The following is a 57,347-nucleotide window of genomic DNA, read 5'->3' as shown; positions in this document are numbered from 1 at the left end:
AACGTCGAGATCGGCGAGGACTGCATCCTCTGCGCCCACACCGGGCTGTCCGGCTCCACCCGCTTCGGCAAGCGCGTCATCGCCACCGGCCAGACCGGCACCATCGACCACATCACGGTCGCCGACGACAGCGTGCTGCTGCACCGCGCCGGCCTCAACACCAGCATCAGGCAACCCGGCATGTACGCCGGCGGCCCCGCCCAGCCTCTGCAGCAATACCTCAAGAACATGGCGGTGATGCCGCGCCTGCACGAAATCTGGAGCCGGCTGAAGAAACTGGAAAAGGCCGTCGCCGAGCTGGCGGGGAAATCCTAAGCGTCTCACCCGTTATCTGTCGGATTCGATAGCGCATGGCTCGTCATCGACCGCCGATGACTTGATGATCACCCCCCTAGCCCGACCGGCGTTTTCCATCCATCAGGAGGATCTTTCGAAGATTGCCATTTTTCGTTCGGTTTCTCTGAGGATTGAAACACCGTGAACGATTTGTCTCCGTCCGATCTCAAGACCATCCTGCACTCGAAACGGGCAAATCTTTACTACCTCGAACATTGCCGGGTGCTGGTCAACGGCGGCCGGGTGGAATTCGTGACCGACGAGGGCAAACGTTCACTCTACTGGAACATCCCGATCGCCAATACCACCACCGTTCTACTCGGTACCGGCACCTCCATCACCCAGGCCGCCATGCGGGAACTGGCGAAGGCGGGCGTCATGGTTGGCTTCTGCGGCGGCGGCGGAACACCGCTGTACAGCGCCAACGAGATGGACGTCGAAGTGACGTGGTTCAGCCCGCAGAGCGAATACCGCCCCACCGAATACCTGCAAAACTGGGTCCGGTTCTGGTTCGACGACGGATCGCGGTTGGAAGCCGCCAAAGCCTTTCAGCACGCACGGCTCGACCGCATCGGCCGGGAATGGCTGCACAGCCGGCAGCTCGCGGACGACGGTTTCCAGGTGCCTCGCGAGCGGCTCGCCGCTGTGCTGGACGAGTCGCGACAAGCCATCGACTTGGCCGCCGACGGCACCGGCCTGCTGACCGAGGAAGCCCGTCTCACCAAGCAGCTTTTCCGACTGGCGGCGCACGCCGTCGATTACGGCGAATTCACCCGCGCCAAGAACGGCAGCGGCACCGACCCGGCCAACCGCTTCCTCGACCACGGCAATTACCTCGCCTATGGTCTCGGCGCAACCGCAGCCTGGGTGCTCGGTCTGCCGCACGGACTGGCGGTTCTGCACGGCAAAACCCGGCGCGGCGGCCTGGTCTTCGATATCGCGGACCTCGTCAAAGATGCCGTGATCCTGCCGCAGGCCTTCATTTCCGCCGCGCGCGGCGATGACGAACAAAGCTTCCGCCATGCCTGCATCGATCAGTTCGCGCGCACCGAATCACTGGACTTCATGATCGATACACTGAAAACCGTCGCGCTGGATCTGGGCGGGCGCGCCCCATGAACGTCCTGCTGATCTCCCAGTGCCGCAAGAACGCGCTGACGGAAACCCGGCGCATCCTCGACCAGTTCGCCGAGCGGCGCGGCGACCGCACCTGGCAGACCGCCATCACCCAGCAAGGCCTGGACACCTTGCACCGCTTGCTGCGCCAGACCGCACGCCGGAATACCGCCGTGGCCTGCCATTGGATACGCGGCAAGGACCACAGCGAGTTGATCTGGATCGTGGGCGACGCCCGCCAGTTCAACGAGCGCGGCGCCACCCCCACCAACCTGACCGCCCGCGACGTGCTGCGCGCAGGCGACGAGAACGATTGGCATACGGCTGAAGACATCCGCCTGCTCGCCAGGCTGGCCGCCCTGTTCCACGACTTCGGCAAGGCCAGCGAGGCATTCCAGAAAAAACTCAAGAGCAAGCAGCCGATCGCCGATGCCTACCGGCATGAGTGGGTGTCTTTGCGGCTGTTCGAGTCATTGGTCAGAGATAGCGGCCCCAGCGACCGGGATTGGTTGTCCCGGCTGAGCGATCCGGGCGCCGCGATTGGCGCCGCCTGCCTGGCACGGCTGACGCGGGACGGCGCGACGAAAGGCACAGCGGCTATGCCGCCTTTCCGGGAACTGCCGCCTTTGGCGCGCATCGTCGGCTGGCTGATCGTGAGCCATCACCGCCTGCCCACGCCACTACAAAAAACCGCCGCTCGCCGGGACAGTCTCGAACAACTACCCCAGGCGATCACCCACGATTGGTGCGGCAGCCGGCCCGACAACGACAACGCCCGAGACTGCTGGAACTTCCAGCGTGGCCTGCCTCTGGACAGCCGGCATTGGCGCGGCCATGCCGCGAAACTGGCGCAGGCCATCCTGCAACGGCCCGTGCTGGCCGGTGAAGGTGCGGCAGAACTTCTGCTGGACAGCCCCTACATGCTGCACCTCTCGCGCCTGGCCTTGATGCTGGCCGACCACTATTACTCCGCACAGCCCAGCCATGGCCGCTACGGAGACAAACCCGGCAAACCGTCCGCCACGCTGTATGCCAATACCGACAAGACGGGCGCGCTCAAACAGCGGCTGGACGAGCACCTGATCGGCGTGGAAGTCAACGCGAGCCGCATCGTCCGCAGCCTGCCGCGCCTGGCGGAAGCCCTGCCGCGCATCGCCCGCCACAAGACATTCCGTGAACGCAGCCAAGGCCGCTTCCGCTGGCAGAATCAGGCTTACGACTGCGCTGCCGCCCTGCAGACCAAAGCCGCCACTCAGGGCTTCTTTGGCATCAACATGGCGTCCACGGGTTGCGGCAAGACCCTGGCCAACGGCCGCATTCTCTATGCGCTGGCCGATCCGCGCCTCGGCGCGCGCTTCACCGTCGCCCTCGGCCTGCGCACCTTGACGCTGCAAACCGGCGAGGCCTACCGCGAGCGCCTGCGCTTAGGAGAAGCGGATTTGGCGGTACTGGTGGGGAGCGCCGCAACCCGTGCATTGCACGAGTGCCGCCGCAGCCTGGCCGAAGACGAACGGGCCCAGCGCGGCTGCGAATCCAGTGAATCCCTCCTGCCGGAATTCAATCACGTGCACTACGAAGGCAGCCTCGAAGACGGCCCGCTGAAAGAGTGGCTGGCCGATTCCAAGGCCCTGCGCCTGCTCGACGCCCCGGTGCTGGCCTGCACCATCGACCACCTCATGCCGGCTACCGAAGGCACCCGAGGCGGACACCAGATCGCCCCCATGCTCAGGTTGATGACGTCCGACCTGATCCTGGATGAGCCGGATGACTTCTCCGTCGAAGATCTATCCGCGCTGGCGCGGCTGGTCCATTGGAGCGGTATGCTGGGCAGCCGCGTGCTGCTGTCGTCGGCGACCCTGCCGCCTGCCCTGGTGCAGGGCCTGTTCCGGGCCTATCTGGCCGGGCGGGCCGAGTTTCAGCGCAATCGGGGCATGCCTGGGCTGCCCGTCAATGTCTGCTGTGCATGGTTCGACGAGTTCGGTGCCGAAGCGAAAGACCATGCCGACAAGCAGAGCTATCTGGACACTCACCGCCGATTCGTGGACCGCCGCCTCGACAAGCTGGCCGACGCCGCCCGCAAGCAAGTTCGTCGGCGCGCCGCGATCCAGCCGTTGCCGATAAGTCCCAAGCAACCGCGCACCGACATGTGCCGGGAGCTGGCCGGGCAGTTGCGGGCGCACATGCACACACTGCATAGCCACCACCACAGCATCGATCCCAAGACTGGCAAGCGGGTTAGCTTCGGCCTCATCCGCATGGCCAACATCGATCCGCTGTTCGACGTGGCCTTGTCCCTGTTCGAGCTGGGCGCGGAAGCAAGCTATCGGATTCATTTGTGCGCCTATCATTCCCGCCATCCCTTGCTGGTCAGGGCAAGCATCGAGCGCGAGCTGGACGCCGCACTCGAGCGCACCGAACCCGACGCCGTTTTCGGCCTGGGCAGCATCCGTGAACGTCTGGACAGCGGGCCTGAGGCCGACCATATCTTCGTCGTGCTGGCCACCGCCGTCGCCGAAGTGGGACGCGATCATGACTACGACTGGGCCATCGTCGAGCCCTCGTCCATGCGCTCCATCATCCAGTTGGCCGGCCGCGTCCGCCGCCATCGGGAAGGAAACTGCCCGGAAGAATGGCCCAACGTCTACCTGCTCGACACCAACGTCCGCCATCTGGAAAACGGCGGAACCGGACCGGCCTACACCCGACCTGGATTCGAGAACGCCAGCTTCCCGCTGCAAAGTCACCATCTCAGCGAACTGCTGACACCGGAACAATGGCGCATCCTCGACGCCTCGCCGCGCATTCGGCCGCGCGAACCGTTGCTACCGCGGCACAATCTCGCCGACCTCGAACATGCCCGGCTGGCGGATTTGCTGTTGGGCACCGAAGAAAGCGGCAGCCAGAAAGCCCTGCCTGCACCCCATTGGTGGGAGACACGCGCCACCCTCAGCGGCGAACTGCAGCGCGTGACGCCTTTCCGCTTTGACCCTGTCGAACATTTTCCTTATGCCCTGCTGCCCGATGACGACGGCAAACTGGATTTGTACCGCGTGGGAGAAGGTGGCTTAGCAACGCCGGTCGGACTCTCGCCCAGTGGCCAAGCGCGGGAAATCGACGATCCCGCTTACGGTCCACGCATCGTGCCTTGGGCCGTGCCGAAATACCTGGATGGATTGGAAACGCTGGCCGAAGCCCTAAACCTGGATTTGCGGGATTGCGCGAGGCGATACGGCGTCATCGAACTGCCTGAACCGGAAGGCGGGCAGCGCTGGCGCTACCATTGGGCGCTGGGGTTCAGCCGGTATCATGACTGAGGATGGCATGAGGACTATAGTTTTAACCCATAGCACTTAGTGCTATAAATGAGGCCGGAACGGAATGTCGATCTACAAAACGCGTTGGTTCGACCGATGGGCCGAAAAGCAGGGTATCGATACGCAAAGCCTTTGCATGGCCGTGCGTGAAATGGCCGGGGGTTTATACGAGGCAGACCTCGGTGGCGGGCTTTTCAAAAATACGCATCGCCCGGCCGGGACAAGGCAAGAGCGGGCGGTTTTGCACACTGGTTGCGACCAACAAAGGGAACCGTTGGATTTTCGTGTTCGGTTTTCCAAAAAGCGAGCGGAGCGATATCGACAAAGACGAGGAACAAGCTTTGAAGAAGCTCTCCTCGCACCTATTGTCTCTCACACCGCACAGGATAGAGCAAGCCTGAAAGGCAAATGAATTGATCGAGGTACACTCTGATGCGCAAAAAATCGGCGATTCTTGAGGCCGTCCATGATACCGCCCAAGGCCTGCATGCCGCTGGCGTGATGGATCAAATGACTCTGCGCGAGTTCGACCGGCTTTGCCTGCCGCCGGTCAAACCCTTGCAGGCGGAAGAAATCCGGCAGATCCGGGAAGGCGCTCACGTCAGCCAAGCCGTGTTCGCCGCACTCTTAAACACCAGCGTGTCCACCGTGCAGAAATGGGAGATTGGCCAAAAAAAGCCCACCGGTGCCGCGCTCAAACTGCTCCATCTCGTGCAGAGCAAGGGTTTGGAAAGCATTTGCCTGAACTAAATCGCCCACTTAAGGAACTTGACGCCGATTCACTCCTGCCAAACCAGTCAGCCGAATGGCACCGGCCGGTAGATGGATCCGGACAACACATGGGGCGCCAATACAGGGGCCCCGCATACCCAAGGCAAGGAGTCCCTGCCCGTGAGTCAACCCGCTGATTCCTCGCTTCCCATCCGGGAAGCAATCGCCGCCTTTCTGCAAGAACGTCTGCAAGCCAAACTTGACAAGCTCAAGGACGGTCAGGACGAGGAGCGCCGTAAACTGCAAGAAGCCTTTCGTCCGGAAAACTGGATCGCCGATGCCGCTCGGCGCGTCGGGCAAATCCAGCAAGTCACGCATGCCCTGAAATACAGCCATCCCGATGCCCGCGGTTCCAGCCTCAGTTCGTCCGGCAATCCACAAGCCGATGCCTTCTCGGTGGGCACCCACAGCCTGGGCGCAAGGCTGCCGACCGATGTGGTCGGCAATGCCGCCGCGCTGGATGTGCACAAATTCCTGTCGCTGGAAAGCGACGGCGCAACCCTATTGCAGCGCTGCATCGCCGAAGACCCGGCCGTATCCGCCGCCTTCTCCGACGACCCAGCGGCGGCGGAAGCCTGGATCGGGGCCTTCGCCAGAGTGGTCCAGCCCAAGGGCAAGCCCGCCTCCCACAGCCTGGCCAAGCAAATCTACTGGCCGCTGGGCCAAGGGCGATACCATCTGCTGGCGCCCTTGTTCCCAACCTCCTTGGCGCACACCGTGTGGGAGCGTTTGTCGCGCGACCGCTATTCCGACGAAGCCAAAGCCGCCCGGCAGGCACGCAGGGAACAGCGCTCCCATCCCCACGGCTATTGCGAGTATCCCGACTTGGCGATACAAAAATTCGGCGGAACCAAGCCGCAGAACATCAGCCAGCTCAACAGTGAACGCCGTGGCGAAAACTGGCTGCTGCCCGCCGTTCCACCCCAGTGGCAATCCCCGCCGGTCACGCCGCCGCTGAACGTGATCAGTGTGTTCCCGCGCCGTTTTGGCAGTCGGCGAGCAGTAAGGGGACTGGTACAAGAGCTGAAAGGCTTCCTCATCAGCGTGGCGGACAAAGATCGAAACAATGTCCGCATCCGAGACAAGCGGAATGAGTTGATCCGCGGCATCGTCTCCGAAGCGATCCAGTTCGCCGCCGAAATTCAGGAACTGGATGGCGGCTGGAGCCTGGACGAACGCTGCCGGCTCAACGAGGCGGAACGCTGCTGGCTGGACCCCGGGCGGGCCGAGACCGATGCGGAATTCGCCAGTCGGCGCCTGCGCGGCGAATGGAAGGATGAAATCTGCATAGGTTTCAGCCTGTGGCTCAACGCCAGCCTACGCAGCGACGAACTCCCCATGGGGCAGGCGGAAGCGCTGGAGTGGCAAAGCCTGCTGGCCGAGGAACTGCACCATGACTGAACGACTGATCGATGCCGGCGGCCTGCTGATCTTGCCACGCCTGAAGGTACAGAACGCCAATGCGGTTTCCGGCCCGCTGAGCTGGGGGTTTCCCGCTCCCACCGCTTTCACCGGCTTCGTTCACGCCCTGGAACGGCGCCTGGGCAGGCATCTGCAAGTCATGCTGGACGGCGTGGGCATCGTCTGCCACGGTTTCGAGGCGCAAACCTCCCAACCCGCCGGGCGGCGCACCCGAGTGTTCCACCTCACCCGCCACCCGGTCGGCAGGGACGGCGGCGCGCCCTCGCTGGTGGAAGAAGGCCGTGCCCACTTGGAAATCACCCTGGTCATCGCCGTGAAGCAAGCCCTGGACGATTACGATGGCGACCTTCTGACGCGGACAGCCTTCGAAGTCGCACATGGCATGCGCTTGGCCGGCGGCAGCCTGTTGCCGCCTCGCAACGGCAAGCGCTACGAACCGCTATGGCAGTGCCTGCCAGACTATCTCGACGGACAGGCGGAAACCTTTCAAAAGTTGCGCCGCCGCCTGCTGCCGGGCTTCGCCCTGGTGCAGCGGGACGATTTGCTGCGCGAACGCTTGGCCGAGATGCAGGCGCGGGCACCAGCCACTGCGCTGGATGCGCTGCTCGACCTGTGCCGGCTGAATATCGAACCTCGGGCCACTACCGAATCCGCACCGGACAAAGTCGAATGGAGCATCCGGAAAAAACCCGGCTGGCTAGTCCCCCTCCCCATCGGCTATGCCGGCATCTCCGAGCTCTATGCGCCCGGCGAAGTCGCCAACGCCCGCGACGGAGAGACGCCCTTCCGATTCGTCGAAAGCCTCTATTCCCTCGGTGAATGGATCGGCCCGCACCGGCTGGAAAGCTTACAACAATTGCTCTGGCACATCGAAACCGATGCCGAAAACGGCATCTACCGCTGCGTCAACCGTTACGCCCAAACCTTGCCTTCGACGGCATCTCACAAGGAGTAATCCATGGCTGAAAGCAACCTGAAAACCGCCTCCGTCCTCGCTTTCGAACGCAAGCTGGACCCGTCCGACGCATTGTTCGCCGCCGGACGCTGGGACGACCGCGACACCGGCAAGCACTGGCCGGCCATCGCCGTTCGGGAAAAATCGGTACGCGGCACCATCTCCAATCGGCTAAAGACCAAGGACCAAGACCCGGCCAAGCTGGATGCCTCCATCCAGGCGCCCAATCTGCAAACCGTGGACGTCGCCGCCCTGCCCAGCGACGCCGACACCCTGCGTGTCCGCTTCACCCTACGCGTGCTGGGCGGCGCCGGCGTGCCTTCCGCCTGCAACAACGCCGACTACCAGGCCAAGCTGAAAACCACCGTGGACGAATACCGCGAACAAACCGGCTATGCCGAACTCGCCCGCCGCTATGCCGTCAATCTGGCCAACGCTCGCTTCCTCTGGCGCAACCGGGTCGGCGCGGAGCAGGTGGAAGTGCGCATCGCGCCGCTGGTCCAGGGCCTGCCCGGCCCCGCCTGGAACTTCGACGCCCTGGCGTTTTCCCTCCGCGACTTCGAGGTTCCGGCGGCAGCGGAAAGCGCGCTGGCCGAATTGGCGCAAGCGATCGAACACGGCTTGACCGGCCAGACCTACGTCCTGCTCGATGTCGTCGCCTATGCCCGCGTCGGCGACGGCCAGGAAGTCTACCCCTCCCAGGAACTCATCCTCGACAAGGGCGAGAAAAAAGGCGGCAAGAGCAAGACGCTGTATACCGTCGCCGGCACCGCCGCGATCCACAGCCAGAAAATCGGCAATGCCCTGCGCACCATCGACACCTGGTATCCGGACGACGAAGGCGCGAACCTCGGCCCCATCGCCGTCGAGCCCTACGGTTCGGTGACCTCGCAAGGCAAGGCGTACCGCCAGCCCAAGAATCGCGTGGATTTCTATAGCTTGCTCGATCAGTGGGTACTGAAGGACAAGCCGCCCGCCACCGAGGGCGACCGCCATTACGTCATCGCCAACCTGATCCGCGGCGGCGTATTCGGCGAGAGCGACAAGGACTGAGCCATGGACGCCTATCTTGACATCCGGCTGCTGCCCGACCCTGAGTTCGCGGCGACCGTATTGATGAATGCCTTGTTCGGCAAACTGCATCGGGCGCTGGTCGAGCGCGGCGGCGGCCGCATCGGCGTCAGCTTCCCGGACGTCTCCGACAAGCCACGGTCGCTGGGCTCGCGGCTACGCCTTCATGGCGGCGCCGTGGAATTGGAAAGGCTCATGGCCCTGGACTGGTTGACGGGAATACGCGATCACACCGCGATCGGCGAAATCGCGGCGGTTCCGGCCGATGCCGTACAGCGGATCGTCAGGCGGGTCCAGGCCAAAAGCAACCCCGAGCGGCTCCGGCGCCGGCTGATCGCCCGCCGGGGTGTCAGCAACGAGCAAGCCGAACAGGCCATTCCCGACACCGCCGCCGAAAAGCTGGACCTGCCCTATGTCGTACTGGCGAGCCGAAGCACCGGCCAACAGTTCCGCCTGTTCATCGAGCATCTCCCGGTGCAGGAACAAGCTGTGAGCGGCACCTTCAGCGCCTACGGCCTGAGCGCCACGGCCACGGTACCCTGGTTCTGACCCTTTTTTCGCGCCGTACGAAACGGCTCTCCTAAATCAAATACTTGGCAACATCCCCAAAGTTTTGGTTTCGAGCCCGAATGTGCGGTATTTTCTTTAACAATCAGTCGACTAAAAGCTTTACTCTGTACTTCACTGCCGCATAGGCAGCTCAGAAAGTTATTGGCATAATTCCAGTCGTCGCTGTACGCTTCACTGCCGCATAGGCAGCTCAGAAATTGCCACCGCAAGGGAAGCGCAGACCGTCCACCTTCACTGCCGCATAGGCAGCTCAGAAAAAGGCATGTCGGCAGAGCGATTCAGGGATATCCTTCACTGCCGCATAGGCAGCTCAGAAATTTTTGCCGATCATCTCCCACGCTGACGACAGCTTCACTGCCGCATAGGCAGCTCAGAAATACGGGCACCGGTCTAACAGGGGCTGGCGCTGCTTCACTGCCGCATAGGCAGCTCAGAAATGAGAGCTGGTCGAGCCCTGATTCCCCAGCACCTTCACTGCCGCATAGGCAGCTCAGAAAGATCACAAGCAGCACATACCCGGATGCAATGACTTCACTGCCGCATAGGCAGCTCAGAAAATGATGTAGACCGCCAGCGTGGCCGGCCTTACCTTCACTGCCGCATAGGCAGCTCAGAAAACGATATGGATTGCAGGCCGGCGATGATCATGCTTCACTGCCGCATAGGCAGCTCAGAAAAATAAATCCGCACAAAGCCCTGAGCGCCATTGCTTCACTGCCGCATAGGCAGCTCAGAAAAAATGCTAGGCAAGGCAGATTGTTGCCGGAATCTTCACTGCCGCATAGGCAGCTCAGAAAAGGACAACAGACAGCAGATAAAACCGATCTGCCCTTCACTGCCGCATAGGCAGCTCAGAAATGGTCGAGGAGTTCACCAACGAATACCTGTTTCTTCACTGCCGCATAGGCAGCTCAGAAAAGTGCGCAGGATATCGCGCTTGGCCAGCAAAGCTTCACTGCCGCATAGGCAGCTCAGAAAAGCCGCTGCACGCGGTCAACCTTGCTGTGGCCCTTCACTGCCGCATAGGCAGCTCAGAAATCGAAGTACTCGATGTCCGACCGCATGCCATACTTCACTGCCGCATAGGCAGCTCAGAAAACAACGGCGGCGTGTGTGCCTGTTCGAGGTCTCTTCACTGCCGCATAGGCAGCTCAGAAATGATATGTCCAGGCTCAACAGGTACCGCATCACTTCACTGCCGCATAGGCAGCTCAGAAAGACACGGCGGAGGAGTCCAGGCCGCCCGAGTCCTTCACTGCCGCATAGGCAGCTCAGAAAACTGCTCACGGCTGATCCCGGCAATCGCGCTCCTTCACTGCCGCATAGGCAGCTCAGAAAACTCGGAATATTGGCAAACCGCACGATGGCGCCTTCACTGCCGCATAGGCAGCTCAGAAACAACAAATAGGTCATCGTTTGCCTGTCCTCATCTTCACTGCCGCATAGGCAGCTCAGAAAACAAAAAGCGACATGGCGATCAAAAACACAAACTTCACTGCCGCATAGGCAGCTCAGAAAACTGCTCTTTGCTGATCCCGGCAATCGCGCTCCTTCACTGCCGCATAGGCAGCTCAGAAAGAATGTATCCAGCCCCTGACCATCCTTGTAACCTTCACTGCCGCATAGGCAGCTCAGAAATAATGGCGGCACCTTCGACGGTACGACTAACTCTTCACTGCCGCATAGGCAGCTCAGAAATGGATTTGTTCTGGATGGCTAGCTTCTTGGTTCTTCACTGCCGCATAGGCAGCTCAGAAAACTACGAACAGCTGATCGCGGGTATACCACGCCTTCACTGCCGCATAGGCAGCTCAGAAAAAACAGGCTCCGGTAAGTCCGTGATGCTTCAACTTCACTGCCGCATAGGCAGCTCAGAAAATAGCGTATGCGGCTTAACGTGCCTCTGAAGCCTTCACTGCCGCATAGGCAGCTCAGAAAAGTAAAAAGTCTAGCTGCTTATCGGTGGGCCGACTTCACTGCCGCATAGGCAGCTCAGAAATACGACCGCGAAAAAGTGCTTGACAAGCATTGCTTCACTGCCGCATAGGCAGCTCAGAAATACTCATCGGGCCAGATCCACGAGTCATAAGACTTCACTGCCGCATAGGCAGCTCAGAAAATCTAAAAAGTGCCGCGTTTTGAGTACCACGACTTCACTGCCGCATAGGCAGCTCAGAAATCGCAAACGGCGAGCACTCGCGGCCGAGTTATCTTCACTGCCGCATAGGCAGCTCAGAAAAAAATCAGGGCGGGGTTAATTTCAACGCTGATCTTCACTGCCGCATAGGCAGCTCAGAAAGTCATAAAAGCCTATATCAAGTAATACACCTTCTTCACTGCCGCATAGGCAGCTCAGAAATTTTGTTTGATCCAACCCGGCCAAATATTTGACTTCACTGCCGCATAGGCAGCTCAGAAATAGAACGCAGGAAGAAGCAGAGGAGGCCGGCTCTTCACTGCCGCATAGGCAGCTCAGAAAGGGCCGCGGCTGGCGCATCATCGAGTCTTACGCTTCACTGCCGCATAGGCAGCTCAGAAAAGACTTTGTTGAGATAGGGACGCAACCTTCCACTTCACTGCCGCATAGGCAGCTCAGAAAGCTCAGCGTGTTGCCCCCGGCCGCCATGACGGCTTCACTGCCGCATAGGCAGCTCAGAAAAGCATGGCTGCCAGGCTGGATAGTTCCATCTTCTTCACTGCCGCATAGGCAGCTCAGAAAACGACCCGCCGCCAATGCCTGGCAGACTGGCACTTCACTGCCGCATAGGCAGCTCAGAAACAACGCACACAAACCTTCAACAACCGCATCATCTTCACTGCCGCATAGGCAGCTCAGAAATGTGGAAACACTTTCGCAATGATGCGGTTGTTCTTCACTGCCGCATAGGCAGCTCAGAAAGAGTATCCAAGCCCAGGTCAATCAATACAGTTCTTCACTGCCGCATAGGCAGCTCAGAAAGATCAGATCAAAAAGACCACGGATGCGTTGGACTTCACTGCCGCATAGGCAGCTCAGAAACAAAGCGCGTGCACGCACGATTGAAAGAGGAGCTTCACTGCCGCATAGGCAGCTCAGAAAGGGAGGTGGAGGCCTCGCCGGATGGGCATCTCCTTCACTGCCGCATAGGCAGCTCAGAAAAGGAGTTTGCTGTGCCCACTTGCTATCGAGCACTTCACTGCCGCATAGGCAGCTCAGAAAAAGGAGCCCGTATGGCAGATCGCACCGGAGGACTTCACTGCCGCATAGGCAGCTCAGAAAGAGCAGCACGCAGCTCGTGATCCACGCTGCCACTTCACTGCCGCATAGGCAGCTCAGAAAACTACGAGGGGCCGATCGTGGATATACCGCGCCTTCACTGCCGCATAGGCAGCTCAGAAAATCGAGTTCTGCCGGCTCCATGAGTTCGGTCACTTCACTGCCGCATAGGCAGCTCAGAAAGGGAAGTGGAGGCCTCGCCGGACGGGCATCTCCTTCACTGCCGCATAGGCAGCTCAGAAATAATGAGATGGGGTATAGCCCTAGCTTTGTTTCTTCACTGCCGCATAGGCAGCTCAGAAAATTGAGCGCTAGCCAGAATACAAACGCCGATACTTCACTGCCGCATAGGCAGCTCAGAAAAGGTACGTAATATCCTTAATAAGGCCGGATCCCTTCACTGCCGCATAGGCAGCTCAGAAATATGAGCGCTCCTGAGCCGTTTTTCCTACCTACTTCACTGCCGCATAGGCAGCTCAGAAACTTTCCGGGGCGGGGTCAACTATCACTGCTATCTTCACTGCCGCATAGGCAGCTCAGAAACAGAGATTGTGCCCGGCTGATTGTGCAGTGTACTTCACTGCCGCATAGGCAGCTCAGAAATAGCAAAAGACGTGCCAGAAAAAAATAGGGCCCTTCACTGCCGCATAGGCAGCTCAGAAATGGTGGCGCGTCGGCTTGGCTGGCGCGCTGTCCTTCACTGCCGCATAGGCAGCTCAGAAATTCGCAGTCAGCTCGTGCCACGGCGCCGACTCCTTCACTGCCGCATAGGCAGCTCAGAAATGTTTGTTTGTGCCGGCCCGGTCGGCCGCGGCCTTCACTGCCGCATAGGCAGCTCAGAAAAGCTGCCGCCACAAACTCGTAATCGTTCTTCCCTTCACTGCCGCATAGGCAGCTCAGAAAACATCGTTCGTTGGGTGCGATAATGCGCCCTACTTCACTGCCGCATAGGCAGCTCAGAAATATCAATGCCCGCCCATTGACTGGAGTAGGAACTTCACTGCCGCATAGGCAGCTCAGAAAGCCAAGCCCTTGGTCTGCTCCAGCCCGGCCAGCTTCACTGCCGCATAGGCAGCTCAGAAATTACGATGAGGTCTGGTATCGGCTCTGTGCAACTTCACTGCCGCATAGGCAGCTCAGAAAAGCTCGAGACGATGTGAATGTGACGACCGACGCTTCACTGCCGCATAGGCAGCTCAGAAAATGTTCTGATCTGCGGTGCTTTCGTCGATACCCTTCACTGCCGCATAGGCAGCTCAGAAAGCGCGCTGACGCTTGACTAAGCCGTCGACGGCCTTCACTGCCGCATAGGCAGCTCAGAAAGGAGCCGGAGAACAAGTCGAACTCGGAGAGCACTTCACTGCCGCATAGGCAGCTCAGAAATAAAATTGATAATATTCCTGATTCTTTTGTGCCTTCACTGCCGCATAGGCAGCTCAGAAAACGCTAAGCATGCTTTTGCTATTGGTTATCTTCTTCACTGCCGCATAGGCAGCTCAGAAATGGACTTCTCGTCCTCGAGGCCGCGCCTCGTCCTTCACTGCCGCATAGGCAGCTCAGAAAGGCAGGCCGTGGGAAATGCACGAACAGGTTGCCTTCACTGCCGCATAGGCAGCTCAGAAAATCATCACAACCGCAGAGCGTGGCCAACTTCCCTTCACTGCCGCATAGGCAGCTCAGAAAAGAACCGCCCGCAACATCCGCAGAAGATGACACTTCACTGCCGCATAGGCAGCTCAGAAAAACAGCGACCCCGAGGAAATTTACGGGGCTCTCTTCACTGCCGCATAGGCAGCTCAGAAAGGCGCGAACGCCGGCGGGCAGGCAAACCTTGACTTCACTGCCGCATAGGCAGCTCAGAAACGAGCAAAATAACGGCGACCGTCTGGGTAAAACTTCACTGCCGCATAGGCAGCTCAGAAATTACCGGCGTACCACTGCGCTTTACATTGATCCTTCACTGCCGCATAGGCAGCTCAGAAAGTTGATTGGGCGGCGCGAAGCGCCGCCATGATCTTCACTGCCGCATAGGCAGCTCAGAAACGAAGCGGTCGAAGGCGAGGAAGGGCCGTTCGCTTCACTGCCGCATAGGCAGCTCAGAAAAGAGCGATAAACGAAGAGGTCGCCATCGTGGACTTCACTGCCGCATAGGCAGCTCAGAAATTGCCGCGCTGCTCGACACGGACGAGCTGTTGCTTCACTGCCGCATAGGCAGCTCAGAAATGAGCGAAGCCAGGCGCGAAGCTGAGTCGCCCCTTCACTGCCGCATAGGCAGCTCAGAAATAGTCGCAAGGCGTTATTGCCTTCTTGATTTTCTTCACTGCCGCATAGGCAGCTCAGAAATCGTCGCGGAGGTCATCGAGGGAGTAGGTGTCCTTCACTGCCGCATAGGCAGCTCAGAAAGAAGAGGACCCCAAGGGCCGTATCTTCAGGAGCTTCACTGCCGCATAGGCAGCTCAGAAAGCATCACGCCAGCCCCGATCGGCTCGCCCAGACTTCACTGCCGCATAGGCAGCTCAGAAAATTTAGTTTTCTCCCTTCTCGTTGCTCGTACTCTTCACTGCCGCATAGGCAGCTCAGAAATGGAAGATCGAAGGCCTTCGGCAGCTCGAGGACTTCACTGCCGCATAGGCAGCTCAGAAATTCGGGCTCCGCGATCTGCCGCAGGCCTTCGGCTTCACTGCCGCATAGGCAGCTCAGAAAAAGTCGTGGTTCAGCGATGGCGTCATCATGCTCTTCACTGCCGCATAGGCAGCTCAGAAACAGACAATCCAGCACCGCCTCCAAGGTCGTCGTCTTCACTGCCGCATAGGCAGCTCAGAAATGTGGATGAATCTCCAGTGGGGATTTCGGACTCTTCACTGCCGCATAGGCAGCTCAGAAAAATCAAGGAGGATACTGCGCCAATACCTTGCGCTTCACTGCCGCATAGGCAGCTCAGAAAGGGAGTGCTTCGGGGGCGGCGATAGTGTCGTTCTTCACTGCCGCATAGGCAGCTCAGAAACAAAGATTCGACGTCTACTCCTCCGGTCGACTCTTCACTGCCGCATAGGCAGCTCAGAAACGGCGCGTTTGATATATCTGTGCTTGATCCTGCTTCACTGCCGCATAGGCAGCTCAGAAAGAACGGGTCCTGCCCGGGAGTCAGGTCGACCGCTTCACTGCCGCATAGGCAGCTCAGAAATGCTCAGTTGCGGCATTGAGTTCTGCTCTGCGCTTCACTGCCGCATAGGCAGCTCAGAAATCGATGTGTCCGGCGAAGGCGAACGCATTGAGCTTCACTGCCGCATAGGCAGCTCAGAAAATCCGAAAAGGAGTGCGCAATCATGGCAACACCTTCACTGCCGCATAGGCAGCTCAGAAACGGTCGTGTCGCGATATAGATCGAGCCTCAGACTTCACTGCCGCATAGGCAGCTCAGAAAATAGCCTGCTCTTTGGTAATACCCTTGGGTACTTCACTGCCGCATAGGCAGCTCAGAAAGAGTGATGCTGTAGCGACTACGAGCGCTCCTGCTTCACTGCCGCATAGGCAGCTCAGAAAGTCACATCCGACGGCACATGGACGGCATTGCGCTTCACTGCCGCATAGGCAGCTCAGAAAACCGGCAAACATAAATTGATGTTGCGAGGCGACTTCACTGCCGCATAGGCAGCTCAGAAAATATCGTTACCGGCCGACCCGCCCAGCGTGTTCTTCACTGCCGCATAGGCAGCTCAGAAAATAAAACGGAGCACACCATTCCATACCGCTACCTTCACTGCCGCATAGGCAGCTCAGAAATTCTCCGTTTGCGGTTTCGACGCGTTGGCGTTCTTCACTGCCGCATAGGCAGCTCAGAAAGCCATGATTGGGGGGGGCGGTGACTACGTGTACTTCACTGCCGCATAGGCAGCTCAGAAATAGAAAAAACCGGCGTCTACGGCTGGGCCAACCTTCACTGCCGCATAGGCAGCTCAGAAAGCTACGTGCGCCATGATCTACGGTCCGAGAGTCTTCACTGCCGCATAGGCAGCTCAGAAAAAATACCTATCGCCTGGCAGCGCCCACGTTTTCTTCACTGCCGCATAGGCAGCTCAGAAAATCATCAATCTCGGCGTCGCGGTGTACGCGATCTTCACTGCCGCATAGGCAGCTCAGAAAGCCCAACTCAGGAGGCAACTATGAAACAAAGCACTTCACTGCCGCATAGGCAGCTCAGAAATGCTGCCCCGGATCGAGATGCACGCCGAAGTACTTCACTGCCGCATAGGCAGCTCAGAAAAGGTCGAGCGGCTGGAGTATGAGGCCGTCGATCTTCACTGCCGCATAGGCAGCTCAGAAAGTTGACATCGAGCGCGACCTCGAACATGAACCGCCCCGGCTTTGGTGGAGGCTCCAACTCTTGAGAAGATGGAGCCATGAAGAAGTCAACGAAGTTTTCCCCTGAGGTCCGTGAGCGTGCTGTTCGCCTAGTGTTCGAGTGCCGCAACGAACATCCTTCACAATGGGCTGCCGTGGTTTCGATCGCAGGCAAGATGGGCTGCACGGCGCAGACGCTGCTGAGCTGGGTGCGACGTCATGAACGCGACACGGGTCAACGTGATGGCCTGACATCGGCAGAGCAGCAACGCATCAAGGAACTGGAGCGGGAAGTGAAAGAGCTGCGCAAAGCCAATGAGATCCTCCGGTTGGCCAGCGCTTTTTTCGCCCAGGCGGAGCTCGACCGCCGATTCAAGTCGTAAGGGAATTCGTGGATGTGCACCGGGATACCTTTGGGGTCGAGCCGATCTGCAAAGTCTTGCAGATCGCCCCGTCGGGCTATCGGCGTCACGCGGCACAGCAACGCAACCCGGCACTGCGCAGTGCGCGTGCCCAGCGCGACGACGCCCTGGTTCCGCAGATCGAACGCGTCTGGCAGGTCAATTTGCAGGTGTATGGCGCCGACAAGGTGTGGCGACAAAGGAACCGGGAAGGCATCGCCGTCGCCCGCTGCACGGTCGAGCGGCTGATGCGACGGCTTGGCCTGCGCGGTGTCATCCGTGGCAAGGTGGTGCGGACCACGGTCAGCGACCGCACGCTGCCTTGCCCGCTGGATCGGGTCAATCGGGACTTCAAGGCCGAGCGTCCCAATCAGCTGTGGGTGGCCGATTTCACCTACGTCTCGACCTGGCAGGGATGGTTGTACGTGGCATTTGTCGTCGACGTGTTTGCCCGGCGCATTGTCGGCTGGCGGGTGAGTTCTTCCATGCACACCGACTTCGTACTCGATGCGCTGGAGCAAGCGCTGTATGCCCGCCAGCCGGAACGCGATGGCGCCCTGATCCATCCTTCGGACCGCGGTTCGCAGTACCTCAGCATCCGCTACAGCGAGCGCCTGGCCGAGGCCGGTATCGAACCCTCGGTGGGCAGCAAAGGCGACAGCTACGACAACGCGTTGGCCGAAACCATCAACGGCCTCTACAAGGCTGAGTTGATCCACCGGCGGGCCCCCTGGAAAACCCGGGAAGCCGTCGAACTGGCTACGCTGGAATGGGTCTCCTGGTTCAACCACTCAAGGCTGCTGGAACCCATCGGGTATATCCCTCCCGCAGAAGCTGAGGCAAACTACTATCGCGACTATCGCGACTTAGCCCGTCGGGCTGCCCAACTGGCGTAACTTAAACCAACCAGCCTCCACCAAACCCGGGGCGGTTCAGACGTCTTCTGCCGTCGAAGCATGAGAAAGGAACCTCTCCCGCGCTCTTTCCGGGAGAGACCGCCGCCGTCAAAAAGACACGATGACATCGGCCGACAGCAGGATCTGCGACGTCGCCTTGCCGTCGTCGAAGGGGCGGGTGCCGTCGGACCAGTCGTAGCGCAAATGGGGCCGCGCGGTCAGCCAGGGGAGCGGTGACCATTTCACCCCGGCGGTCACGGCGTAGTAGCTGCCGGGCCCAAGCCCCATCGTCGGCGCCCGGGCCGGCGACAGCACGCGGGTGCCGTCGTCGTCTCGGAACCATTCGCCACGCAGGCCGAGCGACATATCCTCCGTCAGATCGTAGGAGAGGTACTGGACCAGGCCATACCAGCCGGTGGTTTGCCCGGCCCCGCTGATCCAGCCGTGATCGTGCTGGAGGGTGGCGTGCAGCTTCGGGGTGAGGTCGTGCTGCGCGACCAGGCTGTAGAAGTTCAGCTCGCCGCGGGGCGCGGTGGTCACGGTGCCGTTCGAGCCGTTGATCGATAGCGAGGTCTCGCCGGAATCGCTGGTCCAGGTACCGCCGCCGACGAAGGCCCAGTTCTCCAGGCTGTGGTCGAATACGCCGTCCCAGCCCGCGAACTGGCTGCCGGTCACCGCGGCCGCATCCAGCAGCAGGTTGTCGGTGGGCTGGTAGCTGAAGCGGATGCCGGTGTGGGTGAACGGCTCCCCGTACTGCATGGTGTAGGAATGGGAATAGAAGAAGTTTTCCGGCGCCATGACGGATTCCACGCCGACCACGGTGTAGAAATGGCCTATCTTGACGCCGAGTCCGCGCCCCACCGGCACCAGCGCCTCCAGGTAGGCTTGGGGCACCGCCAGGTTGTAGCGGTTGTTGTCGCTGATCTGCCGGTCCCAGCTGCCCTGGGGATCGCCGAAGGCCTGGCTGAACCAGGCATCGGTGCCGTACATCAGGTCCAGCCGTCCGCCCAGGTCGAAGCTTTCTCCCTGGCGATCGACCGCACGTTCGAGGTAAAGGTAAACCTGGTTTGGCTGAAACTCGTCCGCCCGGTCGGAGAATGTCACCGGACCGTTGTAACCGGAGCCGGGTTGGTCGACATTGTGGGTAAGTCCGGCGTCGATCCAGCCACCCAAGGTGAGCCGCAGGCCTTGCATCCAATGGGCGTCGTTCGGATTCATGCCGTCCGGCAGCATTTCGAACACCCCGTGAGCCTGTTCCAGGCCGGCGCCGGCCGCCGGCACCCAGCTTCCACCGATCCACAACAGGGCAGCCCCGGCGAGGGTCAGCCCTCGTATCCGTAAGGAGAAAAGGTTCACCATGGTGCATCAAACGCAACGGTCGTTCGGTTGCTTCGCAGTTCAACAATCCGAAACGTCCAAGCATGACGCGTACCATGATTCAACTAGTTGAAATCTAATGCATCGGCCGGATTCCGGCGCATTGGTGATGCGGATCGCGCCGTTATGGTGCATAGTTGGCGAAGGTTCGCACGATGATGGTGCCTTGGTGCGCACCGTTGTCGAACTGATGCATCAATAACGTGACCATGAGCCGGACGGCGGGTCCGGCCCCGAGGGGGGTAATATGATGAGGTTGCTAGTCGCCACGATGAGGGCCCTGGCCCTGTTGAGCGTGAACTTGCCCGCGCAGGCCGCGCCCGAAGGGCCGAATGCGGCGGACACCGCCTGGATACTCACCTCGACGGGATTGGTGCTGTTCATGACGATGCCGGGTCTCGCCCTGCTCTATGCCGGGCTGGTCCGGACCAAGAACGTGTTGTCCGTCATGGTGCAGATTTTCACCGCGACCTCGCTGGTCTCGGTGCTCTGGGTGATCGCGGGCTACACCCTGGCACTGACCGACGGGGGCGATCTGCAGGCCTGGATCGGCGGGGGCAAGCGCCTGTTCCTGATGGGGCTGAAGGCGGATTCGCTGAACGGCAACCTGCCGGAGGTGGTGTACTGCATGTACCACCTGACCTTCGCGATCTTTGCGCCCGCGCTGATGATCGGGGCGATCGTGGAACGCATGAAGTTCTCGGTCACGCTCTGGTTCACCGGTATATGGACCTTGCTGGTCTACGTGCCGGTTTGCCATTGGGTCTGGGGCGAGGGTTGGCTGGCGCGGATCGGCGCCATCGATTTCGCCGGCGGCGTGGTCGTGCACACCACCGCCGGCGTGTCCGCCCTGGTCGGCGCCTGGATGCTGGGGCCGCGCCGGGGCTATCCGCGCACCCTCCTGCCGCCCCACAACCTGACCCTGACGGCAATCGGCGCCGGAATCCTGGCCGTCGGCTGGCATGGCTTCAGCGCCGGCAGCGCCCTGATGGCGACCGGTGCGGCGGGCATGGCCATGCTGACCACCCACATCGGCGCCTCGGTGGGCGCACTGGTGTGGATGGCGGTGGAATGGCGGAGTTTCGGCAAGCCGACCCTGCTCGGCGCCCTGACCGGCATGATCGCCGGGCTGGGCGTGATCTCGCCGGCGGCCGGATTCGTCGGACCGATGGGCGCCATCGCCATGGGCACGGCGGCGGGGCTGATCTGCTTCGGCGCCATTCACTGGATCAAGCGCTCGCTGCGGATCGACGACACCCTGGATGTCTTTCCGGTCCACGGCGTCGGCGGCATGATCGGCACCGTGCTGACCGCGCCCTTCGCCGCCGAGGCGCTGGGCGGCGCCGGCATCACCACGGGTTTGACGATCGGCCAGCAGACCCTGACCCAGATTCTGGCGGTGGGCGCGGTCGCCGCCTGGAGCGGCCTGATCAGCTGGATATTGCTGAAGATTCTGGACCGCACGGTCGGACTCCGGGTCACCTCGGACCAGGAAACCGAGGGACTGGACGTCGCCCTGCACAACAGCAAGGCCTATCACTTCTGACTACCCGATCGGAGCGCCCATGAGCAGGATTCTGATCGCCCTTTTCTGGCTGGGCCTGATTCCATCGCCCGCCGCCGTTGCGGACGAGGCCGCGGATGTCGCCAAGGTCGAGGCCGCCGCGTGCGCGGGAGCCACCGTGGGACAGCGCCTCCAGGAGGAAATCCAGAGCCACAGCCGGCGCGACCTGGGTTGGCGGGTATTCGCCGAGGCCGACCATCGGGACCTGGAGCGCAGCCTGCGAATATCCAAGGCGATGGAGGCTCGCTACCGGTGGCGGATCGACGCGGCGGGGAACATCGAGCCGGTTTCCGATGCCGCCCGGCAGCTCTGCGCCACCCCGCCCTGAGCCGCCATCACGGCTTGGCGCTGCCGCGACGCCGCTGGCGCCACACTCCCGATCGCCCGGCTCCATAGTATGATGGACTCCATCCCCCCAGCAGCGCCGGCATCGCGGTGAACGAAATCATGGAGACCCTGGATCAAATTTCCGCCGAAACCCTCGGACATTACGAACGCAACGCCGAGGAATTCTTCGAGGGCACGCGCGATCACGACGTCAGCCAGAATATCACCACCCTGCTCTCCCATATCCGCAACGAGCCGCCGTTCACCGTGCTGGACTTCGGCTGCGGACCGGGGCGGGATCTGAAGACCTTTGCCGAGCTGGGCCACCGGGCCGTCGGCCTGGACGGCGCCTTCCGTTTCGTGGAGATGGCGAAGGACTACAGCGGCTGTGAAGTCTGGCACCAGGATTTCCTCAAACTCGACCTGCCGGCTGGGCATTTCGACGGCATTTTTGCCAACGCGACCCTCTTCCACGTGCCGAGCCGCGAGCTGCCGAGAGTTCTCCGCGAGCTGCGCGCCGCGCTCAAACCCGAAGGGGTGCTGTTCGCCTCGAATCCGAGGGGCCGGAACGAGGAAGGCTGGAACCGGGGACGCTACGGCGCCTACTACGATCTCGATACCTGGCGCGGGTTCCTGGCATCGGCCGGGTTCCAGGAGCTGGAACACTATTACCGGCCCGCCGGCCTGCCCCGCGACCAGCAACCCTGGCTGGCCAGCGTGTGGCGCCGCACCTGAGGACGATCCCATGAAAAAAGACGGCTTCCTGGTTTCCGCTTACGGCGTCCGCATGCCCGGCATCGTCTACGGCACGGCCTGGAAAAAGGACCGCACCGCGGCCCTGGTGGAACAGGCCGTCTCGCTCGGATTCCGCGGCATCGACACCGCCTGCCAGCCCAAGCATTACGACGAGGCGGGTGTCGGCACCGGCCTCGCGGCGTGCCTGAAGGCCGGGCTGGAACGGGCCGACTTCTACCTCCAGAGCAAGTTCACCCCCGTCGACGGTCAGGACCCGGAGCGGATGCCTTATGACCCGAAGGCGAGCCTGGCCGAGCAAGTCGCCCAGTCCTTCGAAACCTCGCTGAAGAATCTCCGCACTCCTTATCTGGATTGTCTGATCCTGCATTCGCCGTTGTCGGATGAGAAGGACACGCTGGAGGTATGGCGGGCGATGGAAGCAATCTTCGACAGCGGCCGAGCCAGGCAACTGGGGATCAGCAATTGCTACCAGCTCGAACGGCTCGAGCGCCTGTATGGCCAGGCCCGCGTCCGACCGGCCGTGGTCCAGAACCGCTTCTGTGCGGAGACCCGATACGAACGCGAAATACGGGAATTCTGCCGGCAAAACCGGATTATCTTTCAGAGTTTCTGGACCCTCACCGCCAATCCGTCGGTTCTGGCCGACGCCACGCTGCGGGCTCTTGCATCGAACCATGGACGCACGCCCGCGCAGGTCTTCTTCCGCTATCTGACCCAGATCGGCATCGTTCCTCTCACCGGAACGACATCGGAAACACACATGCGGGAAGACCTGGCGATCTTCGATTTCGAGCTGACGGAAAACGAGTGCGAGGCGGTCGCCGGCTTGCTGCGGGTCTAGCGAGAATCGTCAACCGACCGGAACAGCTCGCGAACCTTGGCAGGCTGGCACGCTGTCTCGCCGGCCCACCCGAACTCGCTCCCGCCCGCCATCCCCAGCGGCTGCTCACCGAAGGCTGCTGCTTGGCCTTCTTGTATCGTTCGGCGATGGGATCGTAGTCGGTACGCATGATGGGGTTTCCTCCCTGACGAGGATGACGTGCGGCCGAAGCCGGCACGGCTCAGTCGCCCCCGGCCGGTGGCCGAACGCCGCTGGCGCTCAAGGCGGCCCGGACTCTGTGTGCCGCCGCCTCCACCGCCTGCACGGCGTTCTTTTCCTGGCCCTCCGGGAGCCGACCCTCCGCTTTCAGGGCACGGCCATCGACGAAGACGTACTCCACGTTCGCCGGCTGACCGTTGAGGACGATCTGGCTGGGCCCATCCCAGCGCGGGGCGAAATTCGCGCCTTTCGTGTCGAGGATGATGAGGTCCGCCCGCTTGCCAGGCGTCAGCGAGCCGGTGATCTTGTCAAGGCCCAGCGCTTCGGCGCCTCCCAAGGTCGCCATGCGCAAGACATCCGCAATGCCGGGATACGCCGAGGCGCTCTGGAGGCGGGCGCGCTGCAGTCCGACGGCGGCTTTCATGCTGGCGAACATATCCGGACCGTCGGCGGTTCCGCCGTCCAGGCCCAGCCCGATCCTGAGCCCCGCCCCATGCATTTCGGGCAGACGCATGATGCCGGAGGCGAGCCGCATGTTGCTGAGAGGATTGTGCGCGACCGCGACCCGGTGCCGCGCCAGTAGTTCCACCTCCCGATCCGTCAGGTGAATCGCATGGTCGGCCAGCAACGACCCGTCGAAAGCGCCTGACAACTCCAGCGCCCGGACCTGTTTCTGCTGCGGGTCCTTCGGGCTTTCGCCGAGATGCACGTTGAGCGGCACATGGAGTTCCCCTGCGCAACGCGCCGCCTCCTTCAATTGATCCAGATTAGCCAGGGTCGGGTGCGCTGCGACCTGAAAACCTGCCGCCAGGCCTTCGCCGACCAAGTCCTGCTGGATGCGAGCGGCCTCGCTGCAACCGCCCGGCGGGGCGACCCAGTAAGCGAAAACGAACCGCAACCCGGAATCGCGCAAGGCTCTCAGGTTGCCCTCGACGAAACCCGGATTGAAAGCATGGGACCAGTCCAGGACCGTCGTGACCCCCGTGCCGATGAGCCCTAGGGTGGCGAGCCGGACCGCCGCATAGGCATCCTGCGCTCCGAACGGCACCCGGCCCAGGGGATAGACGCACGCCTCCAGCCAGCCATAGAGGTCCCGGTCGGCGGCGCAGCCGCGAATGATGGATTGCCAGAGGTGGTCATGCGTATCGACGAAACCCGGCATGACGATCTTACCGCTCGCGTCCAGGGACTTGCGGCCGCGGCCTTCCAGCCCCCTGCCCACCGCGGCGATCCGGCCGCCTTCGAGCAACACGTCACCGCCCTCGACGATCCCGAGGGGCCCTTCGCCCAGGGCCGGATCCATGGTGATCAGCAGTGAGGCGTTCCGGATGAGCAGATCGCCGACACCATGGGGGGCTCGCGGTTCGGAAGCGGCCGGCTCGGGACCGGACGCACACCCCGGGCCGACGAGAACCGCGACCAGACAGAGCACCGTCAGACGAAGCGAAGGATTCATCGATTTGCTCCCGCCGCTGCCGGCAATAGTGACATGGTTGAGTTCCACAACTTTATTTCCACTTTCAGCTTACCGGAAACATGCGCCGGGACAACGGATTCCCGCACCGAGAGACTGGTGAAAGCGAACAGACCGGCATCCGAACCACCATCCTGGATGAATGGCAGTGCGTCACGCACCGTCCTGACACCCGAACCGGACGCTTCCCATGGCGCCCGCTTGCCCCCTTGCCCTGGCGATGGGTATGCTCGGCACCTCGCCATGGACACCTTCGATGCCGCCTCTTCCAATTTCGTGCCGCTCGGCGACAGCGCCCTGCTGATCGTCTTCGGCGACCGGATCGATCCGGCGCCGAACCGGCGTGCAATCGCCCTGTCGAAGGCGCTGGCTGACCTGCCCGGCGTCACCGACCGGGTCCCGGCTTACGCCAGCCTGACGCTGCATTACGATCCTGGCGTCTGGAGCCATGACGGACTGGTCGAAGCAGTGATGCCGTACCTCGCGGACGAAGGCGGCACCGTCCTCGAAGACCGGCATCTCCGCATCCCGGTCTGCTACGGCGGCGCGCATGGGCCGGATCTGGACGAAGTGGCCCGGCATTGCGGGCTCACACCGGACGAGGTGATCGCCCGCCACAGCGGCGGCGAATACCTCGTGTATTTTCTTGGCTTCACGCCGGGGTTCGCCTATCTGGGCGGCCTCGACCCGGACTTGGCGATGCCCCGCCGCGACACGCCGCGTTCCAGCGTACCGGCGGGAGCGGTGGGGATCGCCGGGGAGCAGACCGGCATCTATCCGCAGGCCAGCCCCGGCGGCTGGCGGCTCATCGGCCGCACACCCCTGCGCCTGTTCGATCCGCTGCGTGAGCCGCCCTGCCTGTTGGCTCCGGGCGACCGGCTGCGCTTCGTGCCGATCGGAGCGGACGAATTCGAGTGGCGCATGAGAGGGAAGGACCGGTGATCCGGGTCGAACATCCCGGCCTCCTGAGCACCCTCCAGGACTTGGGCCGGCCCGGCTGCCAGCATCTGGGCGTGACGCCGGGCGGTGCCATGGACAGCTACTCCGCCGCCATCGCCAATGCGCTGGTGGGCAATCCGCCGGAAGCCGCGGTGCTGGAAATGACGCTCCGGGGCCCCGAACTGAGCTTCGAGCGCGGCGCCTGGGTGTCCGTCACCGGCGCCGATCTCTCCGCGGAAGTGGACGGGAGACCACTCGCCTGCTGGCGGCCGGTGTGGCTCCCCGCCGGCTCGCGGCTCGGCTTTGGCCGGCCTCGCCTGGGCTGTCGCGCCTATCTGGCGGTGGCCGGCGGTTTCGAAGTCACGGCCGTGCTGGGCAGCCGCAGCACCGACCTTCGGGCAGGGTTCGGGGGACTGGGGGGACGGCCGCTCGGCAAGGGCGATATCATCGCGGCGGGCGAAAACGCCCTGGCCCTGCCGGACGACCCGTCGCGCCCTTACCTACCGGCCTGGTCCGTGGCGTGGAACAGGGCGCTGCCGCTGGAATGCCCGGCGCGGCTGCGCCTGATTCCGGGACCGGACTGGCAAGCCCTGCCCGACGAAGACCGGCGCGCGCTCGAGACGGACGCCTTCCGGGTCGGCCAGGCTTCCGACCGGATGGGCTTGCGCCTGGAAGGACCGCCGTTGCGCCTGGCCGCAGCCGAGCGGCTCTCGGCCGGCGTCACCTTCGGTACGCTGCAACTGCCGCCGGGCGGCCAGCCCATTCTGTTGGGTGTGGACCGCCAGACCACCGGCGGCTATCCGGTGCTGGGCACGGTGGCGAGCGTCGACCATCCGCGGCTCGCGCAGTTGAGACCGGGAGAGACCGTCCGCTTCGAACCCGTCCCGGCGGAACGAGCGCAGACGCTGTTCCGCATCCGCGCCCTGCAGCTCCGCCGGCTGCGCGCCAGCCTTGGCCTGCGTTGGCCGTTGAACACGCCATCATCCTGAGACCAGCCATGGCACGAACCGTCGACCTCAATGCCGATCTCGGCGAAAGCTTCGGCCCCTGGCGGATGGGCGAGGACGAAATCCTGCTGGGACTGGTCACCTCGGCCAACATCGCCTGCGGCTTCCATGCCGGCGATCCGGACGTCATGGCGGAAACGGTGCGCCTCGCGGTGAGCCACGGTGTCGCCCTGGGCGCCCACCCGTCGCTGCCGGACCGCCAGGGTTTCGGACGCCGCCCCATGGCATTGCGTCCGGAAGAAATCCGCAACCTGGTGCTCTATCAGATCGGCGCGCTCGCCGGTTTCGCGCACGCCGCCGGCAGCCGGCTGGTCCACGTCAAGCCGCACGGCGCGCTGTACGGCCAGGCCGCGTCCGATGCGTCCATGGCCGAAGCGGTCGCCGGCGCGGTCCGAGCGTTCGACGCGAAGCTCATTCTGGTAGGCCCCGCCGGCTCGCAGCTGGTCCGGGCCGGACAGGCGGCGGGCTTGGCGGTCGCGCGGGAAGGCTTCGCCGACCGCCGCTACGAGCCGGACGGCACCCTGACGCCGCGCAGCCGGCCGGACGCCCTGATCGGGAATCCGGACGAAGCCGTCGCTCAAGCCCTGAATATGGTGGAGCGCGGCGAAGTGACCGCCCGCGACGGGACGGTCATCGCGATGCCCGTGGACACCCTCTGCCTGCATGGCGACGGCCCAGACGCCGCGGCCTTCGCCCGGCGCCTGCGCATGGAATTGGCGGGACGGGGCATCGGCTTGGCGGCAATGGGCGAACGCCTCCCGGACGCAACCGCCCGGCAGCCAGGGTAAGCACCCCAACCTCCCTTACCAAAGCCTTAGCCCGGACATTTCATGAGCACGTATCGGCGGAACGGCCGAAAGGCGCTCCGATGCAGGTATCGAAGCGCTATCGAGGGAGGTTCCGCCAATGCCGGAGGGTAGCGGTCAGCGCCTGATGTTTGGGCGCCTTGGGCGCCGCGAGATCGAAGCGAACTTCGAGGTAGGAGCGCCCGGTTCCGACGCTGGCGTGATATCGGTGCGCCAGCTGGATCGCAGCTTCGGCGGGCTGGAGAAGTGTCGCCGATGATGGAAGAACTGCGAACCCAAGCTCAACACCGGTTTGCAGTTCTTCCACTTGGCGTTTCTCGTCCTGCTCATCAGAAGATCGTGAACAGGCTCTCAGGCTCAGGCCGCCTGCCGCGGCGCTTCGCTGGCCAGCAACTGCCGCACGAAGTCCGCGAGGGGCATGTCGATCCGGCGGATGTTCTGCTCCTCCAGGAAACGCGCTTCGTTGCGGGTCAGGTCGTCCGGCAGCACGGCCCAGTGCAGGTCCGACGAACGCTTCATGACCTGCCGGGCATAGGTCCGCTCCAGCTGGGTGCGGAAGCGGCAGCCCAGGAACAGGAAGTGGCGGCCGCTCCGGATCTGCTTCACCGCTTCCGGAATCGGCGTCTGAATGTCGATTTCGGTCAGCACTTCGACGTAATCCGAGTCGGACAGGATGAAGTTGGCGGCCGGCGCGATGCTGCCCAGCGGCTTGTACAGCAGCAGGTTCCAGCTTGCCGCTTCGGCTTCCTCCGCCGGGCTTCCGTCGGCATGGAAGTAATGTACCCAGTCGCCGAAGTGCTCGGCACGGCTCACGCCCTGCACCTGCCCGAAATCCGACCGCCCTGCCAGCGCCGCCGCCATGCTGGCGTCATACCAGGCGTCGACGATCAACGGCAACGACAGCCCCGCGAAATACCGGTGCAGCGCGGTCGGCTCCGGCGCAGCCGAAAAAGCGTCCTTCAGCAGGCTGACCAGGGTCTTGCGATGCTTGAAGTTTTCGATGTACTGGCCCGCCGCGGTGAGATTCTTGCGGATCTTGTGGGGCACGGTCACCTTGGCGGTGATCAACTCCACCAGCGTTTCCGGTGCGCTGGGTACGGCAGTGCTGCCGTCCAGGCCCAACACGCCGGGCCCCAGGTAGGGAATCACCTGGCCGCCGGCCAGGCCTGCCTGAATCTCTGTTGGTATCGTTGCCGTCATGAGTCTTTACTCCCCTGATGAGATGGCGGCCTTGAGCTCGTCCACTTGCGGACGCGGCAGGCGGAACATGCCGCGTCCGCCGGCCAGGGCCTGGTAACTGTTGGAAGTCTTGTTGCTCAGATAGTTGAACCAGCTCTGTGCGTCCACGCCCTGCGGACGTTCGCCGATTTCCATGACCGTGCCATTGGGAGCGAAACGGACATGGATCAAGGATTCGATTTTCTCTGTGGTCGTCATGGTGGTGATCCTCTGTTCTGTGTCAGCAATTCGATGGTGATCTCACGGGAGCCCAGGACCGCCTGGCAGGACAGCCTGGATAGGGTTTCCGTACCTCTTATGTTGTCGAGCTTTTCCCGCTCGTCGGGACGGATCTTGGACAAGCCGCGTCCGCCGTTTCGCACCAGCACGTGACATTCCCCGCAACGGGCATGTCCGCCGCATTTGTGGACGATTGCTTCGCCCGTCAGCAGCACCGCGTCGAGCAGGCGGCTGCCGCTGCTGATTCGCACCGTCTTGCCCGAGGGCAGGACGGTCACGCAGACCTTCGCGTTTCGGCGTGTCCCGGTACGCAGATAACCGGACATCGCGTCGGCTCACAGATAGATCGCGGCCCCGGCGCCCACGTTGATGGACGAGTCCTTGGCGGTCTGCACGATGAAGCCGATCTGGTCTTCGGTGAGGTGGCAGTGGAACGGCAGGGCGATCGCCCGGTCCGCCAGCTTTTCCGTCACGAAGAACTGGCCCTTGCGATAGCCCAGGTCCACGTAGTGCCGCTGGGTATGCAGGGGCGCACAGAATGCCACGGCTTCCACTTCCGCCGTCGCCAAGTCCTGGATGACCACGTCGCGGCTGGATCGGGTGAAGCGGGTGCCCAGGTGCACCAGGTAAACCATCCAGTGCAGCTCATCCACTTCCGGCGCCTGGTAGGCCGGCTTGATGCCTTCGAAGGACTGCATGAAGGCGTCGTAATAGGCTTCGATGTCCTTGCGGCGCTCGAGTATCCCGTCCAGCCGCTCCAGTTGCGCCAACCCGAGAGCCGCGTTGATATCGCTCATCTCCGCCCGGTACGGCGGCAGATCGCCCAGCACTACCGACTTGCGCTCGTCCCGACGGCGGTTGCGGTAGCCGCGCAGGCGCGCCGCCAGATTTCGGTCGTCGGTCACCACCATGCCACCCTCGCCGGTGGTCAGGGCGCTGGGCTGGGTGAAGTCGAAAATCGAGCAGTCGCCGAAATTGCCGACCAGCTTGCCCTGATAGCGCGAGCCGATGGCCTCGCTGGAATCCTCGATCAGAATCAGGTTGCGCTCGTCGGCCAGCGCCCGGAGCGGCGCCCACAGCGCCGGATGGCCATTGACGTTGCAGGCGACGATGGCCCTGGTCTGCGGCGTGACCGCCGCGGCGGCCTTGTCCGGCACGATGGTGCAGGTCCAGTAGTCGATGTCCACGAACACCGGCTTCGCTCCGGCGAGCGTGATCGCGTGGGCGGTTTCGCGGAAACCGAAGGGCGAGGCGATGACCTCGTCCCCCGGCCCGATGCCGTAAGCCCGAAGCGCCAGCAGCAGCCCCATCGTGGCGCTGCTCACCGCGACCGCGTGTTGCCGCCCCAGATACTCGGCGAAGGCGGCCTCGAAGTCCTCCACCACCGGCCCGCCCGAGAGGCCGGGCGATTTCAGCACCTCCTCCACCGCCTCCAGCTCGACGAGGCTCATGTCCGGATCGGAAAACAGGATGCTCGGCTGATCGCTCATTTCACCGCCCCCTTGGCTTTCTCGGCCAGGATCAGGCCGGTCGCCCGGCTCGGATCGGCGGTCACGTGCGCGCAGTGGTCGGCGGCATCGAGCAGATACAGGTTGAATCGGGCCGTTTCCAGCACCGGCGTCTCGGTGTCGATGTCGCTGGCGTCGCAACGGGTCATGGACAGGCCGGGAAACGCCTGGCGCAGGGCGGCGAGGTGCTGCGCCGCCGTGGCCTCGGTTTCGAGCTGGCCCCGGATCTGCTCGATCGCCTCCGTCGTGAGCGCCATGGTCAGTCGTCGCCTCCGCTGAGCTTCTTGGCATCGACCGTGATCGGAAGGGTCGTGCCTGCCGCCATTTCCGGCAGGGAGAGTTGCCAACCGTTCGCCAGAGTCACCGTACCGCCCCACATATCGGGCTTTTCCTGGGAGACGATCGGCTCCTCCAGGTCTTTCTTGGGGACATAGGCGGACAGTTCGCCGGCGGCGTTTCTACGGATCATTACCTTCATGAAGACTCCAGGTCACTCGTTGAAAAATCGATCGATCGGTCATTTCCCATCCGGCCGGCGCTCACGCCGCTTCGGCCAGCATGGTTCGCACGATGTCCGGCAGCAGCCCGCATACTGCGTCGATCTCGGCGGGCGTGGTGTAACGGCTCAGCGAAAACCTGAGGGTGGCCAGCGCACCCTCGGCGCCCAGCCCCATGGCGGTCAGCACATGGGAGGGCTCGGTGCCGCCGGCGCTGCAGGCAGCCCCGGCGGATGCACAAATCCCGGCGCGGTCCAGCTTGTCCAGCACCGGTTCCGCTTCGACGGTGCCGAGGTTGAAGCTGGAGGTCCCGGCCACCCGAGGCGCGCCGGCGCCGTTGACCGAAGCGCCCGGCAGCGCCGCCAGCAACCGGCTTTCCAGGCGGTCGCGCAGCTGGGCGACGCCGTCGCCGCCCTTCGCCAAATACGCCTGTGCCAGTTCCGCAGCCACGCCCAACCCGACGATGCCCGGCAGATTCTCGGTGCTGCCGCGCCGTCCGCGCTCCTGGTGGCCGAACAGCAGCGGCGGCAGCTTGCGTCCCTTGCGCACGAACAGCGCGCCGATGCCCTTGGGACCATGCAGTTTGTGCCCTGACAGGGACAGGAAATCCAGCGGCACCTTGCTCAAATCGATGGGCAGCTTGCCGACGGCCTGCACGGCGTCGCAATGGAACAGGACGCCCCGGCTCGCCGCCAGCGCTGCCGCCGCTTCGACGGGGAACAGCACGCCGGTTTCGTTGTTGGCCCACATCAGGCTCAGCAGAGCGGTGTCGGGCGTCACCGCGGCCTCCAACAATGCCGGATCGAGCCGGCCTTGGCCGTCGACCGGCAGCCTGACCACCTCGATCCCTTGCGCTTCGAGATGCTTCAACAGCAGCAAGGTAGCGGGATGCTCCACCGCGCTGGTCACCACCCGGCGCTTGTCCGGCGCCAAGGCCAGCGCGCCCAGAATGGCCTGATGGATGGATTCGGTCCCGCCGCTGGTGAACACGATCTCCGCCGGCGAGGCGCCCAGCAACGCCGCCACTTTCCCCCGCGCGGCGATGGCTTCCATCTTGGCGGCCTCGCCCAAATGGTGCTTGCTGGATGGGTTGCCGTAATGCGCCTTGAGGCAGGCCGTCATCGCCTCCACGCATTCCGGGGCAGGCTGCGTGGTGGCGTTGTTGTCCAGGTAAATCGAGGTCTTGCTCATTGCCAGAACCGCCTGTTCGGGTCTTCGTTCAGGAGCGCCAGGATCTGTTGTAGAGACGGGTATTCGCCGTGCATGATCCAATGTCCGATCTCATGATCCTTGTGGTACAGCCACCAGCAGCCTCTGTTCGGCTTGAACTCCAGCCGGGCGATGTCGATGACGCCGCCGTTGGGATCGATGTTGCGCGAGCAGCACGAGCTCTGGATCAGATAGCCGTCCTCGGTCGGATGCACCTCGGGGGTGACATAGCGGTAACGCTTGCGGGCCTTGATGGAACGCTCGATACGTTTGCGGTCCAGCTCGTTGGGTTGGGGATTCACTGTCGCCTGAATGCTGCCCATGACGCCGCCTCCGTACCCGATGACCCGGCCCACCGTCGCCATCCGCTAGAGCAGCCCCGCCACCTGGACCGATTTCTGTTCCGAGCGCAGTTCCTCCTCGAAACAGCCGATGACGTAACCGCCCGGAAATTCGACCAGATACACCGGAATGTTGGCTTCCTCGTGATGGCCGATCTGGACGATTTCGCCCTCGGTACCGGCGGCGACCAGAAGGGCTTCCGACTCATGGTCCGGGTAGCTGCCGTCGTTGAAGATGTCGACTTCGGTGGCGACCTTTTGTCCCCATTGGTAAATCGGAGCGCGTTGGTCGATCATGCGGCTTCCTCCTTCGTTTCCGGCGCCTCTTTCGGCGGCGGCGGATTGTCGAGCGACTCGATCTCCCGCCCTTTCATGCCGACCGCGTAGCCCCGGTCGGGGAAATCCACGGCGTAGATGTAGAACTGCTGGAGAAAGGTGTTGATGCTTTTGACGTAGCCGACCTCGCCTTTCTTGACCAGCACCTCGCCGATTTCCGCGCCGTTGAATGTGCCGTCGTTGCGCACCACCTTCTTTGATTTGACCTTTTCGCCGAAGTTGAAACGCGGCGGGTCGTTCAATTCATTGCTATCGCTGTCTCGACTGATATCACCCATGGCAATCCCCTCGATTCATCTCTAACACGCTTCCGGCAACACGGCCTCGCCCGGCGGTTCACCCAGCCGCTGCGCCACCAGTTCCCGCACCGCCGGGTCCGGGTCGGCCCGCATAGGCTCCAAATCCGCCAGTTCCAGGCGGCTGGCGACCTCGTAACGCAAGCGCCAGTCCGGATCCTTGATCAACTGCTTCAACTGCTTGTTGTCCATGCGCCTGACCGCCGCCAGCCGGACGCCGACCTCCCGGTCCGCCGCCAGCGTCGGCAGCCATTCCGGCGCGATCCGCTGCGCCACCACTTTGCGAACCTCCGGGTCGCGGTCGTGGATCATCTTCACCAGCAACCCCGGCGGTAAACGCCGGGCCACGATCTGGCGCACGAAATAGTCCTCGTCGCCTATCATCGCGGCCAAATCGCCCGGCTCCAGCCGCTCGGCCACCCTGACCCGGACGTCCCGGTGCGGATCGCGCCGGAGGATTTCGAACTGCCTGGAGCGCACCGGCAGACGCTGGGCCACGCTCTGCCGCACGGTCTCGTCCGGGTCGCCGACCAGCCGCGGCAGATAGAACAGCTCCACGTGCTTGGCCGCCACCGCCCGGGTCTCGAAATACGGGTGCTCCAGGTAGGCTTTGGCCAGATCCGGATTCCACTTGAAGAACCGATCGATACGGCGGGCGTAGAGGTCGTGGACGCAGGCGTGGCCGAGATGGCAGCGACCTTCGGTCAGGCCCTCCCGCTGCTCGCACGTGCGGCAGTCCAGCAGTTTGCCCTGCCAGTCGCGCGCCTCATCGATGTCATTCGTCGTCGTCCCCATTGGCCTGCCTCTCCAGGACGCCCATCAACACGTTGCCGCCGAGCTTGTCGGCCGGGTCCAGCTCCAACAGCTTCTCCACCGCGGCCCGGCCTTCGTCCAGGTTGCCCAAACGCATCTGCAGATAGGCATAGCCCTTGAGCGTGAACAGGAAAAACCGCGGCAGGATGGCCTCGAAACTGGTGAAATTCGCATCCGCCGGCTTGGCCTCCCGCCAATCGGGGGACATGCCGTTGTCGAGCGCCGCCTTCACCAGGCATTCCTTGGCGATTTCCAACGCTTCGGCCAGCCGGTTCTTGTAGAAATAGAACCGGTACTTGCCGATATAGACCGCCGCATGCCCCGGCGCCAGCGCCCAGGCCGATTGCAGATGCGCCAGCGCCACTTCGTCCCGGTGATAGTTCTGCCCGGCCAGGCGCAGATGCCGCTCCGCCTCCGCCGGTAAACCCTCGCCCAGGCATTCCGCCACCGGATCGCCGAAAACCGGCGTATCCTTCAGTGCCGCGCTGTCGGCCATACCCATCGCTGCCGCGTCTCAGGCGCTCTTGATGGGAATGCTGGCGATCGACACCGCCGCTTCGGCCGGAACGGCGCCCGCCGCGCTGGTGCCGCAGCTGCCGCAGCCGGTCGCTTTCGGATCGATGAACACCAATCCGCTCTGCAAAGGAGTGTCCTTGAAATCCATGGTCACGCCCTGCAACAGCAAGCGGCTCTCCGCGGGCAGGAACAGTTTCAGTCCCTGGACGGTAACGACGGCATCACCCGGCAAGGGCGCGGCTTCGACGCTGAATTCCGACGCCAGGCCGGAGCAGCCGCCCGGGCTGACCAGCAGCCGGAAGCCCGCATCCGGCCCGGCCCCGCCGAAACGCACCATGCGCTGAATGAACTTTTCCGCACTCGGAGTGATGGTTAAATCCATGGAGGTTCCCCTTAAGCCGCTTCGTATCGCGGGTAGTTATCGTCAATGATGCAGGTGAGGTCGATGGGACACACCGCCACACACTGCGGTTCGTCGTAATGGCCAATGCACTCGGTGCATTTGGCCGGATCGATCACGAAAAGCCCGTTGCTCGCTTCCGAAATGGCCTGGTTCGGACACTCCGGCTCGCAGGCGCAACAGCCCGTGCAGTTTTCTTCGACTATCATGTAAGCCATGTTTCAAACTCCTGGGGGTACCCTCATCCCCGGCCCTTCTCATGCCAAGCGTCGTGCCTGGCACCCTTCGGGTAAATGCAAATCTGCTCCCGGCAGATTTGTCCCAGAAGGAAAAGGGAGCTTCGAATCCCTCTCCCCGTGGGAGAGGGGTCGGGGCGAGGGAACCCGCCTTTTTCAACTGTCGTCTCAAGCCGCGATCAAGGCGCCCTGGCGAATCTCCGCATCGCCTTTGACCACATGCTCGATCTCGCCGGCGGCCACCTTCTCCAGATACTCCCTGAAGTAGGCAATCGCCGACTGCTCGATGAATTGGCCGGCATACTGGTCCACCGGATCGATGCCAGCCGTCTTCAGATCGTTCTTCGGACAGCCGCCGATCTTGGCCACGAATACCGCATGGCAGTCGTTGATGGCCCGGATCACCGTACCCAGCGTGTCTTCTTCGCCGTAGCCCCCCTGGCAGTAGAGATCCACCCGGCGGTGGCCGACGAACTTGGCGCCCGAGGTCGACAGCTCGTAGATCTGGAACTCGGTGGCATGGCCGAAGTGCTCGTTGACCTTGCCGCCGCCCTTGGTCGCCACCGCGATCAGCATCTTGATGTCGGAATGCGCACCGGCCAGGGTCTGCAGTTCTTCCTGCTTGGCCGCCACCACCGCCTGACGCTCTTTTTCCACCGCTTCCTGGTAAGCCTTGCGTGCATCGAGGTCGTAATTGACCTCCATCTCCATGATCTTGTCGGTGGTGAACTCGGCGCTGCGGTCCTCGCCCAAGAGGCCCACCGCGTCGGCGCGGCACTGGCGGCAGTGACGCATCATGTTCATCTCGCCTTCGCACTGGTCCTGCAGCGCCTTCAGCTCCTGCGCCGTCGGGCCGCGCTGGCCGGTCAGGCCGAACACGGTGCCGTGTTCGGGCGCCGAGATTAAAGGCATGATGTTGTGCAGGAAGGCCCCGCGCGACTTCACCGCCTTGTTCACTTCGACCAGGTGCTGGTCGTTGATCCCCGGAATCATCACCGAGTTGATCTTCGACAGAATCCCGCGCTCGGTCAGCATCTCCAGACCCTGCAACTGGCGGTCGGTCAGAATCTTGGCCGCCTCGACGCCGGTGTAGCGCTTCTTGTTGTAGTAGATCCAGGGATAGATCTTGGCGCCCACCTCGGGGTCGATCATGTTGATGGTGATGGTGACGTGGTCGATGTTGTACTGGGATAGCCGCTCGACGTGATCGGGCAGAGCCAGGCCGTTGGTGGACACGCAAAGCTTGATGTCCGGCGCGGTCTTGGCGATCAGCTCGAAGGTCTTGAAGGTCTTTTCCGGATTGGCCAGCGGATCGCCGGGGCCGGCGATGCCGAGCACCGTCATCTGCGGAATGGTGGACGCGACCGCCAGCACCTTCTTCGCCGCCTGTTCCGGGGTCAGCTTTTCGCTCACCACGCCAGGACGGCTCTCGTTGGCGCAATCGTACTTGCGGTTACAGTAGTTGCACTGGATGTTGCAGGCCGGAGCCACCGCCACATGCATGCGCGCGTAGTGGTGATGCGCCTCTTCGCTGTAGCAGGGATGGTTCTTCACCTTCTCCCAGATTTCCGGCGGCAGGTCGTTCTCGCCCGCGCCCGAACCACAGCTCGCCTTGCCGGAGCCGCCGGAAGTGCCGCAGCCTTTGTGCTCTGCGACCTGCTGCATGATGTCTTCGATATTCACCGCGGCATTGACGCCCGCGGACCCCGCCGCCGTATGGTTCTGCACTGTTTGCATTGCTAGACTCCTAGATTCGTTTGCCCGTCGCTGCTTCGTCCCGCCACGCCCCTTGAATTCGTTCGCTACCCACCGGCTTGAAGCGCCCGGCGCGGAACACTGGTAGACACTCACGTTGAAGACCAAGCAATCGGCGTACCAGAAACGAATGTCGAGAAAAAACAAGCTCTTGATTTAATTACCACACGATTTGAACGTGTTTGAGGCGGCACAAATCCTCTGGAATGGGTCGAGCTTGTCCGGAACGCGACAAATAGCGGCGCTGGTTGTTGAGCCAAGATCATCCGTGTATAAAACGGCCCCCAAGCAGGGCGCCGGGGGAAAGACCCGGCCCCGCAATCCACGGATAGCCATGTTCGAACAAACCTTCGCTCACCCTCCGGTTCCCGGCGACCCACCTCATCACCCAGGCCACCACCGGCCTGTCGGCGCTGATGCGGCGGATTGCGGGGTCTCCGACAACACCGCTCGGCGTGTCAGGCAGAACATCATGCAGGCCATGAAGGAGCCCGACGACGGCAAGCCTCTGAGCGGCCTCATCCAACGGGACGACGTGTCCTGGGGGCGGCGAGGGCCAGGGCGATGTTCCACGGCCGCTCTAGCGACAAGCAGCACGCCTTCCTCGACTTGGTGCTGTGCCATGACCTCGGCAGCGGGGTGGATGGAGCTGGATCAGGCCAAACTGGCGCCGTTGCTGCGCATGAAGTATCACGACACGATCGCCGACGCCCTGGCCGATCGGGGCCGGCCGGAGGAAATCGGCCGGATGTTCGCCGGTTTCCAGAACTATCTCTCTCTATCGGCACGCCGCAGTCGCGTCGGCATGAATGCCCAAGAGGTTAATGGCCATCAGGAGACACCATGAGCAATCGCGTCGAAATACTCTACTGCACACAATGCCGCTGGCTGCTGCGGGCGGCCTGGATGGCGCAGGAACTGCTGACGACCTTCGACCAGGAAATCAGCGAACTGACGTTGAAGCCGGGTACGGGCGGCATCTTCGAGGTACGGGTCGACGACGAGCTGGTCTGGTCCCGGAAAAAGGAAGGCAGGTTTCCGGAAATCACCGAACTGAAGCAGCGCATCCGTGACCGCATCGCCCCCGGACGGAGCCTCGGCCATGCCGATAGAAAGGAAAACTAAAGGCGCATGGCATGACGCCGAAAGGCCGAACCTATGACGAAGCGGCCATCCGCGCCGGCCTGGTCCCCACAGGTATTACGAGAGCAGTCAAATCCGGCGCAAGTACAAGACTCACAGCCTTTATTTTCGCCTTAGCAGGAAGCAGGGTGGCGATAGGAGACGGCCTAGCGGCCCCCCCCGGTCTCATCCTGTTGACGCCGTACACCAGCATGTTATTCGCTATGGCGACGAATACGACGCTTACTTTTGGTGGGGAAATGAAAGCATCGGGGCTTCGATGATCTATTGAAACCGCATCTGATCCATATATCGTCACGCTCCCACACCATCCCGGCGCCGACCGCCACACCAGCGCCGGGTCGATACCCGACGCCGGCTCCCTGTCCCTGTACACGAGCCTCAGCCAGAAGGCGCTGGCGGATGGCAGGCAGCGGCGGCGCCTCCCATGCTGCTCGCGTACCGCATCGCGCGCGAACCGAACAACACTCAGCCGCTGTCTTGAGCTGCGCGGCGGGCACGGTGTATTTCATACTACAACCGAGCACAGACGTGGCGCGGTCATCAGTCACCCGAATGCCGACGCTGAACGCTTCGGGTATCGGTTCGACGACTCGAGCCTTCCTTATCGGAGCCAGGAGACCGCCTAGCGCGGAACCCCAGGCTCGTCATGGGTCTATTTGATCTTTTGAGGCGAGCCAACGCAGGAAAAAGCATCGCCTGTGGGGTTAGTCGTTCCGGCGCCGCAAACGAAGAATTCGTCATACATTTCATCGTTAATCATCGCCATGATGTGAAATCCATACGCACCTACCCCCTGAACATTGGAGGACGCGCCAGTTTTCGGGCCGGTTGGGCCAGTCATGAACCGTGCCGTATATTTATAGTTGAACATGGGATCCATACTTTGTACGAGGGGTCCCATCATGTCATAGCCAAGGTATGGCGTGAGCATGGTGGCGCTAATGACGTTCTTGTCAGAGTCGCTCGTGACGTGGATTTGTTTCTTGAGCCGTAAGACGTGCACCATCACGTTCATGATAGTGTCTTCCTTCATCACATCGACCGGGACATATCGGGCTCCCCCGTTGTTGGTATCGTCGTCAAAATCCGGAACGGTCTTTGTTAGGTCTAGCGTGGTCGGGGTGCCAACATTCTTCTTGATCCACAGGTCGACACCATTCATTTCATTGGCCATGGCAGGTTCGTGAGTGAACCCGACAAGGACGAGATAATAACAAGGGTCGTTATGGACAGTGCTCTTAAGACAACGCGCTTCATGCGCTTGGACATTTGCGGATCCCAAAAGGCCCGCGGTTAGAAGAAATAAAGCTGTTCTCATGGAGTTTTTCATGGGTGAGTCCTCGTTCACGATAAGGGTCCGGGATACGGCTTCAAAGAACTTCTGGCGAGATGCATTTTACCGTTCAAGAGACACCCAAAGCAAAAGACGTGCCATATATGATAGATTTGTTTTTTATAGGGGTGAAGAGATAACCGGCGTCTGCATTTGGTGGTATGCACCCGGTGGGGTATGGTTTAAACCAATTGAGCGAAACAGACCTGCAGCGCTCCTTCTCACTCTTCCAATTCTTCTACGGGCTCCCAGGCATTCGGCATCGTGGTTCCGTGGCCCGTTGACGTGGGCGCTGATTTTCCAGGCGGTGATTTCATCGGTGGGGTACGGGCGCTGGAGGGACTGAAGGGCTTCCCGATCATGGAAAACCGGATCGAGCCGGACGTCGTAGGCGGGGGGAGAGGATGAGGGGCATGCGGTCGTGGATCGGGCGCATGAGTGCGTTGGCGTCGGTGACGGTGCAGGTTTCGATCGGTTCGCCCGATGATCCGCTGGTGAGCAATCCCTATTTGAGCGGGACGAGTTTACGCAGGCCGTCAGGGTTTCGGTGATGTCTTCGAGGGTTGAGGGTAAAGCGGCCGCACACGGTGTGTGTCTTTTCGATTCCGGAGGGTATTGGCTTGGGCTTGCACGAGGCGTTGGTTCAGCTTTGGAAACGCCTCGTTGCTCGATAGCCGCTGAACTCTTCCCGGGCGTGGACTATGATTGTATGAATCATCCACAACAATGGGGAGTGGCGAATGGCAGAACCCCGATCGCTGAGGCGCAGGATACGACGGTATATCCGGCGGAACCAGAGGGATTTGCTCTTTCCATTTCTTATCGGTACGACGTTGTTTGCCGGACTCATTGCCGGCATCGTCCTTTTAGGGCTGAAGGACTGATGCAGCCCAGCCCGGGTGCGTTTTATTGCGTTTTACCAAACGTCAAAAAAAGATCGTCACGCTTCGGTATAACGGCATGCCGGGTGCCGGAAGAATCCGGCGACGATCTTCGGTAGCTTCCGGAGCCGTCGCAATCCTGTGGGCGGGCGTCGTTTCAATTCCTCCTTAACTCGCCGCCAGTTGTTTGGCCATGCGCGATTTTGACGGAGCCTCTCTCCTTGTGCGGGGTGAGGCCGTAGCCGATGGCGTGGAGAATGGCGTTCCTGCTGCCGACCGGCGTGAGAAGTTTCTGGCCGAGATGGAGCGGGCGGTGCCATGGCCGGAGCTGCTGGCGGTGATCGAACCCTATGACCCGAAAGCCGGCCGGCGCGATCTCTTGGCCCGCCGTGCCCGCGACGCGTCAGACCCTTTGAGGCTCGTGATGGTGCGCAGACCGGCATCGATGAAAACGAGCGTGACCCCGCAAGAGCGGGAGCAGGCCATCCAGCAAATCGTCAGCCGTGCGGTGGTGTCCACCGAGATCGTGGACATCCTGGCCGCAAGCGGACTCAAGAGCCCGGACATCTCCATTCGCTCGCAGGCCCAGTGTATAGCACCACGGGCGCCGCCGCCGAAGCCATGCCTGTCAGAACAAGCGATAAAGCGACCATCTTGGCTATTTTATGCATCTGGATATCTCCTAGTCTGGAAATCGGGTGTGTGAATCGCCCCGGGAATCGGTGGAGCCGGCAACCTTGCAATGGGTACACTGGTTCAACCGTCAACGCCTGCTGGCGCCGATCGAGTATATCCCTCCGGCCGAAGCTGAGGCAAACTACTGGCGGTAACTCACCGAAAAGGACGAGACTGCTACTTTAACTTAAGCTAACCAGCCTCCGCGATTCCCGGGGCAATTCATTATGAAAAGAATTACTTACATCAGCAGCTTCGCTCGTGCCATCAGTGACGAGGAGATAGACGAACTGGGGCGGTTCTCCGCGCGGAACAATCGGTCACGCGGAGTGACCGGGATGCTGCTCTGCGTGAACGGACTCTTTTTCCAGATCATCGAAGGAAGGGAGCAGGCAGTCAGTGAGCTTTTCGAAACGATCAAACTCGACCCCAGGCACCGGGATGTTCTATGCCTGAAGACGGAAAACGCTCTCACCGAGCGACTGTTCCCGAAATGGTCGATGGAAACGGTCAACCTAGATAAGGTTAGCGACAAAGTTCTGCTAGCCATGCGGGTGCTGCTGCAGAACATCGGGGAATCACATCGAATCATCGAAAAATACACTCAAAAAAGCGTCATCAAAGCTCTGGCCCAGGGCATTAACCCACTCACCCTGCCGGTGCAGAGAACCGAAAAAATCATTTTTTTCGGGGATATCGTCGGGTTTTCTTCTATCAGCGAGGCGTTCCCCGTTGAGGAGGCCGCCGAAGTCGTTTGCCACTTTCTCGAGGTTTGCAGCAGCACGATTGTGACTCATGGCGGCGAGGTCGCGAAATACATCGGCGACTGCGTCATGGCCCATTTCAATCCCGAGCAAGCAGATGATGCCATACAGGCTTCCCTCGACATCTTGTGGAAGCTTGAACGACTGCGACAGCAGGCGGGCAAGTGTCGCTTGCTCAAATTTCTCTACTGTGGGATCGGTCTCTCGCAGGGCACCGTGATTCAGGGGAACATCGGCTCATCCATTAAGATGGATTACACCATCCTTGGAGATGCGGTGAACACTTCGGCTCGTCTCCAGTCGCTGACGCGCAACCTCAGCAGGTCGCTCGTATTCACTCAGTCGGTGAAAGACGGAACACGCCAAGATTGGCGCTTCGTATCTTGTGGTCAGCATCAACTGAAAGGCAAGCAGGTCGAATGCGATGTTTATAGCCTAGATGAACCGATCATCGATGCGATCAAAATCGCGAATGATCTGGCACTCGAACGCCATTGATCGGACGGCCGCGGCGATTTCTGGGAAAATGGCTCACGGCGCTTCGATCTACCCACCTACCTCCCATCCCATGGAAAACAACCCCTTCGCCGGAAGCGGCACAGAAATCCCCGTCGTCCGTCTCCCTCCCACCGACGGCCCGTTCCGCCATCGCGCGGCCCGCTTCCGCCAGTGGGCCGACTCCCGTTCCTCGCTGGCCGGCTACCTGAATCTCATGGCCGATCTGGCCGACGTTCAGCATGGCCTGTGGGAAATGGCCGCCGCCACGCTCCCGCGGGATAGATCGGGCCAGCCGGGAAATCCGGGATGGCGGGCAACGCTGCGGTCGATCGTCGACCGGCTGAATCCGGGAGAGGCCGGGCTCGCCTCATTGCTGGACCGCATCCGGCGAGCGACGGACGAAGAACTGGCCGCCTGGGGCGGCCGCGTTCTGGCGGGCGATTTCGATCGCATCGAGGCCGGCATTGCCCCCCTCGTGACCGCAGCCCTGCAGGTCCACATGACTTCGTTTGCCTCGCGCCTGGCGAGAGAAGAGATCGGCCCGGCGCAGAGTGGCACTGCCTGCCCGGTCTGCGGCTCCCTCCCGGTCGCCTCTCTCCTGCAGACGGGCGGGGCTGTCCACGGCCTGCGCTACCTGGTCTGCGGCCTGTGCGGATGCGAATGGCACCGGCCGCGCGTCCAGTGCATCGACTGCGGCTCGGGCAAGGACGTGGCCTACTTCGCCATCGAGGGCCTGGGCGAGGCGGTAAAGGCGGAAGGCTGCGGCGATTGCATGACCTACGTGAAGATCATGGATCGCGACAAGGACGCCGCCATCGATCCCTTCGCCGACGACATCGCCAGCCTGGCCCTGGATATCCTCATGGCAGAGGAGGGTTATCGGCGGCTGGGGGTCAATCCGCTGCTGCTGCCGGGCGGCTGATGAAGCAGAAGTCAGCCGAACATCAGCATGTCTTGCGATAGACTACACCCTCTGTTCCCTGCTGTCGGAAACCGCCATGCCGACCTGCCTTCCCCGCAAGCCCCCTTCCGCAGTCCGGCTCCCGCCCGAACGCCTGCGGTGTGGGGATATCGATGCCCGTCCCTTGGAATCCGAACCGCACGTCAGCGTGCCCCGCTCGGCGGCCATACGCCGGTTGATCGTGCTGGGGCTCGACGACGCCGGGCATGCCATGCAAGAAGGGGGCACCTAGGCGCGGTGAAAGCCGAAGAGGGCCTACGAGGTCGTTCTGGAGCCTTCCGCCAAGAAAACGTTGGATGAACTGCCTCGGCAGGGCCAATCCCGGATCATCGCCGCGCCGGAGAGCTTGACGGAAGACCCGCGTCGCCCATGCCAGCGGCGTTCCGTGGGATCGCGCTTCGGCTCTTCGACCGCACCCGGTTCCCGATTTCCCCCAAACACCACCGACGCCATGCCTTCGTCCGCACACGCCCGCCTGCCCTCGGTCGACCGCCTGCTGAACCAGGCGGACATCGCCGAACTCAAACGGCGCTACGGCCACACCGCCGTGGTCGCCGCGCTCCGCGCCGAGCTGGAATCACTGCGCGAGGCGTTGAAGACGCAACCGGAAACGCCGGTCGACCCAAGCCGGATCGCCGCGGCCTGCCGGACCCGCCTGCAAGCCCAGTTCAGCCCGAGCCTGCGGCCGCTGTTCAACCTCACCGGCACGGTGCTCCATACCAACCTGGGGCGGGCGCTGCTGGCGGAGGAAGCGGTCGAAGCCGTGCTGGCGGTGCTGGCGCGGCCGAGCAACCTGGAATACGATCTCGACGCCGCCCGCCGGGGCGACCGCGACGACCACATCGACGGCCTGATCCGCGAACTGACCGGCGCCGAGGCTGCGACGGTGGTCAACAACAATGCCGCCGCCGTGTTCTTGTTGCTGAACACCCTGGGCCTGCGCAAGGAAGTCATCGTCTCGCGCGGCGAACTGATCGAGATCGGCGGCGCCTTCCGCATCCCCGACATCATGGCCCGCGCCGGCGCCCGGCTGCGCGAAGTCGGCACCACCAACCGCACCCACCGCAAAGACTACGCGGAAGCCCTGAATCCGCGCACCGCCTTGATCATGAAGGTGCACCGCAGCAACTACGCCATCGAAGGCTTCACCGCCTCGGTGCCGGAAGCCGAACTCGCCGAGCTGGCCCACGCCCACGGCCTGCCCTTCGTCGAAGACCTGGGCAGCGGCACCCTGGTCGACCTCGGTGCCTACGGCCTGCCGAAGGAACCGACGCCGCAGGACGCGCTGAACGCTGGCGCCGACCTGGTCAGCTTCAGCGGGGACAAGCTGTTGGGCGGCCCTCAGGCCGGCATCCTGGTCGGATGCAAGGCGCTGATCGCCAGGATCAAGCGCAATCCGCTCAAGCGCGCCCTGAGGGTGGACAAGATGACCCTCGCCGCCCTCGATGCGACCCTGCGGCTTTACCGCAGCCCCGAATGGCTGGCGGAAAGGCTGCCGACCCTGCGGCTGCTGACGCGGACGGAAACCGATATCCGCGCGGCGGCGCAGCGTCTCCTGCCCGCCGTGCAAGCCTCGCTGGGAGCACGCGCCGTGGTTTCGGTCGAAGCCTGCCGCAGCCAGATCGGCAGCGGTTCGCTCCCGCTCGACCGCCTGCCCAGCGCCTGTCTCGTCCTCCGCCCGCAGCAGGGCGGCGGGCGCGCCCTCAACCGGCTGGCGCAAGCCTTCCGCGACCTGCCCCTCCCCGTCATTGGGCGGCTGGAAGATGGCGGCCTGCGCTTCGACCTGCGCTGCCTGGAGGACGAGGCGGCCTTCCTCGGCCAGCTGCCTTTGCTGGAATTCCCGGGATGATCGTCGGCACCGCGGGCCATATCGACCACGGCAAGACCGCCCTGGTGAAGCAGCTCACCGGCGTGGACGCAGACCGCCTGGCGGAAGAAAAATCCCGCGGCATCACCATCGACCTGGGCTATGCCTATACCCCGCTGAGCAGCGGCGACATCCTCGGCTTCGTCGACGTGCCCGGCCACGAGAAATTCATCCACAACATGCTGGCGGGCGCCACCGGCATCGACTTCGCCCTGCTGGTGGTGGCGGCCGACGACGGCCCCATGCCGCAGACCGTGGAACACCTCCAGATCATCGACCTGCTCGGCGTCGCGCACGGCGCCGTGGCCCTGACCAAGACCGATCTCGCCGATGCCGGACGGATCGCCGCAGCCAGGGGAGAAATCGAAACCATGCTGACCGGCACCCGCCTCGCCGGCTGCCCGCTGTTCGAGGTATCGGCCCACACCGGCGCCGGCGTGGCCGAACTCCGCGCCCATCTGGAAGCGGCGGCGGCCCGGCTCGACGCCCGCCTCCCCGGCGGCGGCTTCCGCCTGGCGGTGGACCGCAGCTTCACCGTCGCCGGCATCGGCACGGTGGTGACCGGCACCGTGTTTTCCGGCAAGGTCCGCGCCGGCGATCATCTGCTCGTCGCCCCGTCCGGCCTGAAAGTCCGCATCCGCGGCATCCACGCCCAGAACCGCCCCGCGGAATCCGGCCAGACCGGCCAGCGCTGCGCCCTCAATCTGGCCGGCGTGGAAAAACACGAGGTGCAGCGCGGCGACTGGGTGCTGGCGCCGGCCCTGCAGCGGCCGACGCGGCGGCTGGACGTCCGGCTCCGGCTGCTGGGCAGCGAAGCCCGGCCGCTGCGCCACTGGACGCCGGTGCACGTCCACCTCGGCGCGTTCCGGTCCGCCGGTCATGTCGCCCTGCTCGAAGCGGACACGCTGGAGCCGGGCGCGAGCGCCTGGGCACAACTGGTGCTGGACCAGCCCACCTGCGCGGTCCAGGGCGACCGCTGCATCCTGCGCGATGCCGCCGCCCAGCGAACCCTGGCCGGCGGCACGGTGCTCGACACCCAGCCTCCTGCCCGGGGCCGCCGCTCGCCGCAGCGCCGCGCCATCCTGACCGCCTGGGAACAGGACCTTCCCGAAACCCGGCTCGGGGCCCTGCTGGACTGCGCGCCGAACGGCGTCGATCTCGGCGCCTTCGCCGCCAATGCCAACCTGACCGCAGCCGAGACCGACAGACTCTGCGCCAAGCTGGCCCTGAAGAAAATCGACGGCGCCAGCCCGCTCGCCTTTTCCCCGGCGCATTGGGCGGCGCTCCGCGCCGAGGTCATCGCCGCCCTGCGGCAGGAACATCAAGACGTGCCCGATTCGCTGGGCCTCAACACCGAGCAGCTGCGCCTGCGCACCGCGCCCCGGATGGAACGCCCGGCGTTCGGTGCGCTCCTGGCCGAGCTGCTGGCCGATGGCCAGTGCCGCCGCGACGGCTCCTGGTGGCACCTGCCCGGCCATGAACTCAGCCTCGCCCCGGAAGACGAAGCCCTGTGGAACCGTCTCGCGCCGCGGCTGACCGCCGAGCCGTTCCAGCCACCCCGGGTACGCGACATCGCCCGCGCCGAGAACCTCGACGAAACGGCGGTGCGCCGGCTGCTGATGCGCACCGCCCGGCTCGGGCGGGTGTACCGCGTCGCCCACGACCACTACTTCGACCGGACCGCCGTCGCCCAACTCGCCGCCATCGTCCGGCAGGCCGCCGGCGACAGCCCGGACGGCGCCGTGTTGGCCGCCGAATTCCGCAACCGTATCGGCACCGGCCGCAAGCTCGCCATCCACATCCTGGAATTCTTCGACCGCATCGGCCTGACCCGCCGCGTCAAGGACAGCCACCGCCTTCGCAACGAAACCTTGGAGTTCTAAAACGCCGCGGCCCCCGGTTTTTTCGATAGAATCCGCCCGACTTCGGAAGAGCAGCGTCCCCGGTGGGGCGGCCGGTCTTCAAAACCGGATGGGGCCGTGAGACGGCCTCAGGTGGGTTCGACTCCCATTCTCTTCCGCCAGCATCCGGTCCAAGTGACGCCATGCACGATCAGGACCCGCGCCGGCAAGAGCGTTTTGCCCGTGTCATGCGGGGACTGCGGCATGGGCAGATCGGTTCACCTCGGCAACCTGGAGCGAGATGCGGCGGGTGTCACCCCTAAAAGTCAAGGGAGAAACGGCTGGATGAAGCCGTCATGCCTGCCTCTCGTCGGAACACCTGACAGTCCACCGGTGGCGCCATGGGTAGGCTGGCTTCGCGCCTCCGGACAGCCGGAGAATACGGCTTTCGAGTGCCTCCGGAGCGAAAATGCATACGGATGGCCCGGCGCCGTGGCAAAATGTGCCGGCCGGCGCGGTCTGAAACGAGCCTCGCCGCACGCCACCGCGAACCCGGCCCGCGTGCCTGGTTGCGGCCCATCCGGTCTCATCCGACCGGCTTTTTTCATGTGACAGGTCTGCCCATGAAGAAGCTCGAAGCCCTGGACGATATCGTCGCGTCCGTCGTGGCACCGGCCGCCGAGGCGGTGGACCGCGACGCCCTGTTTCCACGCTCCGCCGTCGCCGCCCTGGGCCAGGCCGGCCTGTTGGGGCTGATCAGTTCGGCCGAGGTCGGCGGGCTCGGCGGCTCGCTGGCCGACGCCAGTGCCGTGGTGTCGCGCTTGGCGCGTGCCTGCGGCTCCACCGCCATGGTGGTGACCATGCACTACTGCGCCACGGCGGTCGTCGAGAAATACGGCCCGCCCGAGTTGCGCCGCGAAATCGCGGCCGGCCGCCATCTCGCCACCCTCGCCTTTTCCGAATCCGGCTCGCGCAGCCATTTCTGGGCGCCGCTGGGCGTCGCCTCGGCCGACGGCGACGATGTGCTGCTGAGCGGCGCCAAGACCATGGTGACCTCGGCCGGCGAGGCCGATTCCTACGTGTGGTCGTCGCGGCCGGTGCAAGCCGAAGGCGCCAGCACGCTCTGGCTGGTCGCCGCCGGCAACCCCGGCTTGCGTCGGCCCAAGCCGTTCGACGGCCTGGGGCTGCGGGGCAACGCCTCGGCGCCCATCGTGGCCGAAAGCGCACGGGTGCCGACCACGGCGCGGCTCGGCGCCGATGGGGGCGGCTTCGCCATCATGATGGAGGTCGTGCTGCCGATCTTTTCGGTGTTGAACGCCTCCTGCTCGCTCGGCCTGATGGAATCGGCGCTGGAGCGCGCCTGCGCCCACGCCGGCCGGACCCGGCTGGAACATCTGGGCTCCTGCCTGGCGGACCTGCCCACGCTGCGCGCCTACCTGGCCCGCGCCCGCATCCGCGCCGACGGGGTCGAGGCGCTGCTGAACGACACCCTGGAGGCGCTGGCATCGGCACGGGACGATGCCCTGTTGCGGGTGCTGGAAGTCAAGGCGGCCGCGGCGGAGGCTGCGCTGGCGGTCACCGATACCGCCATGCGGGTGTGCGGCGGGGCGGCCTTCCGCAAGGATCTGGCCATCGAGCGCCCGTTCCGCGACGCCCGCGCGGCGGCGGTGATGGCGCCCACCTCCGACGTGCTGTACGACTTCATCGGCAAGGCCGTCTGCGGCCTGCCCCTGTTCTAGAGAATCGCAACCATGAGCGAAACGCTGATCCTGGGCGCGGTGGCCTATGCGCCGAAGGTGGTCACCATCTGGGAAGGCTTCAAGGCGCATTTCGCCGACCAGGGCCTGGCCTTCGACTACCTGCTGTACTCCAACTACGAGCGCCAGGTCGAAGCCCAGTTCGACGGCACGATCCACCTGGCCTGGAACTCGCCGCTGGCCTGGCTGCGGGCCGAGCGCCTGGCGAAGGCGCGGGGTTCGTCGGTCGATGCGGTCGCGATGCGCGACACCGACCGCGACCTGACTTCCCTGATCGTGGTCCGCGCCGATGCCGGCATCGAAACCCTGGACGGCCTGCGCGGCAAGACCGTCGGCTTCGGCGCGGTCGATTCGCCGCAGGCCACCCTCATCCCGCTCGAACACCTGGCCAGAAACGGCCTGCAGGCGGGACGCGACTTCGCCGTCCGCCGCTTCGACCTGCTCGGCGGCAAGCACGGCGACCACATCGGCGGCGAGCGCGATGCGGCGCTGGCGCTGCTGCGCGGGGAAGTCGATGCGGCCTGCCTGATCGACGGCAACCACCTCGCCTTCACCACCGACGGCACCCTGACGCCGGGCGCGACCCGCATCCTGGCGCAGACCGGCGCCTACGACCACTGCAACTTCACCGCCAGCCCCGGCGCACCGGCAGGACGGGTCGGGCGCTTCGTCGAACTGTTGCTGGCCATGTCCTGGGACGACCCGGCGGTCCGCCCCCTGCTGGAACTGGAAGGACTCAAGCAATGGCTGCCGGGGCGCAGCAGCGGCTACGGGCTACTGGAGGCGGCGGTCGACCGGCAAGGGTTTTATGCTCCCGATGGACGCATCCTCGCCGCCGACTATCGATATTGAGGCGCTCGGCTTCGACCGCGGAGCGCACCTGCTGGTCAAGCGGGCCTTGAGCCGCATTCCGCCCGGCGCGACCCTGCGCGTGCGCGCCTGCGCGCCCGGCTTCCAGGCCCATCTCGCCGCCTGGTGCCGGGCGCAGGGCCATCGGCTGGCCGAAGTGACCGACAATCGGGCCGACATCGTCCGCGGCGGCTATCAGACCGGACGCTGGCAAGGCGCGGAACGCTGCGGCAAGGCCGATCCGGGCGAACCCGAAGCCGTGGCCGAACGGGCGGAGTCCCGCTGGGGCCTGGCGGCGCGAGGAGCGACGGTGGAGGCCGGCGGGCCGGAATGGCATTTCCCGCTGGACCGCAAGGCCGAGGTCTGGGCCGAAGAAGCGGCGGAACTGTACCGCCAGGCGCTGGCCGCGCAATGGGATCCGGAAACCGCGGTGGACTGGAACGCCCCGTTCGAGCTGCCGGACGAGGTCGAGGACGCGGTGGTGCAGGTCATGACCTACCTCATCGAGAACGAGAACGCCGCCCTGCTGATACCCGCCCGCTTCCTCGGCCGCATCCATCCGCATTACCGCGAGATCATGCAGTTGCTGGCGATCCAGGTGGCGGACGAGGCCCGCCACGTCGAGGTGTTCACCCGCCGCGCCCGGCTGAAACGGCGGGAACCGGCCCTGTCCACCGCCGGCGGGCAAAGCTCGCTCAAGACCCTGTTCGACGCGCCGGATTTCTCGATCGCTTCCTTCCTGCTCTCGGTGCTGGGCGAAGGCACCTTCGTCAATCTGCTGCATTTCCTCCATGCCCACGCCCCCGACCCGGTCACCGCCCAGATCGCTCGGCTGGCGGCGCGGGACGAGGCCCGCCACGTGGCCTTCGGCATGGCCCACCTGCTCCAGCGACTGCGGCGGGAACCCGAGCTGCGCAGCCGGCTGGCCAATGCGGTGGAACTGCGCTACGACAGCCTCGCCGCCAGCGCCGGGCTCAACGAGGAAGTCTACGACGCCCTGGTGCTGCTCGCGGCGGGCGCCTGGTCGCCGGCGGCGATCGCCCGCGGCTTCGAAGCGGTGCAGACGCTGCAGCGAGAGATGGCCGAAGGCCGCCGCCTGCGCCTGCAGAAGCTCGGCTTCGAGGAAAACCAGGCCCGGCGACTGGCCAGCCTGCATACCCGGAATTTCATGTGAGGCCCCTCCAATGACCGACGTCCGATTGACCACGCTCTCCCACGGCGGCGGCTGTGGCTGCAAGATCGCCCCCGCCGTGCTGTCGCAGATGCTGGCGGAACTGCCCCTGGCGAGCCGCTTTCCCGACCTGCTGGTCGGTACGGAGACCAGCGACGACGCCGCGGTCTACCGTATCGGGCCCCATCAGGCCGTGGTCGCCACCACCGATTTCTTCATGCCGATCGTCGACGATCCTTACGATTTCGGCCGCATCGCCGCCACCAACGCCCTGTCCGACGTCTACGCCATGGGCGGCACGCCGATCCTGGCCCTGGCGGTGGTGGGCATGCCGGTGGACAAGCTGCCGGTGGAGACGATGCGGAAGATCCTGGCCGGCGGCGCGGCGGTGTGCGAAGCGGCGGGAATCCCCATCGCCGGCGGGCACTCGATCGACTCCCCCGAACCCATCTACGGCCTGGTGGCGCTCGGCCTGGTGCATCCGGACAAGCTGAAGCGCAACGACGGGGCCCGGCCCGGCGACGTGCTGATCCTGGGCAAACCCTTAGGTGTGGGCGTCCTCAGCGCGGCTCTCAAAAAAGGCCGACTCGATGCCACGGGCTATGCCCGGATGATCGAACACACCACCCGCCTGAACAGCGTCGGCGCGGCGCTGGCGGAGCTCGACGGGGTCCATGCCATGACCGACGTCACCGGCTTCGGCCTGCTCGGGCATCTCCTGGAAATCTGCCGGGGATCGAGTCTCGGCGCGGAGATCGTCTTCGGCGACATTCCCGTCATCGACATCGCCAGGGAACTGGCCCAGGAAGGCTACGCCACCGGCGCCGCCGCCCGCAACTGGGACAGCTACGGCGCTTGGGTCCGTCTGAGCCCCGAGCTGGCCGAATGGCAGCACAAGCTGCTGTGCGATCCCCAGACCAGCGGGGGCCTGCTGGTCGCCTGCGATCCGGCGAGCGCCGGCGAGGTCATGGCCTTGTTCGAGTCGCAGGGCTATGCTCAGTCGGGCCGGATCGGGCGGATGGGGGAGCCGGGGGGTGTAACAGGCATCGACGTTAAGATGATGAAAAATAACCCCCCTCAATCCCCCCTTGTCAGGGGGGAAGATACACCGTCCTCTCAATCCCTTCTCGAGGAAAAAGCCGGAGCGTCCTCGCCGCACCCCCTTGATAACCCCCCTGATAAGGGGGGCAGGGGGGTTGGGGGCAGGAGGGTTCAGAGGGCCATCTACCTCCCCTACGACAAGAACCTCACCGCCCTGGCCCGTGAAAACCGCAGGAACCCCACCCCGGCCGAATCCTTGCTCTGGAACAAAGTGCTGCGCTGCCGCCAGTTCGCTCGGTACAAGTTCCTGCGGCAAAAACCCATAGGCAGCTACATCGTCGATTTCTATTGCTCCGAACTTCAACTGGTCATCGAGATCGACGGCGACAGCCATGCCCGGCAAATCGAATACGATGGCGAACGGACGCGCTTTCTGAATTCCCTTGGGCTGGAAGTGGTTCGCTATGCCAACCAGGAAGTCCTGCATGATCTCGCGGGTGTTTTTGCCGATTTGTCACGCCGCGTCGAGACCAGGACCTGAGCCGATCCCCCGTGACGCGGCCCGGGGCGGCGCCGGCCATCCCTTGCAGCAATCCGGCGCCACAAGCACTAGAATCTCCCCAGCGGAACCGACCATCCCGGCCGTCATGCAGCCTTAACCGGAGACTCCCATGGCCAAGAACACCCAAAATTCCACACCGCCCCGCAAGCTGTTCGATACCCTGAGCGATTTCTGGCAACGGGTGAAAAGCGAAGCCGGCATCTCGGGCGAGGGGCCCGACGGCATCCGCCGCCGCAACAACATGATTCTGTACCTGCTGCTGGTGCTGTCGACCCTGTACCTGCTGAACGGCTACCAGACTCTGCGCAACGAGGAAATCCCCTACAGCGAGTTCCTGAAGGCGGTGTCCGAAGGAAAGGTGGAAGAGGCCGTGGTCACCGAGCAGGCCATTTCGGGCACCCTCAAGCCCGAAGCCGAAGGCGAATCGCCCAGAGCCTTCATCACCGTGCCGCTGTGGAACCACGAACTCGCCGCCGAACTGGAAAAAAAGGGCGTGAAATACACGGTCCGCTACGGCAGCAACTGGTTCAGCAACCTGATCTTCAACTGGGTCGTACCGATCGCCCTGCTGACCCTGTTCTGGACCTGGATGGCGCGGCGCATGACCGGCGGGCGGGGTTTCCTGAGCATCGGCAAGAAGACCAAGATCCAGGCCGATACCGCCGCCAAGGTCACTTTCGGCGACGTGGCCGGGGCCGACGAGGCCAAGCAGGAGCTGCGGGAAACGATCGAGTTCCTGCAGAACCCCACCCGCATCCAGAGCTTGGGCGGGCGCATGCCCAAGGGCGTGCTGCTGGTCGGTCCACCCGGCACCGGTAAGACCCTGCTGGCCCGCGCCGTGGCGGGCGAAGCCGGGGTGCCGTTCTTCAACATCAGCGGCTCGGAATTCATCGAACTGTTCGTCGGTGTCGGCGCGGCCCGCGTGCGCGACCTGTTCGAACAAGCCCGCCAGAACGCGCCTTGCATCATCTTCATCGACGAGTTGGACGCCATCGGCCGCTCCCGCGGCGGTCCGGTGGTGATGGGCGGCCACGACGAGCGCGAGCAGACCCTCAACCAGCTGCTGACCGAAATGGACGGCTTCGACCCCTCGGTCGGGGTCGCCGTGATGGCGGCCACCAACCGCCCGGAAATCCTGGACAAGGCCCTGCTCCGCTCCGGCCGCTTCGATCGCCAGATCGTGGTGGACAAGCCGGGACTGGAGGACCGCGTCGCGATCCTCAGGCTGCATACCCAAAAAATGAAGCTCGACCAGGACGTCGACCTGCGCGTCGTCGCCCAGCGCACGCCCGGCTTCGTCGGCGCCGATCTGGCCAATGCCGCCAACGAAGCCGCCATCATCGCCGTGCGCGCCAACAAGACGGCGATCGGCATGGCGGATTTCGAAGCCGCCATCGACCGCATCCTGGCCGGACCGGAGAAGAAGAGCCGCTTGCTCAGCGACGCCGAGAAACACCGCGTGGCGGTGCACGAATCCGGCCATGCCCTGGTCGCCGAAATCGTGCCTACCGGCGAACCCGTGCACAAGGTCTCGATCATTCCCCGTGGGGCGGCGGCCTTGGGTTTCACCCTCCAGCTCCCGGTGGAGGAGAAGTTCCTGTCGACCGAACAGGAGCTGAAGGACCAGATCGCCATCCTGCTCGGCGGCCGCACCGCGGAGGAACTGGTATTCGGAGAGTCCTCCAGCGGCGCCCAGAATGACCTGGAAAAGGCTTCGGAAATCGCCCGCACCATGGTCTGCAGCCTGGGGATGAGCAAGGTGCTCGGCCCCCTCACCTACGGCCGCCGCCAGCAGCTGGCCTATCTCAATATCGAAGGTGCCGAGGAACGCAACTTCAGCGAGGAAACGGCACGGCTGATCGACAACGAGGTGAGGAAGCTGGTCGAGGAAGGATTGCAGCGCGTGCGCGAAATCCTCACCCAGCGCCGCGCCACGCTGGACAAGCTCGCCGCCCTGCTCAAGGAAAAGGAAGTCGTGAGCGGCGAGGAAGTCAAAGCCATCATCCGCGAAGCGGCGTCCTAGCGAACGGGAACAAGGCCGCCGGATGGCTGCGCCGGAATTGCTGATTCCCTGGGCGGAATTCCTGTTGTGCGCCGCGCTCATCGGCATGGCGGGGTTCCGGCTCTCCCGCTACGGCGATGTGATCGCGGAAAAGACCGGCCTGTCCGGGAGCTGGATCGGCCTGATCCTGCTGGCCACGGCGACATCTCTTCCCGAACTGATCACCGGCGTCAGCGCGGTCACCGTCGCGGCGGCTCCGGACATCGCCGCCGGCGACGTGCTGGGAAGCTGCGTATTCAACCTCGCCATCCTCGTCGCCCTGGATTTCCTGCACCGGCACGAATCGGTCTACCGCCGCGCCAGCCAGGGCCATCTGCTCTCGGCGGGCTTCGGCATCATCCTGCTCGGCCTGGTGGGCATCAACCTGTTGCTGGCCGACAAGGACATCGTACCGGCGCTGGGCTGGGTCGGACTTTACTCCCCCCTGCTCGGCCTCCTGTACATGTTTTCCATGCGCGCCGTGTTCCTTTATGAACGCGAGCAAATGGCGTCCTTCGCGGAAGAAGTGACCGAGCAATATCCCGGCATCCGCCTACGACGGGCGGTGATGCAGTATCTCGCGGCTGCCGCCGTGGTCGTCGGTGCGGGTGCCTGGCTACCGTCCATCGGCACTGCGCTGGCCGAAACCATGGGCTGGCACAAGAGCTTCGTCGGCACCCTGTTCATCGCGGCCGCCACCTCGATGCCCGAACTGAGCGTCACGATCGGTGCGGTGCGCATCCGCGCCGTCGACATGGCGATCGCCAATTTGCTCGGCAGCAATCTGTTCAACGTCTGCATTCTCGCCGTCGACGACCTGGCTTTCCTGCCCGGGCCGCTGCTGTCGCATGTCTCGCCCGTCCACGCGCTGTCGGCGTTCTCGGCCATGGTCATGACCGGCATCTTCATCGTGGGCCTCCTCTACCGCGCCAACACCCGGCTGTTCAGGACCGTCGGCTGGGTCAGCATTGCCCTGCTGCTGGTATACCTGGGCAATGCTTACGTGCTTTACCTTCATGACCGTTGAGCCGCCCCCGGCTGGAAGGCCAAATCGCGCGCGTCTTTGCGGTATTGGATTGCCGCCGCAGTCCTGCGTGGACCAGAAACAAGCTGGGCTGGAAAGGCTGAGGTCGAGCGCGAAGTGGTGCCCGGATCGAGACTCCGACTGAACCAGTGTTGAAATCGGCCCGCCTTGCCTCCAATTCGAAGGCCTGATTTTTCCGTTCGTGTCACAACTCAAAGGGGGACCTACACCCATGACAGTCGCCGAAAATCGAGTGACCCTGGGCTTCGAAGCCGAGGTCAAGCAACTGCTCCATCTGATGATCCACTCCTTGTATGGCAACAAGGAGATTTTCCTGCGCGAATTGATTTCCAATGCATCCGATGCGGCCGACAAGCTGCGCTTCAGCGCGCTCGGCAACGAAGCGCTGTACGAGGGCGACAGCCGGCTGCGGGTGCGGATCGAGTTCGACAAGGCCGCCCGCACCTTGAGCATCAGCGACAACGGCATCGGGATGACGCGCGAGGAGGTGCAGCACAACATCGGGACCATCGCCCGCTCGGGCACCAAGCAGTTCTTCGAATCGCTGACCGGTGACGAGAGCAAGGACAGCCAGTTGATCGGCCAGTTCGGCGTGGGTTTCTACTCCGCCTTCATCGTCGCCGACAAGGTGGTGCTGGAAACCCGCAAGGCCGGCACGCCGGCCGAGGAAGGCGTGCGCTGGGAATCCGCCGGCGAAGGCAATTACACCCTGGAGTCTGCGACGCGGACCGAACACGGCACCCGCGTGACCCTGCATCTGCGCGAAGGGGAGGACGAGTTCCTGGATGGCTGGAAGCTGCGCTCGATCGTCCGCAAATTCTCCGACCACATCTCCCTGCCCATCGAAATGCTGCGGGAAGCCGGCGAGCCCAAGGAAGGCGAGGAAACGCCGGCCGAGGTGTGGGAGACGGTCAACAGCGCCTCCGCGCTGTGGGCCAAGAACCGCGACGAGATCACCGACGAGGCCTACAACGAGTTCTACAAACACGTCTCGCACGATTTCCAGGAACCCCTGGCCCGCGTCCACAGCCGGGTCGAGGGCACCAACGAATATACCTTGCTGCTTTACATCCCCAAGCACGCGCCGTTCGACCTGTGGGACCGCGATTCCAAGCGCGGCGTGAAGCTCTACGTCCGCAAGGTCTTCGTCATGGAGGACTCGGACAAGCTGATGCCGCGCTACCTGCGCTTCGTCCGCGGCGTGATCGATTCCGACACCCTGCCGCTCAATGTCTCGCGTGAAATTCTCCAGGAAAACAAGCAGCTGGAGAAAATTCGCGGCGGCGCGGTGAAGAAAGTGCTGGGGCTGCTGGAAGATCTGGCCACCAACGAGCCGGACAAGTACAAGGAATTCTGGGGCCATTTCGGCCAGGTGCTCAAGGAAGGCATCATCGAGGACTTCGCCAACAAGGACCGCATCGCCAAGCTGCTGCGCTTCAGCTCCACCCACACGGACAGCGAGGACCCGACGGTTTCCCTGGACGACTACATCGGCCGGATGCAGGAAGGCCAGGACAAAATCTATTTCGTCTCGGCCGAGAGCTTCGGCGCCGCCAAAAACAGCCCGCACCTGGAAATCTTCCGCAAGAAGGGCATCGAGGTGCTGCTGCTGAGCGACCGCATCGACGAATGGCTGGTCGGCTACCTGACCGAGTACCAGGGCAAGTCGCTGCAATCGGTGGCGCGGGGCGACCTGGACCTGGGCGCGCTGGAAGGCGAGGAAGAAAAAGCCGAAGCGGAGGCCGAGAAGGAAGAGTTCGCGCCGCTGACGGAACGGCTGAAAAAGGCACTGGAGGCCAAGGTAAGCGACGT

Annotated in this window: 51 protein-coding genes, 1 tRNA gene, 3 pseudogenes, 1 CRISPR repeat array and 1 other annotated feature (2 of these 57 only partly in view); of the genes and pseudogenes, 36 read left to right on the top strand and 19 right to left on the bottom strand. The window is 63.4% G+C overall.

Annotation, left to right across the window (positions count from 1 at the left end; genetic code table 11):
- The 11 genes and pseudogenes from lpxD to GNH96_RS05035 form a co-directional block, all read left to right on the top strand.
- A protein-coding gene (gene lpxD, locus GNH96_RS05080) for a UDP-3-O-(3-hydroxymyristoyl)glucosamine N-acyltransferase (RefSeq protein ID WP_169602681.1) crosses the window boundary here: on the top strand, positions 1-315 show its 3' portion. Its footprint begins 750 nt before the window's first position; 315 of the gene's 1,065 nt are visible here — the last part of the coding sequence; its start codon lies off the left edge, out of view; its stop codon occupies positions 313-315.
- A gap of 162 nt (positions 316-477) precedes the next feature.
- A complete protein-coding gene (cas1f, locus tag GNH96_RS05075) occupies positions 478-1,455 on the top strand; it encodes a type I-F CRISPR-associated endonuclease Cas1f (RefSeq protein ID WP_169602680.1) in 978 nt (325 codons plus the stop codon).
- Positions 1,452-4,766, top strand: coding sequence for a type I-F CRISPR-associated helicase Cas3f (gene cas3f / locus GNH96_RS05070; protein ID WP_169602679.1), 3,315 nt, complete (start codon positions 1,452-1,454; stop codon positions 4,764-4,766). The genes cas1f and cas3f overlap by 4 nt, the downstream gene beginning before the upstream one ends.
- 64 nt (positions 4,767-4,830) lie before the next feature.
- Positions 4,831-4,953 (top strand): annotated as a pseudogene (locus GNH96_RS16305) (type II toxin-antitoxin system RelE/ParE family toxin); the annotation flags it as partial.
- Positions 4,913-5,167 (top strand): type II toxin-antitoxin system RelE/ParE family toxin, encoded by a 255-nt coding sequence (locus GNH96_RS15985; protein ID WP_407658847.1) that lies wholly within the window; start codon positions 4,913-4,915, stop codon positions 5,165-5,167. The pseudogene GNH96_RS16305 and the gene GNH96_RS15985, both read left to right, overlap by 41 nt.
- Positions 5,168-5,198: 31 nt before the next feature.
- Positions 5,199-5,516 (top strand): helix-turn-helix domain-containing protein, encoded by a 318-nt coding sequence (locus tag GNH96_RS05060; RefSeq protein WP_188114791.1) that lies wholly within the window; start codon positions 5,199-5,201, stop codon positions 5,514-5,516.
- Positions 5,517-5,657: 141 nt separating this feature from the next.
- Positions 5,658-6,938, top strand: a complete 1,281-nt coding sequence (gene csy1, locus GNH96_RS05055; protein WP_223163472.1) for a type I-F CRISPR-associated protein Csy1 — start codon at positions 5,658-5,660, stop codon at positions 6,936-6,938.
- Positions 6,931-7,914: a type I-F CRISPR-associated protein Csy2 gene (gene csy2 / locus GNH96_RS05050; RefSeq protein ID WP_169602677.1), complete on the top strand. Its 984-nt coding sequence runs from the start codon at positions 6,931-6,933 to the stop codon at positions 7,912-7,914. Before csy1 ends, csy2 begins: the two co-directional genes overlap by 8 nt.
- A gap of 3 nt (positions 7,915-7,917) precedes the next feature.
- Positions 7,918-8,967, top strand: a complete 1,050-nt coding sequence (gene csy3, locus GNH96_RS05045; RefSeq protein ID WP_169602676.1) for a type I-F CRISPR-associated protein Csy3 — start codon at positions 7,918-7,920, stop codon at positions 8,965-8,967.
- Between the two features lie 3 nt (positions 8,968-8,970).
- Complete coding sequence (cas6f, locus tag GNH96_RS05040; RefSeq protein ID WP_169602675.1) at positions 8,971-9,534, top strand: type I-F CRISPR-associated endoribonuclease Cas6/Csy4; 564 nt, start codon at positions 8,971-8,973, stop codon at positions 9,532-9,534.
- Positions 9,535-9,664: 130 nt separating this feature from the next.
- Positions 9,665-17,135: a CRISPR direct-repeat array (repeat unit 28 nt; unit sequence CTTCACTGCCGCATAGGCAGCTCAGAAA).
- A gap of 76 nt (positions 17,136-17,211) precedes the next feature.
- A protein-coding gene (locus GNH96_RS05035) for an IS3 family transposase (protein WP_407658810.1) occupies positions 17,212-18,449 on the top strand; the annotation gives its coding sequence in 2 pieces (ribosomal slippage) (positions 17,212-17,491 and positions 17,491-18,449; 1,239 coding nt in all).
- Positions 17,490-17,606 (top strand) — a sequence feature (AL1L pseudoknot). Its footprint overlaps the gene before it by 117 nt.
- Before the next feature lie 108 nt (positions 18,450-18,557).
- On the opposite strand, the gene GNH96_RS05030 is transcribed toward GNH96_RS05035, so the two are convergent.
- Positions 18,558-19,808, bottom strand: coding sequence for a porin (locus GNH96_RS05030; RefSeq protein WP_169602673.1), 1,251 nt, complete (start codon positions 19,806-19,808; stop codon positions 18,558-18,560).
- 268 nt (positions 19,809-20,076) lie between these two features.
- Here GNH96_RS05030 and GNH96_RS05025 point away from each other — a divergent pair, with 268 nt between their 5' ends.
- From GNH96_RS05025 to GNH96_RS05010, 4 genes are all read left to right on the top strand, one after another.
- Positions 20,077-21,372 (top strand): ammonium transporter, encoded by a 1,296-nt coding sequence (locus tag GNH96_RS05025; RefSeq protein WP_169604599.1) that lies wholly within the window; start codon positions 20,077-20,079, stop codon positions 21,370-21,372.
- Positions 21,373-21,391: 19 nt separating this feature from the next.
- Positions 21,392-21,718 carry a hypothetical protein gene (locus GNH96_RS05020; protein WP_169602672.1) on the top strand — a complete coding sequence of 109 codons (327 nt, stop codon included), beginning with the start codon at positions 21,392-21,394 and terminating at the stop codon, positions 21,716-21,718.
- A 107-nt stretch (positions 21,719-21,825) separates the two neighbouring features.
- Positions 21,826-22,452: a class I SAM-dependent methyltransferase gene (locus GNH96_RS05015; protein ID WP_223163471.1), complete on the top strand. Its 627-nt coding sequence runs from the start codon at positions 21,826-21,828 to the stop codon at positions 22,450-22,452.
- A 10-nt stretch (positions 22,453-22,462) separates the two neighbouring features.
- A complete protein-coding gene (locus GNH96_RS05010) occupies positions 22,463-23,314 on the top strand; it encodes an aldo/keto reductase family protein (protein WP_169602671.1) in 852 nt (283 codons plus the stop codon).
- Between the two features lie 220 nt (positions 23,315-23,534).
- Here GNH96_RS05010 and GNH96_RS05005 read toward each other — a convergent pair whose 3' ends face one another.
- Entirely contained in the window at positions 23,535-24,968 is a 1,434-nt protein-coding gene (locus tag GNH96_RS05005; protein ID WP_223163470.1) for an amidohydrolase family protein, read from the bottom strand.
- A 261-nt stretch (positions 24,969-25,229) separates the two neighbouring features.
- Here GNH96_RS05005 and pxpB point away from each other — a divergent pair, with 261 nt between their 5' ends.
- The 4 genes and pseudogenes from pxpB to GNH96_RS04985 all read left to right on the top strand — a co-directional run.
- Positions 25,230-25,928: a 5-oxoprolinase subunit PxpB gene (gene pxpB, locus GNH96_RS05000; RefSeq protein WP_169602670.1), complete on the top strand. Its 699-nt coding sequence runs from the start codon at positions 25,230-25,232 to the stop codon at positions 25,926-25,928.
- Positions 25,925-26,914, top strand: coding sequence for a 5-oxoprolinase subunit C family protein (locus tag GNH96_RS04995; protein ID WP_169602669.1), 990 nt, complete (start codon positions 25,925-25,927; stop codon positions 26,912-26,914). The genes pxpB and GNH96_RS04995 overlap by 4 nt, the downstream gene beginning before the upstream one ends.
- Before the next feature lie 8 nt (positions 26,915-26,922).
- Positions 26,923-27,720 (top strand): LamB/YcsF family protein, encoded by a 798-nt coding sequence (locus GNH96_RS04990; RefSeq protein WP_169602668.1) that lies wholly within the window; start codon positions 26,923-26,925, stop codon positions 27,718-27,720.
- A gap of 235 nt (positions 27,721-27,955) precedes the next feature.
- Positions 27,956-28,081 (top strand): annotated as a pseudogene (locus GNH96_RS04985) (IS5/IS1182 family transposase); the annotation flags it as partial.
- A 14-nt stretch (positions 28,082-28,095) separates the two neighbouring features.
- On the opposite strand, the gene GNH96_RS04980 reads toward GNH96_RS04985, so the two are convergent.
- From GNH96_RS04980 to nifB, 15 genes are all read right to left on the bottom strand, one after another.
- The gene (locus tag GNH96_RS04980; protein WP_188114790.1) at positions 28,096-28,938 is read right to left on the bottom strand and encodes an SIR2 family NAD-dependent protein deacylase; all 843 of its coding nucleotides are present in this window, start codon (positions 28,936-28,938) and stop codon (positions 28,096-28,098) included.
- 6 nt (positions 28,939-28,944) lie between these two features.
- Entirely contained in the window at positions 28,945-29,175 is a 231-nt protein-coding gene (locus GNH96_RS04975; protein WP_169602667.1) for a hypothetical protein, read from the bottom strand.
- A complete protein-coding gene (locus tag GNH96_RS04970; protein ID WP_228720019.1) occupies positions 29,172-29,474 on the bottom strand; it encodes a 2Fe-2S iron-sulfur cluster-binding protein in 303 nt (100 codons plus the stop codon). The genes GNH96_RS04975 and GNH96_RS04970 overlap by 4 nt, the downstream gene beginning before the upstream one ends.
- A 57-nt stretch (positions 29,475-29,531) precedes the next feature.
- Entirely contained in the window at positions 29,532-30,686 is a 1,155-nt protein-coding gene (locus GNH96_RS04965) for a DegT/DnrJ/EryC1/StrS family aminotransferase (RefSeq protein WP_169602665.1), read from the bottom strand.
- Complete coding sequence (locus GNH96_RS04960) at positions 30,683-30,961, bottom strand: DUF6129 family protein (RefSeq protein ID WP_169602664.1); 279 nt, start codon at positions 30,959-30,961, stop codon at positions 30,683-30,685. Before GNH96_RS04960 ends, GNH96_RS04965 begins: the two co-directional genes overlap by 4 nt.
- A 2-nt stretch (positions 30,962-30,963) precedes the next feature.
- Positions 30,964-31,182 (bottom strand): putative nitrogen fixation protein NifT, encoded by a 219-nt coding sequence (gene nifT, locus GNH96_RS04955; RefSeq protein ID WP_169602663.1) that lies wholly within the window; start codon positions 31,180-31,182, stop codon positions 30,964-30,966.
- Between the two features lie 61 nt (positions 31,183-31,243).
- Positions 31,244-32,392, bottom strand: a complete 1,149-nt coding sequence (locus GNH96_RS04950; RefSeq protein ID WP_169602662.1) for a cysteine desulfurase family protein — start codon at positions 32,390-32,392, stop codon at positions 31,244-31,246.
- On the bottom strand, positions 32,389-32,733 hold the full coding sequence (locus tag GNH96_RS04945) for a DUF3024 domain-containing protein (protein WP_169602661.1): 345 nt from the start codon (positions 32,731-32,733) through the stop codon (positions 32,389-32,391). Before GNH96_RS04945 ends, GNH96_RS04950 begins: the two co-directional genes overlap by 4 nt.
- A 45-nt stretch (positions 32,734-32,778) precedes the next feature.
- Positions 32,779-33,048: a nitrogen fixation protein NifZ gene (locus GNH96_RS04940; protein WP_169602660.1), complete on the bottom strand. Its 270-nt coding sequence runs from the start codon at positions 33,046-33,048 to the stop codon at positions 32,779-32,781.
- Positions 33,045-33,365: a nitrogen fixation protein NifZ gene (locus GNH96_RS04935; protein ID WP_169602659.1), complete on the bottom strand. Its 321-nt coding sequence runs from the start codon at positions 33,363-33,365 to the stop codon at positions 33,045-33,047. The genes GNH96_RS04940 and GNH96_RS04935 overlap by 4 nt, the downstream gene beginning before the upstream one ends.
- 21 nt (positions 33,366-33,386) lie before the next feature.
- Positions 33,387-34,178 carry a 4Fe4S-binding leucine-rich repeat protein gene (locus GNH96_RS04930; protein ID WP_169602658.1) on the bottom strand — a complete coding sequence of 264 codons (792 nt, stop codon included), beginning with the start codon at positions 34,176-34,178 and terminating at the stop codon, positions 33,387-33,389.
- On the bottom strand, positions 34,159-34,692 hold the full coding sequence (locus GNH96_RS04925; protein ID WP_169602657.1) for a hypothetical protein: 534 nt from the start codon (positions 34,690-34,692) through the stop codon (positions 34,159-34,161). The genes GNH96_RS04930 and GNH96_RS04925 overlap by 20 nt, the downstream gene beginning before the upstream one ends.
- Positions 34,693-34,710: 18 nt before the next feature.
- Entirely contained in the window at positions 34,711-35,094 is a 384-nt protein-coding gene (locus tag GNH96_RS04920; protein ID WP_169602656.1) for a HesB/IscA family protein, read from the bottom strand.
- Positions 35,095-35,105: 11 nt separating this feature from the next.
- Entirely contained in the window at positions 35,106-35,330 is a 225-nt protein-coding gene (locus GNH96_RS04915; protein WP_169602655.1) for a 4Fe-4S binding protein, read from the bottom strand.
- A gap of 186 nt (positions 35,331-35,516) precedes the next feature.
- The gene (gene nifB, locus GNH96_RS04910; protein WP_223163467.1) at positions 35,517-37,085 is read right to left on the bottom strand and encodes a nitrogenase cofactor biosynthesis protein NifB; all 1,569 of its coding nucleotides are present in this window, start codon (positions 37,083-37,085) and stop codon (positions 35,517-35,519) included.
- 640 nt (positions 37,086-37,725) lie between these two features.
- Between nifB and GNH96_RS04905 the strand changes: the two genes are divergently transcribed.
- Together GNH96_RS04905 and GNH96_RS04900 are read left to right on the top strand one after the other, a co-directional pair.
- Complete coding sequence (locus GNH96_RS04905; RefSeq protein WP_169602654.1) at positions 37,726-37,950, top strand: hypothetical protein; 225 nt, start codon at positions 37,726-37,728, stop codon at positions 37,948-37,950.
- The gene (locus GNH96_RS04900; protein WP_169602653.1) at positions 37,947-38,228 is read left to right on the top strand and encodes a SelT/SelW/SelH family protein; all 282 of its coding nucleotides are present in this window, start codon (positions 37,947-37,949) and stop codon (positions 38,226-38,228) included. Before GNH96_RS04905 ends, GNH96_RS04900 begins: the two co-directional genes overlap by 4 nt.
- A 673-nt stretch (positions 38,229-38,901) precedes the next feature.
- On the opposite strand, the gene GNH96_RS04895 is transcribed toward GNH96_RS04900, so the two are convergent.
- Entirely contained in the window at positions 38,902-39,423 is a 522-nt protein-coding gene (locus GNH96_RS04895) for a hypothetical protein (protein ID WP_228720018.1), read from the bottom strand.
- Positions 39,424-39,940: 517 nt separating this feature from the next.
- Complete coding sequence (locus tag GNH96_RS16300) at positions 39,941-40,084, bottom strand: SOS response-associated peptidase family protein (RefSeq protein WP_407658839.1); 144 nt, start codon at positions 40,082-40,084, stop codon at positions 39,941-39,943.
- A gap of 803 nt (positions 40,085-40,887) precedes the next feature.
- On the opposite strand from GNH96_RS16300, the gene GNH96_RS15975 reads away from it, so the two are divergent.
- The 15 genes and pseudogenes from GNH96_RS15975 to htpG all read left to right on the top strand — a co-directional run.
- Positions 40,888-41,169, top strand: coding sequence for a type I restriction enzyme endonuclease domain-containing protein (locus tag GNH96_RS15975; protein WP_323848044.1), 282 nt, complete (start codon positions 40,888-40,890; stop codon positions 41,167-41,169).
- Between the two features lie 196 nt (positions 41,170-41,365).
- Entirely contained in the window at positions 41,366-42,400 is a 1,035-nt protein-coding gene (locus tag GNH96_RS04880; protein ID WP_169602651.1) for a BLUF domain-containing protein, read from the top strand.
- Positions 42,401-42,428: 28 nt separating this feature from the next.
- Positions 42,429-43,322 (top strand): formate dehydrogenase accessory protein FdhE, encoded by an 894-nt coding sequence (gene fdhE / locus GNH96_RS04875; protein ID WP_169602650.1) that lies wholly within the window; start codon positions 42,429-42,431, stop codon positions 43,320-43,322.
- A gap of 76 nt (positions 43,323-43,398) precedes the next feature.
- Positions 43,399-43,593, top strand: coding sequence for a hypothetical protein (locus GNH96_RS04870; protein WP_169602649.1), 195 nt, complete (start codon positions 43,399-43,401; stop codon positions 43,591-43,593).
- A 219-nt stretch (positions 43,594-43,812) separates the two neighbouring features.
- Positions 43,813-45,210, top strand: a complete 1,398-nt coding sequence (gene selA, locus GNH96_RS04865) for an L-seryl-tRNA(Sec) selenium transferase (RefSeq protein ID WP_169602648.1) — start codon at positions 43,813-43,815, stop codon at positions 45,208-45,210.
- Positions 45,207-47,111 carry a selenocysteine-specific translation elongation factor gene (gene selB, locus GNH96_RS04860; protein WP_169602647.1) on the top strand — a complete coding sequence of 635 codons (1,905 nt, stop codon included), beginning with the start codon at positions 45,207-45,209 and terminating at the stop codon, positions 47,109-47,111. Before selA ends, selB begins: the two co-directional genes overlap by 4 nt.
- Before the next feature lie 44 nt (positions 47,112-47,155).
- Positions 47,156-47,251, top strand: a tRNA-Sec gene (locus GNH96_RS04855).
- A gap of 441 nt (positions 47,252-47,692) precedes the next feature.
- Positions 47,693-48,808 (top strand): acyl-CoA dehydrogenase family protein, encoded by a 1,116-nt coding sequence (locus tag GNH96_RS04850; protein ID WP_169602646.1) that lies wholly within the window; start codon positions 47,693-47,695, stop codon positions 48,806-48,808.
- Between the two features lie 12 nt (positions 48,809-48,820).
- Positions 48,821-49,678 (top strand): phosphate/phosphite/phosphonate ABC transporter substrate-binding protein, encoded by an 858-nt coding sequence (locus tag GNH96_RS04845; RefSeq protein ID WP_169602645.1) that lies wholly within the window; start codon positions 48,821-48,823, stop codon positions 49,676-49,678.
- Entirely contained in the window at positions 49,644-50,849 is a 1,206-nt protein-coding gene (locus GNH96_RS04840) for a ferritin-like domain-containing protein (protein WP_169602644.1), read from the top strand. Before GNH96_RS04845 ends, GNH96_RS04840 begins: the two co-directional genes overlap by 35 nt.
- Positions 50,850-50,859: 10 nt before the next feature.
- Positions 50,860-51,843: pseudogene (gene selD, locus GNH96_RS16295) on the top strand (selenide, water dikinase SelD); the annotation flags it as partial.
- A 21-nt stretch (positions 51,844-51,864) separates the two neighbouring features.
- The gene (locus GNH96_RS16290; protein ID WP_407658846.1) at positions 51,865-52,428 is read left to right on the top strand and encodes an endonuclease domain-containing protein; all 564 of its coding nucleotides are present in this window, start codon (positions 51,865-51,867) and stop codon (positions 52,426-52,428) included.
- Positions 52,429-52,558: 130 nt separating this feature from the next.
- Positions 52,559-54,472, top strand: coding sequence for an ATP-dependent zinc metalloprotease FtsH (ftsH, locus tag GNH96_RS04825; protein WP_169602643.1), 1,914 nt, complete (start codon positions 52,559-52,561; stop codon positions 54,470-54,472).
- Positions 54,473-54,494: 22 nt separating this feature from the next.
- Complete coding sequence (locus GNH96_RS04820; RefSeq protein WP_169602642.1) at positions 54,495-55,517, top strand: sodium:calcium antiporter; 1,023 nt, start codon at positions 54,495-54,497, stop codon at positions 55,515-55,517.
- Between the two features lie 229 nt (positions 55,518-55,746).
- Positions 55,747-57,347 carry the 5' portion of a molecular chaperone HtpG gene (htpG, locus tag GNH96_RS04815; protein WP_169602641.1) on the top strand. 304 nt of this gene lie beyond the right edge of the window, so 1,601 of the gene's 1,905 nt are visible here — the first part of the coding sequence; it begins with the start codon at positions 55,747-55,749; its stop codon lies beyond the right edge, outside the window.

Origin of the sequence: Methylococcus geothermalis, from assembly GCF_012769535.1 — a bacterium.
Lineage (GTDB): Bacteria > Pseudomonadota > Gammaproteobacteria > Methylococcales > Methylococcaceae > Methylococcus > Methylococcus geothermalis.
This window is presented reverse-complemented; position numbering and strand designations above follow the sequence as displayed.

Coding starts and splice junctions, on each gene's coding strand:
- cas3f (WP_169602679.1), top strand. CDS start 1,452: ATGAACGTCCTGCTGATCTCCCAGTGCCGCAAGAACGCGCTGACGGAA.
- GNH96_RS05060 (WP_188114791.1), top strand. CDS start 5,199: ATGCGCAAAAAATCGGCGATTCTTGAGGCCGTCCATGATACCGCCCAA.
- csy2 (WP_169602677.1), top strand. CDS start 6,931: ATGACTGAACGACTGATCGATGCCGGCGGCCTGCTGATCTTGCCACGC.
- csy3 (WP_169602676.1), top strand. CDS start 7,918: ATGGCTGAAAGCAACCTGAAAACCGCCTCCGTCCTCGCTTTCGAACGC.
- cas6f (WP_169602675.1), top strand. CDS start 8,971: ATGGACGCCTATCTTGACATCCGGCTGCTGCCCGACCCTGAGTTCGCG.
- GNH96_RS05030 (WP_169602673.1), bottom strand. CDS start 19,808: ATGGTGAACCTTTTCTCCTTACGGATACGAGGGCTGACCCTCGCCGGG.
- GNH96_RS05025 (WP_169604599.1), top strand. CDS start 20,077: ATGAGGTTGCTAGTCGCCACGATGAGGGCCCTGGCCCTGTTGAGCGTG.
- GNH96_RS05020 (WP_169602672.1), top strand. CDS start 21,392: ATGAGCAGGATTCTGATCGCCCTTTTCTGGCTGGGCCTGATTCCATCG.
- GNH96_RS05010 (WP_169602671.1), top strand. CDS start 22,463: ATGAAAAAAGACGGCTTCCTGGTTTCCGCTTACGGCGTCCGCATGCCC.
- GNH96_RS05005 (WP_223163470.1), bottom strand. CDS start 24,968: ATGAATCCTTCGCTTCGTCTGACGGTGCTCTGTCTGGTCGCGGTTCTC.
- pxpB (WP_169602670.1), top strand. CDS start 25,230: ATGGACACCTTCGATGCCGCCTCTTCCAATTTCGTGCCGCTCGGCGAC.
- GNH96_RS04990 (WP_169602668.1), top strand. CDS start 26,923: ATGGCACGAACCGTCGACCTCAATGCCGATCTCGGCGAAAGCTTCGGC.
- GNH96_RS04980 (WP_188114790.1), bottom strand. CDS start 28,938: ATGACGGCAACGATACCAACAGAGATTCAGGCAGGCCTGGCCGGCGGC.
- GNH96_RS04975 (WP_169602667.1), bottom strand. CDS start 29,175: ATGACGACCACAGAGAAAATCGAATCCTTGATCCATGTCCGTTTCGCT.
- GNH96_RS04965 (WP_169602665.1), bottom strand. CDS start 30,686: ATGAGCGATCAGCCGAGCATCCTGTTTTCCGATCCGGACATGAGCCTC.
- GNH96_RS04960 (WP_169602664.1), bottom strand. CDS start 30,961: ATGGCGCTCACGACGGAGGCGATCGAGCAGATCCGGGGCCAGCTCGAA.
- nifT (WP_169602663.1), bottom strand. CDS start 31,182: ATGAAGGTAATGATCCGTAGAAACGCCGCCGGCGAACTGTCCGCCTAT.
- GNH96_RS04950 (WP_169602662.1), bottom strand. CDS start 32,392: ATGAGCAAGACCTCGATTTACCTGGACAACAACGCCACCACGCAGCCT.
- GNH96_RS04945 (WP_169602661.1), bottom strand. CDS start 32,733: ATGGGCAGCATTCAGGCGACAGTGAATCCCCAACCCAACGAGCTGGAC.
- GNH96_RS04940 (WP_169602660.1), bottom strand. CDS start 33,048: ATGATCGACCAACGCGCTCCGATTTACCAATGGGGACAAAAGGTCGCC.
- GNH96_RS04935 (WP_169602659.1), bottom strand. CDS start 33,365: ATGGGTGATATCAGTCGAGACAGCGATAGCAATGAATTGAACGACCCG.
- GNH96_RS04930 (WP_169602658.1), bottom strand. CDS start 34,178: ATGGGGACGACGACGAATGACATCGATGAGGCGCGCGACTGGCAGGGC.
- GNH96_RS04925 (WP_169602657.1), bottom strand. CDS start 34,692: ATGGCCGACAGCGCGGCACTGAAGGATACGCCGGTTTTCGGCGATCCG.
- GNH96_RS04920 (WP_169602656.1), bottom strand. CDS start 35,094: ATGGATTTAACCATCACTCCGAGTGCGGAAAAGTTCATTCAGCGCATG.
- GNH96_RS04915 (WP_169602655.1), bottom strand. CDS start 35,330: ATGGCTTACATGATAGTCGAAGAAAACTGCACGGGCTGTTGCGCCTGC.
- nifB (WP_223163467.1), bottom strand. CDS start 37,085: ATGCAAACAGTGCAGAACCATACGGCGGCGGGGTCCGCGGGCGTCAAT.
- GNH96_RS04905 (WP_169602654.1), top strand. CDS start 37,726: ATGACCTCGGCAGCGGGGTGGATGGAGCTGGATCAGGCCAAACTGGCG.
- GNH96_RS04900 (WP_169602653.1), top strand. CDS start 37,947: ATGAGCAATCGCGTCGAAATACTCTACTGCACACAATGCCGCTGGCTG.
- GNH96_RS04895 (WP_228720018.1), bottom strand. CDS start 39,423: ATGGCCAATGAAATGAATGGTGTCGACCTGTGGATCAAGAAGAATGTT.
- GNH96_RS15975 (WP_323848044.1), top strand. CDS start 40,888: ATGGTGCGCAGACCGGCATCGATGAAAACGAGCGTGACCCCGCAAGAG.
- GNH96_RS04880 (WP_169602651.1), top strand. CDS start 41,366: ATGAAAAGAATTACTTACATCAGCAGCTTCGCTCGTGCCATCAGTGAC.
- fdhE (WP_169602650.1), top strand. CDS start 42,429: ATGGCTCACGGCGCTTCGATCTACCCACCTACCTCCCATCCCATGGAA.
- GNH96_RS04870 (WP_169602649.1), top strand. CDS start 43,399: ATGCCGACCTGCCTTCCCCGCAAGCCCCCTTCCGCAGTCCGGCTCCCG.
- selA (WP_169602648.1), top strand. CDS start 43,813: ATGCCTTCGTCCGCACACGCCCGCCTGCCCTCGGTCGACCGCCTGCTG.
- selB (WP_169602647.1), top strand. CDS start 45,207: ATGATCGTCGGCACCGCGGGCCATATCGACCACGGCAAGACCGCCCTG.
- GNH96_RS04850 (WP_169602646.1), top strand. CDS start 47,693: ATGAAGAAGCTCGAAGCCCTGGACGATATCGTCGCGTCCGTCGTGGCA.
- GNH96_RS04845 (WP_169602645.1), top strand. CDS start 48,821: ATGAGCGAAACGCTGATCCTGGGCGCGGTGGCCTATGCGCCGAAGGTG.
- GNH96_RS04840 (WP_169602644.1), top strand. CDS start 49,644: ATGGACGCATCCTCGCCGCCGACTATCGATATTGAGGCGCTCGGCTTC.
- GNH96_RS16290 (WP_407658846.1), top strand. CDS start 51,865: ATGGGGGAGCCGGGGGGTGTAACAGGCATCGACGTTAAGATGATGAAA.
- ftsH (WP_169602643.1), top strand. CDS start 52,559: ATGGCCAAGAACACCCAAAATTCCACACCGCCCCGCAAGCTGTTCGAT.
- GNH96_RS04820 (WP_169602642.1), top strand. CDS start 54,495: ATGGCTGCGCCGGAATTGCTGATTCCCTGGGCGGAATTCCTGTTGTGC.